Origin of the sequence: Agathobaculum butyriciproducens (assembly GCA_003096535.1) — a bacterium.
GTDB classification, from domain to species: domain Bacteria; phylum Bacillota; class Clostridia; order Oscillospirales; family Butyricicoccaceae; genus Agathobaculum; species Agathobaculum butyriciproducens.
In genome coordinates this window covers 1-57,671 of the sequence record QEKJ01000015.1, presented here as the reverse complement: position 1 = coordinate 57,671, position 57,671 = coordinate 1, and the positions used below count along the sequence as shown (strand labels likewise).

The following is a 57,671-nucleotide window of genomic DNA, read 5'->3' as shown; positions in this document are numbered from 1 at the left end:
AGCTTCAGCGCTACCTCGACACCTATGAAAGTACCCATGACTACGATGAGTACCACTTTGATCTGGACACCATCGAGCATGACCCCTATGTACTCATTTCCATGATTACGGCGCTGCATCAAGGGGAATGGACGCTGGATGAGGTGCAGGGTACGCTCCAAATGCTCTTTGACCGCCAGTACATTTTGACCGAGGATGTGGTGGTGGAAACCCGCTACCGCACAGAAACCGACACATGGACGGACGCGGACGGCAACACCCATACGGACACCTATCAGGTGCCGTATGACTACTACATCTGCACGGTCACGCTGGAAAACTTCAATCTCTCCCATGTTCCCGTTTACATTATGAGCGAAGAACAGCTCGGAATGTACGCCACCTATATGGCCACCCTCGGCAACCGTCCCGACCTGTTCCCCGGTTCAGGCTACATCGGCAAGTATGTGGAGGGCAGCTATACCGACTACGACATTCCCCCGGAGGCACTGGACGATGAGGTATTTGCCGCCATCATCAAGGAAGCGGAAAAATATCTCGGCTACCCCTACGTTTGGGGCGGCAGCAGCCCCTCCACCTCGTTTGACTGTTCGGGCTTCGTCAGTTGGGTCATCAATCATTCCGGTTGGGATGTGGGCAGGCTGGGCGCGCAGGGGCTTTGCAACATCTGTACGCCCGTATCCTCTGCCAACGTCAAACCGGGCGATCTGGTGTTTTTCACCGGAACCTATGATACCCCCGGTGTCAGCCATGTGGGTATCTACGTCGGCAACAATATAATGATCCACTGCGGAGATCCGATCTCTTATGCAAACTTAAATTCAAACTATTGGCAGTCCCATTTCTACCGTTATGGGCGCTTGCCGTAAAGGAGAGTGAACGATATGAACCCGAAAATTATGAAGCTCCGTGGGGAGCTGGAGAAGAACAAAGGCAAAATCTCTGATCTGCAAGGCCGCAACCGCGAGCTGGAAAAGCAGATTCGTGAGCTGGAGGACACCGACATCATCGGCATGGTGCGTGAGAACGGCATAACGATGGAGCAGCTTGCCGAGCTGTTCCGCCGTATGCAGGCCGCGCCTGCACCGGCCACTTCGGAAAAGGAGGCGTTGAACCATGACTAAAAACACACCGCGCATTTTTATCAGCCTGCTGCTGATGCTCCTGTGTATCGGGATTCTCCCCGTTTCCGCCTTTGCCAGCGGCGGCGACTATCCCGATAATGCGCTGCCCACCGCCGAAAGCAGCGCCGCAGACGCACAGGAAACAAAACAGATCGGCACGGTCACGACCAACGGCGGCAACCTGAACGTCCGCACCGGCGCGGGACTGGACAACACCGCGTTTACACAGCTACCCAACGGCACGGTGGTCGATGTGATCGGCAGGGACGGCGATTGGGTGAAGATCCTGCTGCCCGCAAGAGTTGGCTATGTGTACGGCAGCTATCTCACCGTTACCGATGCCGTTGACAGTACCGCGAGCATCGGCGGCATGACGGGCGGCAGCGACGCGCTGACACCGGACGGCAACCTGACGCTGATCGATGATATTGGCACCAGCACCAAGGCAGGGAAACAGTTCATTACGCTGGAAAGCAAGAACGGCAATGTGTTTTACATGATTATTGACCGCGACGATGAGGGCGAAGAAACCGTCCATTTCTTGAATCAGGTGGATGAGGCTGACCTGATGGCGCTGACCGGCGAGGAAGAAACGCCTTCCGTCTGCTCCTGCACCACCAAATGCGTGGCCGGTACGGTCAATACATCCTGCCCCGTCTGCGCGGTCAACATGACCGAGTGCGTGGGCAAGGAGGCAAAGCCCGAAGTCCCCGCTGAGCCGACAGAACCCGCCGCCGAGGAACCGGAGAAAAAGAGCGGCGTGGGCGGCATCCTCGTCGTCCTGCTGATTGTCGCGCTGGGCGGCGGTGCAGCGTTCTACATCTTCAAGCAGAAAAAGGCCAAGCCGCAGACCAAGGGCAGCGCCGATCTGGACGATTATGACTACGGTGAGGATGAGGACGAATACGAGTTTGAGCCGTATGAGGACGAACCGGAACAGGATACTACGGAGGATACAGACGTATGAGATATTTCACCAACAATCCGCTGGAACGCCTGATGATGCAGAAGCCGAAAGCAGCGCGGGAGGACAGCCCTCCCGCCGCTGCCAAGGAACACTTCTGCTATGGCTGCAAGCGCTTCGGACAGAGCTGCGTTCACCCCTGCTACCGTGACGTAAAGAGAATGGAGGCTGCACCATGCGCCTTGTGATTGCCGAAAAACCCTCCGTGGCGCAGAGCATCGCCGCCGTGCTGGGCGCAAAGTCACGGCATGACGGGTATCTGGAGGGCGGCGGGTACATCGTGTCGTGGTGCTTTGGGCATCTGGCAGAGCTGGCCGACGCCGCCGTTTACAATGCCGATGATGCCAAATGGACGCTGGCGGCGCTGCCCATCATTCCTACCTCGTTCCGCTTCATCGTCCGCTCTGAAAAGCAGAAGCAGTTTGACATTCTGCGGGAGCTGATGCGCCGGGGGGATATGACCGAGGTGGTCAACGCCTGCGACGCTGGGCGCGAGGGTGAGCTGATCTTCCGCACGGTTTACTGCCTTGCGGGATGCTCCAAGCCGATTCTGCGGCTTTGGATTTCTTCAATGGAGGATGATGCCATCCGCAGCGGCTTCCAGCAGCTTAGGTCTGGGCGCGACTATGATGGCCTGCATCAATCTGCCCTGTGCCGTGCCAAGGCCGATTGGCTGGTGGGCATCAACGCCACGCGGTATTTCTCCCTGACGTATGGACGCACATTGAACATCGGGCGCGTCATGTCGCCCACGCTGGCGCTGCTGGTACAGCGTGAGGCGGAGATCTCCGCATTTGTGGCAGAGCCGTTCTACACCGTCCAGCTTGATTGCGGCTTTCCCGCCGCGACAGACCGAATGAAAGACAGAAAGGATGCCGATGCCATCGCTAACGCCTGCAAGGGCAAGACAGTAACCGTCAAAAGCGTGGAGCGCAAGGAAAAGTCCGAGAAAGCGCCCGCGCTCTACGATTTGACCTCCCTCCAGCGCGACGCCAACCGCGTTCTCGGCTACACCTCTCAGCAGACCCTCGACTATCTCCAAGCGCTCTATGAAAAGAAGCTCTGTACCTACCCGCGCACCGACAGCCGCTTCCTGACCGACGATATGGAGGGCAGCGTCCCCGGCCTTGTTGCCGCTGCTGCCGCTGTCTGCGGCACGGAGAAGCCGCCGACCATCTGCGCCAAGCAGGTATGCAGCAGCCAAAAAGTCACCGATCACCACGCCATTGTTCCCACCATCAGCGCGGAAAAGGTAGATATGGCCTCTCTGCCGCTGGGCGAATGCGAGGTGCTGAAGCTGGCGGCAAGGGGCTTGCTTCGTGCCGTGGATGAACCCCACCGCTATGCAGAAACGGTCATTACGGTGGAATGTGCCGGTCAGAGCTTCACCGCCAAGGGAAAAACCGTTCTTGCTCCCGGCTGGAAGCGCTATGAGCAGGAGCAGACGGAGGCAGCGCCCGCGCTGCCGGTGGTAACGGAGAATCAGACGCTTTCCGTATCTGCCGCGTCGGTCAAGACCGGAAAAACCACGCCGCCCAAGCACTTCACCGAGGATACGCTGCTGGCTGCGATGGAGAACGCGGGCAAGGAGGATATGCCAGATGATGCCGAGCGCAAGGGCATTGGCACCCCGGCGACCCGTTCCGGTATCATTGAAAAGCTGGTGTCCTCCGGTTTTGTGGAGCGCAGGAAGTCTAAGAAGATCACAAATCTGCTGCCCACCTCCACCGGCACGGCGCTTATCACCGTTCTGCCCGAACAGCTCCAGTCTCCGCAGCTCACCGCTGAATGGGAGCACCGCCTGAAAGAGATCGAGCGCGGTGAAATTCTCCCGGACAGCTTCATGGATGGGATCGCCGCCATGCTACATGAGCTGGTGCAGACTTACAAGCCCATCCCCGGTGCGGAAGTCCTGTTCCCCTCCGGGCGCGAGGTGGTCGGCAAGTGTCCCCGCTGCGGGGCCGAGGTAACGGAATTGCAGAAGGGCTTTTTCTGCGAGAACCGTGCCTGTTCCTTTGTTCTCTGGAAAAATAGCCGCTTTTTCACCGCCAAGAAAAAAGCGCTGACAAAATCCCTTGCCGCCGCACTTTTGAAAAATGGCCGCGCCCCGCTGAAAGGCTGCTACTCGGAAAAAACCGGGAAAACCTATGATGCCGTCGTTCTTCTGGAGGATGATGGGCAGCACACGGGCTATAAGCTGGTGTTCGACAATGGCTGATGCGCCGCGTATGGATCACAAGCAGCTCCGCCGCTCCAAGAAGCTCATTCGGAAGCTCTGCTGTAATTACGATCACGGCAACTGCCTCGCGCTGGATGATGGAGAGCCTTGCGTCTGCGTACAGGGTATTTCCTACTCGCTGCTGTGCAACTGGTTCCGAAACGCGGTACTTCCCGCCGACCATGAGCTGCTGGCCGACGTGATGCGGGAAAGGCCGGGAAAGCGCTGCGCCGTCTGCGGTAAGCCGGTCTATTCTTCCTCCAATCGCACCAAATATTGCCCCGCCTGCGCCAAGCAGGAGCGTCGAAAGCAGGACGCCAAACGGAAGCGTAAACAATACTGGAACCTCCGCAAATAGAGACTGGGAAAGCCCCGTGCCGCAAGGCTTTTTCCATGCCGGATTGCAAGTGGCTGCGTCATTCTATCCGCAAGCGCAAAAACGGCCTCTATCTGCGGAGAATTGCCCCTGTGCAGGATGTGTTTTCTTCTGCGCAGGGGCGCTATTTTTTCTGAAAGGAGATCATCATGGCTGAAAAACAAACCAGCAAAGACCGGATGCGGGAGATCGTTGACAGTATCGAAAATGGCATCAAGGAGCTGTTCGAGAGCGATAAGTACCGGAAGTACCTTGCCACCATGAGCCGCTTTCACCGCTACTCGGTCAATAATACCATGCTCATCTATATGCAGCGCCCCGACGCAACCCATGTGGCGGGCTTCAACAAGTGGCGCGATCAGTTCGGCAGGAACGTCCTGAAAGGCGAAAAAGGTATCCGCATCATCGCTCCCACTCCCTATAAGAAAAAGGTCGAGGAAATCAAGACCGACCCGGAAACCAACGCGCCGATACTGGATGCAGACGGCAAGGCCATCATTGAGGAAAAGGAAATCCGTATCCCTATGTTCAAGGTGGTGTCCGTCTTTGATGTGTCACAGACTGCGGGAAAGCCCTTGCCCCAGCTTGCCGCCGATCTGAGCGGCAATGTGCAGCAGTATGAGGTTTTCATAGAGGCGCTGCGCCGTGCTTCTCCCGTTCCGATGGAGATAAAGCCCGTTGCGCGGGATACGGACGGCTTTTTCAGCATTAAGGCGCAGAGCATCACCATCCGCGCCGGTATGAGTGAGGTGCAGACGGTATGCGCCGCCGTCCATGAGATTGCCCACGCCAAGCTCCACGACTACGAACACATGACGGAGCTTGCGGACGATGGTGAGACGATCCTTGTCCCCGGCGAAAAGAGCCGCAACACCGAGGAGGTCGAGGCCGAAAGCATCTCCTATGCGGTCTGCCAGTATTACGGCATTGAAACGGGCGAAAACAGCTTCGGCTATATCGCCACATGGTCAAAGGGCAAGGAGTTGAAAGAGCTTCGCGCCAGTCTGGAAACCATCAACAAGACTGCCTCCGAGCTGATTACGGACATTGACCGGCATTTTGCGGAGATTTGCAAGGAGCGCGGCATCAATCGTGAAGAAGTGAGCGCCACACAAACAGACGAAGCGCTTTATCTTGTGGATGGCTCGGTATATCTCCATGTGCAGCATACAGACGGCGGTTGGGACTATTCGCTCTACGACAAGGAAAGCAAAAAGCTGCTGGATGGCGGTGTTATTGACAGCAGCGCCATTGAAGATTCGCCGGTTGCATCTGTTGCCGGGGCTGTCCGAACGGAGGTATTTGCCATTCAGGGCATGACACCAACCAAGGTGACCTTTGCAGATATGAAAATTCTGGAGGACTTGCAGGAGGCGCAGATTACGCCGCCCTTGGACAGCGAACAGATCACCGGCGCAGTCGTTGTTCCCACCGATGATACAGATACCATGCTCCCGGAGCTGGAACAGGCCACCCCGATGCCTGACCCCACGCTGACGGTGGACGATATGCGCAGCTATGGGTATCTGGATAGTGATATGCTCCCGCTTTCCAAGGATCGGGCACTGGAGCTGCTGGAACATGACATCACGGTTTATATGCTCTATCCCGACAACGCCGAGGAAATGGTCTTTGAAGCCGAGGACATCATCAAGCACGACGGAATGTTCGGCGTCACAAGACCGGATTGGGATGCGGTCAAAGGCCATATCCCGCCCCGCGATGTGGAGCAGCGTTTTTTGAACAGCCCCACCGATGCTATGGCGATCTACCAACTGCGCCGGGATGCGCCGGTCGAGCTGCGTTTTGCCAGTCTTGACCGTCTGAGCGCCCCGCCTGATCCGGCCAACTATGAAGCTGTCTATACCCGTGAAGTGTACCCGGACGATGATACCGGCAGAATTCTTGAAAACTTCTTCTACATTTTCAACGACGAGCGCCCCGGTGATTTTGTGGGACACAGCCTCTCCGTCAGTGACATCGTTGCGCTGAAACAGGACGGCAAGGTATCCTATCACTACTGTGACAGCATGGGATTTCAGGAGCTGCCCGCCTTTCAGAAACCGGAGAATTACCTGAAAGCCGCCGAAATGTCGATGGAGGACGATTACGGCATGATCGACGGCATTATCAACAACGGCCCCAAACAGCCCACCGTCGCCGACCTTGAAGCACAGGTCAAGGCCGGTATGTCCATCTCCTTGATGGATTTGGCAGAGGCGGCACACCGGGAAAAGAAGAAATCTGTGCTGGAGCAGCTCAAAAGCCAACCGGCCCAAGAACGTCCACACAAAACAGCGCCCAAAAAGAGCGCGGAAAAGGAGCTTTGATATGAACATCACCTTTGAAGAACAGCAGCTTATGAGCCTCTACAACACCGGCACCCGCACGGGCTTGATCGCGGCGCTGGAGGAAATGCGCGGCTACCTCGCTGCGGATGAAACGGAGCTGCGGGAGCTGACGGACAGCGCCATCGCAAAGCTGCGCAGGATGAGCGACGCGGAATATGACGCGCTCGACCTGTTCCCCGATTTTGAAAAGGAGGATATGGATGCCGAGTAAAGCACAGCTCTATGCGCAGATGGCAGACCGCACGGCGGAGCAGATCACGGGAAGCTACCAGAAGTGGACGGCATTTCTGACCACCGCCGCAAGGCTGTATAAGTACCCCTACAACGAGCAGCTCATGATTTTCGCCCAGCGCCCGGAAGCCACGGCCTGCGCGGGATACGACCTTTGGAATAAGCAGATGCGCCGCTATGTGCGGCGAGGCAGCAAGGGCATCGCCCTTGTGGATACCAGCAGCGACCAACCCAAACTTCGATATGTATTCGATGTTTCCGATACCAGCGGCGGCGAGAACTCTCGCCGCCCTTATCTTTGGGAATACCGGCAGGAGCATCGTGAGGTGGTATCTGCGGCGCTGGAGCAGCGCTTCGACGTTTCCGGTGAAAACGGACTTGCCGATCAGATGGAGCGTGTGGCGGCGCAGCTTGTAGATGAATACTGGCACGATAACTGGCGCGATATTGTCGGCATCGTTGACGGTTCCTTTCTGGAAGGTTATGATGATTTCAACATCGGAGCCGCTTTTCGGAACGCCGCCGTTGTCAGCACCACCTATGCGCTGCTGTCCCGCTGCGGGATGCAGCCGGGAGATTACTTCGAGCATGAGGATTTTCTGAACATCTTTGATTTCAACACCCCTCAGACCGTCGCCGCTCTTGGAACGGCCATCAGCCAGTCCAGCGAGCTGGTGTTGCGGCAGATCGAAGTCACCATCAAGAATTATGAGCGCGAGAAAATCGCGGAAAGGAGCGAAAGCCATGAGCGAACTGACCTACACCCGCAGCGGGGATTATCTGATTCCCGACCTGAGCCTGACAGAGCAGCCGCAAGCCCCGCTGGGCAAGTACGGCAGGATGCGGAAGGATTACCTGAAGGAGCATCGTCCGGTGCTGTGGAACAGCCTGCTGCTGTCCGAGAGGCTGTACCCCCATCTGCGGGAGATCGACGAGGCGGCGGACAACCGGCTGGAACAGATGATGCCGGAGCTGATGAAGTCGGCGGGCGTGACGGAATCGCTGAAAGCCAGCGACCCGATGAAGTGGGTAGGGCTGATGAACATGCTGAAAGCGCAGGCCGAGGAAACGATCCTCACGGAACTGGTGTTCAGCTAAATATGTTCGATGCCCCTGCTGGGGCGCAGATGTCCTTCTTCCCCTCAGAGGCAGAACAAATTCAATCCATCGCAGAAGCGGAGAGTGTAACACCCTCCGCTTTTTCTATGTTCATTTCTCAGGATGATATTGACCACATCCTGCGCGCGGGCGGTAATGCGGATGCAGCGCGGATGAAAATTGCTGCGGAATTCTCCAAGCAAAAACCTTTAGAGGATCGCGCGGCATTTCTGAAAGCTCTTTACCACGGCGGCAACGGCCTGATTACGGATAACGGCAGGTTTTCCGCATGGTACGGGGACGATGGTATCCATATTGCAACCGGAGATACCTCTCGCTATCTTCGTTCTGCCCAAGTGATAGGCTGGGCAGATGCGGCGGAGCATATTGAGGAACTTCTGGACGGCGGCGCATTTGCCACCAATCTTGAGGTCACGGAAGCCCCGCGCTATGAGCGGCTGGGTATTGCTGTGGATGTCTGGAACCTTTATCACGATTTCTCGGATGAAGCAAAGTCGCTGGGGTATCTGTCCTGCTTGGGTAATATCCATAGCACCAGCTTTCCAGAGGAAACGGAGCGTCTGACGGACGATCTGCTGAATCCGGCGTTCCGGGATAGGCTCCTGTCAGAATACAAGGTATTCATGGACGCCTACCGCGAAAACCGTGCGCTGCTGCGCTTCCATTACCACCGGCCGCAGGCACTTCTCACACGTTTGGAAGATCTGTCATTGCCGCGCAAAGAATATCACTCCGATATGGCGGCTGTTCCGAAGACGGGCCGGTTTATCACCGAAGATGAAATTGCGGCTTCTCTTGCAAACGGGAGCAGCTTTGAGGGTGGAAAGACCCGCATCTATGAGTTTTTCCAGACTCCGCACACGACAAAAGAGAGCGCTGATTTTTTGAAAAAAGAGTATGGCATCGGAGGACGCACCCATGCTGTATCCAGAGAAAGCGGCAGCTATGAAGATCACGGCAGCAAAGGCATCACGCTGAAAAAAGCGGGCTGTGCAGATGTTCAGATGAATTGGAACAAGGTCGCTTCGCGTATCTCTGAGCTGATTCGGATGAACCGCTATTTTACACCAGACGAACAGGCGCTTTATGATAAGGCGCAGGCACAGGATGTGGTGCGAAACACCGCCTACGACAGCTATAACGCCATCAAGGAAGCCCACCCGGACAACATCGTGCTGTTTCAGGTGGGCGATTTCTTTGAGATGTATGGCGGGGACGCAAAACAGGCGGTGGAGCTACTGGATATGAACCTGACCACCCGCAATATCCCCGGCGCTGGCCGTGTGGAAATGTGCGGCGTTCCGGCGCACAATTTAGAGATGTATGTAGAGAAATTGCGCGATAAGTATGATGTGACGATTGCCGAAGCGCCAGACTTTAGAAGTGAGCGCCACATTTACACGCTGCGCTCTATCGACCATGAAGCAGAAGCCGCCATCAATGCTTATGAAGCAGAGTTCGGCGCGGACGGCACGAGGGTGTTCCGCGACCCCGCCGCAGAGCAAGTTCAGCCCACGGTGCAGGAGCTGTTTGACGGGTACAAGCTGACCGTTGGCAACGCGCTTTCCAAAGATACGGCTTTTGTCAATGCCTGCCGCAATTCAGACCGCCAGAACGCTTATCTGGAGGGTGCGGACGCTATCCGTCGTATTGTCACGGTATCTGATGATCTCCAGCTTGTCCGCCTGTACTTTGATATGCCCGCGTTCCATAACCGGCTGCATCAGGAGCTTTTGGAGGAACTGTATCCCACGCTGGCAGCGACGGTCGCACCCTCTCCCTATCAGATCACACAGGAGGACATTGACAACGCGCTTCTGGATTGGCACAACAACCTAAAGGGCAAGCAGGAAGTCGCACTATATATGCAGGCGCATGGGCGAGAACGCAGCACCGCCGCATGGCTGGCTGCAAAATATGGCTGGGAAGATAGCAAAACTCCCATGTATATCCATGTAGGAAACGCCGAGCCGGTGACGCTCACATGGGCGCAGGTACAGCGGCGGTTGGCACAGCTCATCCGAGAGAATAAATTTTACGACGAGAATGAGCGACTGCGGTTATTTTCACCTGACCGATACTCCATTCGTCTGCATCCCGGCGAGGGTGGAATTACCGGCATTTGGGATGAGGTGTTGGAACGGTTCTGCGGAGATGGGGAACAAACGCTCCGCTTTGCAGAACAGAATAACGCCATTGCTTACTTGGATGGCATCAAACGGGATATGGGAATTGAGCTATCCCCTCCGGCGTTTACAACACCGCTTGGCTATACCTATCATATTGGAGATCGCATTTCATCCATAGAGTTAGACCACATAGCAGCAGTCGGCGTTATCGCGCGTGTAGATGAAGATCACGTCTGGCACACGTTACCGAACGTACCCGGACAGGAACCTGTCAGCATCGACCGCAATTCCTTTGAACGCTACCTCGACACCAGATATTTCGAGGTTTCTGAACCAGAGCCGCAGCGCGTCATTGCGGCGCAGCACACAGAACAGCCAATCCCGGAGACGCCGCAAGCGGTTCAAAACCTTATGGGGCAGCGCGTGGAAATTGATGGTAAGCTCTATAATGTTGATTCCGCAGATGAAACTGTCGCGCATCTCAGCGGCGTTTCATCCTCCAGCGAGAGCAATCACGATCCAGAACACAGAACCGAACCGGTTTCTGCTGTCCTCACACGAATTGCAGATCAGGGTCGTGAGCTTGCGCCGAATATTTCGGCATATCAGGCGCTTCGTGCAGAGCATCCCGAAAAGCTCATCGGTGTCCGTGTCGGAGAACGGCTGCTTTTTTATGGCGCGGATGCAAAACGAGCCGCCAGCGCTTTGAATCGCCGCCTGCTGCAACGCGATATTCCCGGTATGGGCGAAACCGCTGTGACCGGCTATGATTTTGGACAATGGGCAAGCGCCGCAAAGCGGCTGCTGGAGCATGGACACAGCTTCGTGTTTGCGCAGCCAAATGAAACCGACGGCTATGATGTTATCAACGAGGCCGATGCCAAGGAGTATATCCCCATTGGCATGGAGCTGGAGATTGACGGACGGAAGTTTGTCATTGACAGCGTAAATTTCGGCACGGATGAAGTATCTCTGCGCGATGTGACTTTTCAAAACAGGCAGGGCTTTCCCATCTTCCGCGCTGAACACATTGCGTTTATACGCTCGTTTGTTGAAGAGCAGGAATGGGAGCAGCCGCAGCCTGTCACCAAACCCGTCGCGTTCTATCCTGCCGAGAAAACGCACTTGCCCTACGACATAGAAATCCAAACGCTGCACATCCCGGAACCGGAGCATGACCCGCCCTCTGCGGAACCCGCCAAGCCTGAACCGCCTGCCATGAGCGAGGAAGAAGCTCTGATTCTGGAGCAGGAAGGGCGCGCGGCACTTTCGGAAATGGGAGAGTTTGTGCCTGATTTTGATGATGCCATCTCTCAGGCCGAGATCGACGAGCCTCCCGCACACCGTCCTGCGGTATCTATCCCCGTTGACGGCGAGTGGCAGGGCTTTCCCAGCGTTGCCGCTGCGGAGCAGGCCGCTTACGCTGACTTCAAGGCGGCAAGCCACCGCGACGCGCAGAATTTCCACATCACCGATGATGCCCTCGGCGTCGGCGGCGCAAAAGTAAAGTTTCGGGCAAATATGGCGGCTATCCAACTCCTGCAAGAGCTGGAGCTTGAGGGCATACAGGCCAGCCCGGAGCAGCAGGAAATTCTCTCCCGCTATGTGGGCTGGGGCGGTTTGGCAGATGCGTTCGATGAAAATAAGCCAAACTGGTCGGACGAGTTTGCAGAGCTGTATGCCACACTCTCCCCGGAGGAATACGCTGCGGCCAGAGCGTCCACGCTGAACGCCCACTACACCAGCCCCACCGTCATCAAGGCAATCTATGAAGCGGTCGGCAACATGGGCTTCCAGACCGGCAATATTTTAGAGCCGTCTATGGGCGTCGGCAACTTCTTTGGCCTGCTGCCGGAGCCGATGCAGGGCAGCAAGCTCTACGGCGTGGAGCTGGACAGCATCACCGGACGTATTGCCAAGCAGCTTTATCCCAAGGCGGACATTACCATCGCAGGCTTTGAGACAACGGACAGAAAAGACTTCTATGACCTCGCCGTGGGCAACGTCCCGTTCGGACAATATCAGGTAGATGACCGGGCTTATAACAAGCTCGGTTTTTCCATTCACGACTACTTCTTTGCCAAAACCCTCGACCAAGTGCGTCCTGGCGGCGTGATCGCGTTTGTGACCTCCCGCTACACGATGGACAAGCAATCACCCGAAGTCCGCAGGTACATCGCGCAGCGGGCGGAGCTGCTGGGTGCCATTCGTCTGCCCAACAATGCGTTCCGCGCCAACGCTGGTACGGATGTGGTTTCGGACATTCTCTTTCTCCAAAAGCGTGACCGTCCCATTGAGATCGAACCGGATTGGGTACACCTCGGCCAGAACGAGGACGGCTTTGCCATCAACCGCTATTTTGTTGACCACCCGGAGATGATTTTAGGCAGGCAGACCTCCGAAAGCACCCAATACGGCAAACAGGATTTCACCGTTGTCCCCATTGAGGGGCTGGCGCTTGCAGATCAGCTCCATGATGCCGTGAAAAATATTCGCGGCACCTATCAGGAGGCGGAACTGCCAGAGCTGGGCGAGGGCGAACAGATCGACACGTCCATCCCCGCAGACCCCAATGTGAAAAACTACTCCTACACCGTGGTGGGCGGCGAGGTGTACTACCGGGAAAACAGCCGCATGGTCAAGCCGGAGCTGAACGCCACCGCCGCCGAGCGTGTCAAGGGCATGGTCGCGTTGCGGGATTGCGTGAATGAGCTGATTGCCCTGCAAATGGACGAGTACAGCGCAGAAAGCCGGATTCAGGAAGCGCAGGCCGAGCTAAACCGCCTCTATGATGCGTTCTCCGCAAAACATGGCCTAATCAATGACCGTGCGAACCGTCTTGCGTTCTCTGACGATTCCTCTTACTACCTCCTGTGTTCACTGGAAGTGCTGGACGACGACGGAAAGCTGGAGCGCAAGGCGGATATGTTCCACAAGCGCACTATCAAGCAGCAGCGCAGCGTAGATTCTGTGGATACCGCCAGCGAAGCCCTTGCTGTCTGCATCGGAGAAAAAGCCTGCGTCGATCTCGACTTTATGGCCTCCCTCATGGGCGGCAGCGAGAAAATCCCGCAGATCGTTGAGGATTTGAAGGGTGTCATTTACAAGGAACCCAACAGCGGCCCGTTTGACTTGCAGGACGGCGGCGAGCATTGGGCGAAGGGCTGGCAGACGGCGGACGAATATCTCTCCGGCAACGTCCGGCAGAAGCTCCGCACCGCGCAGCGTGTAGCAGCGCGCGACCCATTCTTCGCCGGGAATGTGGATGCCCTGATTGCTGCCCAGCCGAAGGACTTGGAGGCCAGTGAAATTGAGGTGCGGCTGGGTGCGACATGGCTTGATAAGAAGTACATCGAGCAATTCATGTACGAAACCTTTGATACGCCCCGCTATCTGCGCGGACAGATCGAGATTAGCTATGTCCCATACACCGCAGAATGGCAGGTTTCCCGCAAGAGCATGGTGCGCTACAACGATGTGGCGGCATTCACCACCTACGGCACAGACCGCGCCAGCGCCTACCGGCTGCTGGAGGATGCGCTGAACCTCCGCGACATTCGTATCTACGATACCATTGAGGATGCAGACGGACGGGAGCGCCGTGTCCTCAACGCCAAGGAAACCACCCTTGCCGCGCAGAAGCAGCAGCTTATCCGGGATGCGTTCAAGGACTGGATTTGGAAAGACCCGGATCGGCGCGAAACGCTGGTACGGCAATACAACGAGGAAATGAACAGCACTCGTCCCCGCGAGTATGACGGCAGCCACATCGTTTTCTCTGGGATGAACCCGGAAATCTCCCTCCGGGAGCATCAGAAAAACGCCATCGCCCATGTGCTGTACGGCGGGAATACGCTGCTGGCACACGAAGTTGGCGCGGGAAAAACCTTTGAAATGGTAGCCTCTGCGATGGAATCCAAGAGGTTGGGACTGTGCCAGAAATCCATTTTTGTCGTGCCGAACCATCTGACGGAACAGTGGGCATCCGAGTTTCTGCGGCTCTACCCTTCGGCCAACATCCTTGTCACTACCAAGAAGGACTTTGAAACCCACAACCGCAAGAAATTCTGCGCCCGTATCGCCACCGGCGACTATGACGCCGTTATCATCGGCCACAGCCAGTTTGAGCGTATCCCCATCAGCCCGGAGCGGCAGGAACGGCTCCTTCACCAACAGATTGAGGAAATCACCGATGGCATTCAGGATACCAAGCTCGCAGGCGGCAACAGCTTTACCATCAAGAGCTTGGAGCGCACGAAAAAGGGGCTGGAGGCGCGGCTGAAAAAGCTGCAAGCCAGCGACCGCAAGGATGATGTGATTTACTTTGAACAGCTCGGCGTAGACAGGATGTTCGTGGACGAGTCGGACAATTACAAAAACCTTTTCCTCTATACGAAGATGCGCAACGTGGCAGGGCTTTCCACCACCGATGCGCAGAAATCCTCGGATATGTTCTCAAAGTGCCGCTACATGGATGAGCTGACCGGCGGGCGCGGCGTGGTGTTTGCCACCGGCACCCCGGTTTCCAACTCCATGACAGAGCTTTACACCATTCAGCGCTATTTGCAGCATGACCGGCTGCAAGAGATGGGTATGGGCCACTTCGATTGCTGGGCAAGCCGCTTTGGTGAAACCACCACCGCGCTGGAGCTTGCCCCGGAGGGAACCGGCTACCGGGCAAGGACGCGCTTTGCAAAGTTTTTCAACTTGCCCGAATTGATGAATCTGTTCAAAGAGGTCGCCGACATCAAAACGGCGGATCAGCTCCACTTGCCCACGCCGGAGGTTGCGTATCACACCATCGCCACCAAACCCACACAGATCCAGCAGGACATGGTGAAAGCCCTCTCGGAACGAGCGTCCAAGGTACACAGCGGTGCGGTCAGCCCAGATGTGGACAATATGCTCAAAATCACCTCGGACGGACGCAAGCTGGGGCTTGACCAGCGCATCATCAATCCCATGCTCCCCGACGAGGAAACCACCAAGGTCAATCAGTGCGTGGCGAACATTCTCCAATACTGGCGTGACGGCGAGGAGGAAAAACTGACACAGCTTGTGTTCTGCGACATTTCTACGCCAAAGACCACGCCCTCACAGCGGGCGGCAAAGGCTTCCCCCGGTACGCTGGACAGCCCGGAAATCCATGCGCTGGAGAGCGCGATTTCATTGGAGGAAAGCTCTGACACACCGTTCACGGTCTATGAGGATGTGCGTCAAAAGCTCATTGACGCCGGTATGCCCCCGGAACAGATCGCGTTCATCCACGATGCCAATACGGAGGTCAAAAAGCGGGAACTGTTCGCAAAGGTACGCAGCGGTCAAGTGCGCGTCCTGATGGGCAGCACGGCCAAGATGGGCGCGGGCACCAACGTGCAGGATCGTTTGGTCGCACTTCACGATTTGGATTGCCCGTGGCGTCCCCGTGATCTCACGCAGAGAAAAGGCCGCATCGAGCGTCAGGGCAATCAGAACAAGCTCGTTCATGTCTGCCGCTATGTGACCGAAGGGACGTTTGACGCCTACCTCTGGCAGACCGTTGAGAACAAGCAGAAATTCATCTCTCAGATCATGACCTCAAAATCCCCGGTTCGCTCCTGTGAGGACGTGGACGCCACAGCGCTGTCCTTTGCGGAGATCAAGGCGCTATGCGCCGGTGATCCCCGCATTAAGGAGCGTATGGATTTGGACATTGAGGTGTCTAAGCTCAAAATTATGAAGGCAGACCACAACAGCAAGCAATTCCGCTTGGAGGACAGTCTGCTGAAATACTTCCCGGAAAAGATAGAAGAACACAAGGGCTTTGTTCGTGGGCTGGAGGCGGATATGCAGACCCTCGCGGCGCATCCGCTCCCGGCAGAGGGCTTTGTCGGCATGGAGATTCGCGGCGACCGGCTCACCGATAAGGAAAACGCCGGTGCCGCGCTGCTGGACACCTGCAAGGAGGTCAAGGGCAAAGACCCGGTACAGATCGGCAGCTATCGCGGCTTTACCATGTCCGTTGCTTTTGATTCCATGTGGAAAACGTACATGCTGACGCTGAAAGGCCAGATGACCCATCGCGTTGAACTCGGTTCGGATGCCAGAGGCAACCTTGTCCGCATCGAGAATGCGCTGGATAAAATGCCGGAGCGTTTGCGCAGCGTTCAGGAGCAGCTTGAAAACCTCTATAACCAGCAGGCAGCGGCAAAGGCCGAGGTCGGTAAGCCGTTCCCGCAGGAGCAGGAGCTGGCCGCGAAAACGGCGCGGCTCATTGAGTTGGATATGGAGCTGAATCTGGACGGCAAGGGACAGCCACAGCCTGAGCAGGCGATTGCAAAATCGGCGCGGCCTTCCGTTCTGGACAGGTTGAAAGCGCCGCCTGTTCATGGCACACCGGAAAAGCCCCACAAGAAAGAAATGGAGGCACGATGATGAAAAATATTCCTGTTTACAAGCACACGGCGGCCTACGCCAGAGAGCATGACGAGCTTGCGGCCTACCGCGCTTCCAATCAGGCGAACACGGCCTGCAAGGAAGCTATCGAAGCCACCATCCGCGACCACTACCGGGATAACCGGCTGGATACAGTGGCAGTCAATCAGGTGGTGCAGCAGTTCGGCTATGACCGCACGTTCCATGTCCTTGCCATTACCGTCTGTCAAGCAGATTGGGACAGACGGTATTCTCCCGACAACAGGGCTTGGGCCAACGCCATGTCCATCCCCGCCAATCCTGACGCATGGGGTACTGACCGCAACTGCTATCTGGCCGTCAACAGTCATCCCGGCCTTGTCAATCTGTTTCTCAGCCAGACCCGCAAAGCCTACGCGCAGGAGCGGCAGAAAACCTCTGTCCGGGATAAGCTGAAAAAGCCGCCCGAAACAACTTCGCCGAAAATTTCGGCGAAGTCCAAAGCCCCGGAGCGCTGAGCGATGGCAAAGCGCAAACGGGACATTCAGCTCAAATTCCGCGTCACGCCGCAGGAACGGGAAATGATTGAAACGAAGATGGCTCAGTTCGGCACCACCAACATGGCCGCGTATCTCCGCAAGATGGCGATTGACGGATATGTGGTAAAGCTCGATCTTCCGGAGCTGCGGGAGCTGGTGTCCCTGCTTCGGTATTCCAGCAACAACCTCAACCAGCTTACCCGCCGCGCTCACGAAACAGGCCGCATCTATGAGGCCGATTTAGAGGACATTCAGCAAAGTCAGGAACGGATATGGACGGCGGCAGAGAAAATTGTTTCCTCGCTGGCGGCGCTGAAATAAGTCGCAGGGGCGGCGGCCACTCCGCCGCCCCTTGCCCACATAAAAGCAAAAGCCCCGACGCAAAACAGCATCGGAGCTTCTACGGTTCCAGATTATTTTCATCGAACAGCGGCGAGGTGAAAAAGCTGCTCAGGTCGATCTCCAATCCCTGACAAAGCTCGTGGATGATCCGCAGCTTCATAGACGGGTATGCGCAGTTCACAAGATTACCGATGGTGGACTTCGGTACGCCGCTTCTCATATAAAGCTGATACTGCGTCATGCCACGCTCCTGCATCAGCTCAACCAAACGCCTGCTGACGGCTTCATTCAACTGCAAGTACCACACCTCCCGTCCCTGTAACTGTACCAACATTATATTTCCCATCTGGAGAAAATTAGTTCAGGTAGCTGTACTAAAGAAGGATTATGTGATATGGTTAGATGTCGGGTAGACAGCAAAAGCTATTCGTGGGACTTTGCCGCATCCTTGCAAAACACCAATAGGCAAAGTATTCTAATATCAGAAAAGAAATTTGACCGCTTGGAAAGGAGCTGCGGAACGTATGCTGACAAACGAAATTGTGCTGAAGGTATTTTCTGACTACCTCAACCGCGATACGGATTTTGAAGTTGTCCTGACCAGCAGAGGCTACACGGTCATGGGTTTTGACAACCACCGTCAGGACTGGAACACCGTGGACTATTGCCCTACGCCCGAAGCGCTGCGGGATTCTTTGTTAAACGCCTATGAGAGCTTCCGCGAGCTGGAGATCACGGGCGGTGATCGTGATTTGACCGAAAAGGAAGAAGCAAAGCTTGCCAAAGAGCGTGATGCGCTGACCGCACTTTGTGAAAAGGAGGCCGCAAAATGTTCATCCTGAAAATTCTCTTTGCGCCGCTGTCGCTTATCCTGTCCCTGTTCGTTTGGCTGTGCGCGGGGCTGCTGTCCTGTTCCGGCTTCGTGTTCAAGCTGGCAAGCGGACTGCTCTCCCTGCTGGCTTTCGCCGTGCTGATTACCTACTCCGTAAAGAACGGCATCATCCTCCTTGTGCTGGCGTTTCTGATCAGCCCGATGGGACTTCCGATGCTGGCTGTGCAGGGACTTGGCAAGCTGCAAGACGTGAACTCTGCCATGAAAAACTTCATTCATAGTTAAAGTGCAAGCCGGGGCGAACGCCTCGGCTTGCTTTTCTAAAATCCCTGTTTACTTTCTTGCTAATCTCGGATATAATATTAGCAAGAAGGAAGTGATAACATGACCGCCTACGACCGGCTTGATCTGCTTTTTCAGCAAAACAATGGGATCGTCAAAACCGCGCAGGTTTTGGAAATCGGTATTGCCAAGTCCACGTTTTACGCCTACGCTAAGCAGCGCGGCGTGGAGCAGGCAGCGCACGGCGTTTATGTTTCGCCCGACGCATGGACGGACGCCATGTACCTGCTGCACCTTCGCTGTGCGCAGGCCGTATTCTCCCATGAAAGCGCATTGTTTTTCCATGACCTGACCGACCGGGAGCCGAGTCCGTATTCCATCACGGTCAAGACTGGCTACAATCCCGCCAGTCTGCAAGCGGATGGCATCAAGGTCTACACCATCAAGAAAGAATTGCATGACGTGGGGATCGTCACGATGAACACGCCGTTCGGGAATCCCGTTCCTGTCTATGATATGGAGCGTACCATCTGCGATCTGATCCGCAGCCGCAGCGGGATCGAGACGCAGACCTTTCAGGATGCACTCAAGCAATACGCAAAACGAAAAGACAAGAACTTACGGAAACTGATGCGCTATGCGCAGATGTTCCGTGTTGAAAAACTGCTTCGGCAGTATTTGGAGGTACTCTTATGATTAAGACTGCACGGCAGCTCAAAGACCTGATCCGCAATCTCTCCAAGGACAAAGCCGCAGATGCACAGATTCTGATGCGCAATTACATGATGGAGCGCTTTCTGGAGCGCATTTCTCTTTCGGAGTACCGGGACAAGTTCATTCTCAAGGGCGGGATGCTGGTGGCTGCCATGGTCGGCCTTGACGCCCGCTCCACAATGGACATTGACGCAACCGTAAAGGGTGCGACGGTCGGCATCGAGGAAGTAGAGAATATGATCGCCTCCATCATCTCCGTTCCGGTGGACGATGGCGTGGAGTTCCGTGTGAAGCGCATTTCCGAGATCATGGACGAAGCCGAGTATCCGGGCATCCGCATCAGCATGGAAACGGAGTTTGACGGCGTAATAACGCCGCTCAAAACCGACATTTCCACCGGTGACGCTATCACGCCCCGCGAAGTGCGGTACAGCTTCAAGCTGATGCTGGAGGATCGCTCCATTGAGATTTGGGCGTACAATCTGGAAACCGTTCTGGCCGAAAAGCTGGAAACCGTCGTGTCCCGCGCCACCACCAACACCCGCATGAGAGATTTCTATGATCTGCACATTCTGAGCCGGCTCCACGGACAGAGTATCGTTCCTGCTGATCTCCGGGCGGCGCTCATTGCAACGGCCAAGAAACGCGGTACAGAGAAGTATCTTGCCGACGCGCCTGCGGCCTTTGATGAAGTCGAGGCCGACTCAAATATGGAAAAGCTGTGGCGGGCTTATCAGAAGAAGTTCTCCTATGCTGCCGACCTGTCGTGGCATACGGTCGTGGAATCCATCCGCAGTCTATATAGATTAGCGCGGGCTGAATAATATGGGAAACAGTAATAAGGTCTGCCCGAACTGCGGCAGAAAAATGAAGCAGCAGTTCATTGGCTTGCAGCATTGCAAATGCGGCATAAGCTGGAAAAAGGACGAGGGCTTTTTTGAGCGCACACCTGATATGATCTTTGCTCTGGAGCGGCGAACCATTGGAGGAAAGGTGAAACAGGTTCCGGTTATCCGCTATCAATCCAACCAATAAAGAACAGAACGGTCTGCTGCGGCAGGCCGTTTTCCCATTTTGGAGGTGAACACCCATGGCAACCACGCGCCTGATGCCTCTCCACACCGGCAAAGGCCGCACGGTGGGACAGGCCATCAGCGCCATCATCGACTACACCGAAAATCCGCAAAAGACGGACGGCGGCAGGCTGATTACGAGCTGGCAATGCGACAGCCGGATCGCCGACGCCGAGTTTCTTTTCACCAAGAATCAGTACATCCAAAAGACCGGCAGAGTGCGCGGCGAGGATGATGTGATTGCCTACCATCTGCGGCAGTCCTTTGTCCCCGGAGAGATCACACCGGAGGACGCGAACCGTTTGGGCTGTGAGCTGGCCAAGCGCTTCACCAAGGGCAATCACGCCTATATCGTCTGCACCCATATCGACAAAGCCCATATTCACAATCATGTGATCTGGAACTCCACCGCACTCAGCCAGACCCGGAAATTCAGAAACTTTTGGGGTAGCAGCCGCGCCGTGCGGCGGCTCAACGATACCATCTGCATCGAGAACGGCTACTCCATCGTGGAGAATCCGAAGCGCCACGGCAAGAGCTACAACAAGTGGCTGGGTGACAAAAAGAAGCCCTCCCACCGGGAGCGAATCTGCGCGGCCATTGACGATGCGTTGGCGCAAAAGCCCGACAGCTTTGAAGCGCTACTGGAGCTGCTGCGGCAGGCCGGGTATGAGGTCAAGGACAAAAAAGTCCCATCCCTGCTGGGCGGCGAACAGAAAAAGTCCATTCGCATGGATACCCTCGGTGACGGCTATACTCCCGCAGATCTCCGCACGGTGATTGCAGGTGAAAAGGCGCATACGCCGAGAAAGAACGCCGCCGTGCCGGTCAAACCGGAAAAGCGCAGCGGGAATCTGCTGGTGGACATTCAGGCCAAATTACGTGCGGGCAAGGGTGCCGGTTATGCGCGTTGGGCGACGTTATTTAACCTGAAACAGATGGCGCAGACGGTGGCCTATCTGCAAGACCATGAGCTGTTAGATTACGCCATTCTCTCGGAGAAAGCGGCGGCAGCATCCGCTCACTTTAACGAGCTTTCCGCAAGAATCAAGGCTGCGGAAACACGCATGGCTGAGATCGCTGTGCTGCGGGAGCATATCGTGGGTTATGCCAAGACCCGCGACACCTACGTTGCCTATCGCAAGGCCGGGTACTCCAAGAAATTTCTTGCGGAGCATGAAAGTGAGGTCACGATCCACAAGGCCGCAAAGAACTATTTTGATGGGCTTGGCCTCAAGAAGCTGCCCACCATTAAGGCGCTGAATACCGAGTACGCCGAGCTGCTGGCGGAAAAGAAAGCCGCCTATGCCGACTACCGAAAAGCCCGCGAGAAAATGAAAGAGCTGTTGACGGCCAAGGCCAATATCGACCGTATTCTGGAGCTGGACAAGGAGCAGGAGGAATCGAATGAACGACGGGAACAAGAGGCGGAGCAGCGCTGAGCTGATCCCTCTCTTTTTCAGCGCTGTTCTGCTGGATATAATTCCTATCCACTACTGCCACAACTTATACAGTGTCATGTACAGTGTGAAGTCCGTGTTACATTTTCCACGCAGCAGTCTGCGGAGGCTCCGCGATGAAGCGGCGGTAAATGCCGTCCTGTTCCGCAGCCCTTCATGCTACCCCCCGCGAGGAGCTTACCACGCAGGACGGCCTTGATAAGCGCTTTACCGAGATTCACTGTCAAGTTGAAGGCTAGAAGCTGTAAACACTCGCATAATAAAGGCTCGTATCAACCAAATCGCTGATACGAGCCTTTTTCATGTTAACACGCTTTTTCGTCAATGATTACTTCTTGCAATCCTTCGATATTCGATGGGCAAAATGCCCGTACTTTTCTTGAACAGCTCCGCAAACCGGCTGGAGGTGGTATAGCCGATCATCTGTGCAATCTGCCCCATGGTGAAATCTGTATCAATGAGCAGATGCTCTGCCTGACTCATTCTTCGCCCTTGAATATACTGCGTGACGCTGCATCCGAACTGCCGCTTGAAGCAGCTTTTCAGCTTGCTTTCGCTCATGCAGGCGATATTTGCAAGCCGTTCTAACGGAATGTCAAACGCATAGTGATCCGCAATATAGCTGGTCACATTCTGTAAGCCTTCTGCGTCCTCCGCCGATAGGGGTCTTTCTCGTTTCTGACTCTGTTTTTTCCACGCATCCACCACCAGAGAAATGGCTTCCGTCACCTTGGCGTCAAAAAACAGCGATGCCGCCATCCCGCTGCCGCGATAATTCTCCACTTCAAAGAGAAGTTTGGACATGGCCGGAAAGTCTGTTGCCTGATCTACGCTCTGAAACGCAGCGGGCAGATTAAAATAATCGTCCGGATACTGCTTTTTCAGAAAGTCCTCATAATAGGCCGGAAGAATTTCAATTCCCACGGAATGAACAGGGATACGTTTATGAATCAGCGCACGGTAGCGATAGTTCCCGCCTACAATGGTCTGAATGTCGCCTGCCGAAAGTCTTCGGTATGGACTCAGTTCTTCGCCGGAAATAGAATCATAGCGCAAAATGCTGATGCACTCCGGGATCTCCATATCCAGCTCAAAGTCCTCGTGGAAAAAGAAATCATGAATTTTGATGTCATACAGGTCTTGCTTTCCGTAGACCCAGTAATAACCTCCGCCTACTTCTGGTTCAATTTTCCAGCATTGTCCCGCAGGACTGAATTTCTCCGGACATGGAATCGGGAGAAAGTTATTCCGTTCCAGAAGCGGTCGGTAGTATTCTGACAAAATATCGTTTTTCATATTGCTCCTTGCAACGAACAGGCAATTCTTTGCAACGATTAGCCAGAAGCGCCTGCCGGTGATTGAAAGAATTGCTGTGGTATGATAGCCTATACTTCGGTTAGCGTGCTCTAACCGAAGTATAGCAAACGGCGGCGCATCCGTCAAGCAGACTATCATTGCAAAGGAGTTTTTAATCATGCAAACCATTCAGAAAAAAGGTCTTACGGTAAAGGATCTTGTCACCATTGGTATCTTTTCCGCACTCTTTCTCGTGTTCGCTCTGGTCGGCGGCATATTCTTCGCCCCCAACCCTGTCCTGACCTTTTATATGCCGGTGGGCAGCGCATTGCTGTGCGGCCCTGTCTATCTCCTCATGCTGGCCAAGGTTCAGAAGCGCTGGGCAGCGACGATTCTGGGTGCAATTATGTGCATCATCTGGTTCGTGACCGGGATGCACTGGGCCATGGCGCTGGGTTATCTGATCATGGGCATCGTTGCCGACCTCGTTGCAGGAGCGGGTCGGTATAGGAGCAAGAAGATCAACTCGCTTTCCTACATTCTCCTTTCCCTCGGCGGCACGGCCTCCTATCTTGTGTTCTTCGCTGACCCGGATGGCTGGGCAAAAACCATGCTCGGCAACGGCACGGAGCAGTCGTATATCGACACCATGCGCAATACCGGCACAACGTGGATTCTCGTTATCATGCTGGCAGGAACGATTCTGGCCGCCGCAGTCAGCGCTTTTATCGGCTGCAAAATGATGAAAAAGCAATTTGAAAAAGCCGGTATCACCAAATGAAGCTGCATCTTGACCCACGCACAAAACTGTTTCTTATCCTGCTCTGCGTCCTGAGCGCCATGTTTGCGCCGAATCTGTATTTTCAGTTTGCACTGGTGACGCTCATCGGTCTGCTGGCGGCATTCAGCGGAAAATGGCAGTATGCACTGCGCGGCATGATTGCCTATGCGCTCATCTGCGTATTTACCGTTTGGTGCATGGGTGTGCTGACAGGCACCTGGCGGACGATGCTCATAGCGTTTCTCGGTTTGGTACATAAGGTCTATGCCTGCGGGATGCTGGCGGGACTTGTGATCTCCACCACCAAGGTGGGGGAATTTCTCTCCGCGATGGCGCACCTGCACATTCCGAAAAAGCTGACCATTCCCATCGCTGTCATGCTGCGGTATCTACCGACCATCCGGGAGGACTGGCATTATATCAAGGACGCCATGCGCCTTCGGGATGCATCGCCGACACCTTGGGGCTTTCTGAAGGCCCCGGCTATGACAATAAACTGTATCTATGTGCCGCTGCTAACAGCGGCCAGCAAGACGGCGGACGAGCTGTCCATCGCCTCTGTGACCCGAGGCATCGAAAATCCGAAGCCGAGAACCTGCCTTGTAAAAATTCAAATGAGGTCAGCGGACTTTCTGACAATGGTGTTTTTTGCGGCGTTTCTTGCCGCTGAGATCGTGTGGAAGGCGGTGGGCATATGATCGAAATGCAGAATGTGTCGTTTTCCTACCCTGACAGCGCAGATGGCGGACTCAAAAATATAAACCTCACCATCCCGGATGAGCAGTGCGTGCTGCTCTGCGGACGGAGCGGCTGCGGGAAAACCACATTAACGCGGCTCATCAACGGCCTGATCCCGCAGTTTTTCGCAGGAGAGTTGACGGGCAAGGTACTGTTGGACGGTGAGAATCTGTTTGATCTTCCTATGTACCGCATCGCGGAAAAGGTCGGCAGCGTATTTCAGAACCCTCGGACACAGTTCTTCAATGTGGACACCGACAGTGAAATCGCATTCGGCATGGAAAACGAGGCTGTGCCGCAGGAACAGATGGGACAACGTGTGGTGGAAACAGCCAAGGCACTCCGTATCGAAAACCTGTTGGGCCGCAATATCTTTGCTCTCTCCGGCGGGGAGAAGCAGAAAATTGCCTTTGCTTCCGTCTATGCGATGAATCCGCAGATCTATCTGTTGGACGAACCGTCCTCCAATCTGGACATGGCAGCGATTCATGATCTGCGGGCGCATCTGCGTCTTATCAAGTCACAGGGAAAAACGATTGTTGTTGCGGAACATCGGCTCTACTATCTGATGGATGTAGCTGACCGCATCGTTTATCTTGATAACGGACATATTGCCGGGGATTGGACACCGGAACAGTTCCGTTTGCTGTCTACTGAAAAGCGGCAGAGTATGGGGCTACGGGCGCTCGACCTGCAAGACGAAAAGCCAATATGTGCAGCCGTGCCAAAACAGCCGCCGGTGTTGGAACTTCAAAATGTGTCGCTGGCTTATAAAAAGCAGCCCGTGCTGCGCAATCTCTCCTTACAGGCTGCGCCCGGAGATATCATTGCCATTGTCGGACACAACGGCGCGGGGAAAACCACCTTTTCCCGTGCGCTCTGCGGTCTGCACAAGGAAACGTCCGGCTCATATCTGTGGAATGGAAATCCGCAGAAGCCGAAGGAGCGCATGAAGAGTTCCTATATGGTCATGCAGGATGTGAACTATCAACTCTTTGCTGAAAGCGTGGAAGCAGAGTGTACTTTTGGCATTAAGCATCCAGACGCAACGCTTGCGGAAACCACATTGAAAGAATTAGGACTTGCTCCATTTCGGGCGCGCCATCCGAATACGCTTTCAGGTGGGCAGAAGCAGCGGCTCGCGGCGGCGACGTCAATGGTCTGCGGGAAGGATCTGCTGGTATTTGATGAGCCAACCAGCGGCTTGGATTTCGACAGCATGGTGCGGCTGGCGGCACTGATTCAGAGACTCTCCAAACTTGGGAAGATTATTTTTATCGTGACCCACGATTATGAGTTCGTTTGTCGTACCTGCAAAAGAGTGCTGCATTTGGACGATGGCCGGATACAGGATAATCTACCTGTGACGGAAGAATCGATTCCAATGATAAAGGAAATTTTCGATGTGAGGCGAACGAAGTGAAAGAGAAAAAAAGCACATTCGGCTGGATTTTCAGCTTCGCCGGACAGAAGAAGTCCGGCTATATTGCTAGTGTGATCTTGGCTGTCATCGGTGCTGCGTTTCAGATTCTGCCGTTCTTTGTGATGGCGCAGGTCATCGGCAAGCTGCTGGCCGGAAACAAAGACCTTGCAGGCTATTTGATCGATTGTGCGTTGATGGCGGCGTTCTGGCTTTTGCGTGTACTGTTCCACTCGCTGTCTACGGCGCAGTCCCACAAGGCAACTTTCGCCGTGCTGGGAAATATCCGAAAGCAGGGGCTTGCGAAGCTGGCCAAAATGCCGCTGGGGGATGTGCAGGCCAAAGGCTCCGGCGAACTGAAAAACATCCTCGTCGAGCGGGTGGACAGCATCGAACCGACGCTGGCGCACGCCATTCCGGAGATGAGCAGCAATGCCGCAGTCGCCTTGGCAACCTTGATTTATCTCTTTGTCATCGACTGGCGTATGGCGCTTGCTTCACTCATTACTTTTCCGCTCGGTATGGTGTTCTTTATGCTGATGATGGCCGGATACGAGAAGAATTACGCCCGAACCGTTGCGGCCACCAACACCCTGAACGATACAGCGGTGGAATACATCGGCGGCATCGAGGTCATCAAGGCGTTCGGAAAAGCAAAAAACAGCTATGAAAAGTTCGTCATTGCTGCAAAAGAGTGTGCCCAAAGCTACATCGATTGGATGAACAAGAGCAACTTCTACTTCACCTTTGCCATGAACATCATGCCCGCGACACTCCTGAGCGTGCTGCCCATCGGCGGGCTGCTGCTGAAAAACGGGACGCTGACGCCGGAGAAATTCGTTCTCATTGTGATTCTCTCCATGGGGCTTATCACGCCCATCATCGGCTGCATGAAGTTCACCGATGATCTGGCCAAGGTTGGCACGATCATCTCTCAGGTGACGGACATTCTAACCGCCCCGGAGCTGTCTCGCCCCGAAACGGACACAGAATCGCCGCAGGGCAGCACCGTGGAGCTGCGTGACGTTCACTTTGGCTACAATGACGCCGAGGTGCTGCACGGCATTGACCTGGTCTTCCCCGAAGGAACGGTCAACGCGCTGGTCGGTCCCTCCGGCAGCGGCAAATCCACCATTGCCAAGCTCATCGCCTCCTTCTGGGATGTGGGCAGCGGCAGCATCACCGTGGGCGGCGCGGACATCCGCAGCATTTCCGCAGAGCATTACAACAAGCTCGTTGCTTATGTGTCGCAGGATAACTTCCTGTTTGACAACACCGTGCGAGAAAATATCCGCATGGGCAGACCCGATGCGACGGACGCCGAGGTGGAACAGGCGGCACGCGATTGCGGCTGCTATGATTTCATCATGAGTTTGGAAAACGGATTTAACACGCAGGTCGGCAGCGGCGGCGGACACCTCTCCGGCGGCGAAAAGCAGCGAATCTCCATTGCCCGCGCCATGCTAAAAAACGCACCTATCGTCATTCTGGACGAAGCGACCGCCTACACCGACCCGGAGAACGAAGCCATCATTCAGGAGAGCGTGGCACGACTCGTGCGAGGCAAGACGCTGATTGTCATTGCCCACCGGCTTTCCACCATCGTGGATGCCGACCAGATCGTCGTGGTGAATGACGGCTGCATTGAGGCTACAGGGACACAGGCAGAATTGCTGCAAGCCTGTCCGTTATATGAAACTCTTTGGAACGCGCATATTGCATCCCGTGACAGCGCAGAAGGAGGTGCGGACCGTGCTTGAGATTTTGAGAAAGTTCTTCCGCTTCTGTGATGAACGGGAGCGCAGCGAGTTTTACCGCTCCATCGTTCTTGGCGTATTGGCGGCGCTGTTTTCAGCGCTGAAAATTCCGGCCATCGGCGTAATGCTGCAAGCAATTTTGGTGGAAGGCGTGACCGCAAAAACGATTTTGCTTTCGTTGGCTGTCATGCTGATATCCGTCATCGGCTCATCGATCCTCAAATACCGCGCCACCGCCTTGCAGACGGACGGCGGCTATTCCACCACAGCAAACAAGCGCGTACAGATTGCCGAGCATCTGCGCTATCTGCCCATGGGCTATTTCAACGAGAACAGTCTCGGCGCTATCACCTCCGTCACCACCAACACCATGGATAACCTCTCCGGCGTGTCCACCCGCGTGGTCATGCTCGTCACGGAAGGCATCTTCTCCACGGCAGTGATGACGCTGGCGGTGTTCCTGTTCGACTGGCGTGTCGGACTGTTCATTATTGCCGGTCTTGCCGTCTACTACGCCGTGAATCACGCATTGCAGATCAGATCCGAGCAAACGACCCGCCGCAAATTTGCCGGAGACACGGCAGTGGTGGAGCAGGTGCTGGAGTTTATCAAGGGAATTGCCGAAGTGAAGTCTTACTCCCTGATCGGCCGGTACAACCGCAGGCTGGAAGACACCATCGAGGAAAATGTGAATGCCAACACAGACATGGAGCTGAAGCTTCTGCCGCTGATGCTGACACAGAATGTCGTTGCCAAGCTCATTGATATGGGTGTCGTGGTGCTGTCGCTTATTCTCTATACCGGCGGCAGAATGGAACTATTAAACTGCGTCATGCTCTGCATCTGCTCCTTCCTGCTCACGGAAGGGCTGGAACAAGCCGGCACACAGTCCAGCCTTTTGCGGGTGGTGGATACCTGCGTGGATCAGGCAGCGGACATTCTGGATCTGCCCGCCATGGATATTTCCGGCGCGGAACTTACGCCGGAGCACCATGATCTTCATGCAGATCACATTACGTTTTCCTATGGCGAAAAGCAGATCATCCACGGAGTCACGCTGGACATTCCGGAGCGGACAACAACGGCCATCGTCGGGCCTTCCGGCGGCGGCAAGACCACGCTCTGCCATTTGCTCTCCCGCTTCTGGGATGTGGATGCCGGACAGGTCACGCTGGGCGGCCACGATGTGCGCGAGTACGACATGGACAGCTTGATGCGGAATTTCAGCTTCGTGTTTCAGAATGTGTATCTATTCCACGACACGATCGCCAACAACATCTGCTTCGGCCAGCCGGATGCGCCGATAGAGCAGGTCATCGCAGCGGCGAAAAAAGCCCGCTGCCATGACTTCATTATGAAACTGCCGCAAGGGTATGATACGGTGATCGGCGAAGCAGGCGGCTCCCTTTCCGGGGGCGAACGCCAGCGGCTCTCCATCGCCCGCGCTATGATGAAGGACGCCCCGATTGTTATTCTGGACGAAGCCACAGCCAATGTGGACCCGGAGAACGAGCAGGAGCTGATGGAGGCTATTCAAAAACTGACGCAGGAGAAAACCGTCATCATGATCGCCCATCGCTTGAAAACCGTCCGCCACGCAGATCAGATCCTTGTGGTGGACAAGGGAAGAATCGTTCAGCGCGGCACACACGATGAACTGATGAAACAGGACGGCATCTACCGCCGCTTTATCAGCGGGCGTGAGCAGGCGGTGGGATGGAAACTGTCTCATATATAGCGATTTACAAAATCGCGTAGCCGATGGATTTATCCGTCGTTTCAGAACACAATTTTGTGTTCTGCGGGGATTGGGGCAGCGCCCCAACAAGCATGAAACAGGCGGATTCCGTGTGAACGGAATCCGCCTGTTTTCGCAAAGTGGGTACCGCTTTGCATTGCTTGCCGGTTTCTATCTCCCGTTCGTAGCTCCAACTGAAATCACGGTGCATCACTTCAGCTTATCTGCGCTCATGCACAGGTCTATGTACCGTTGCGACTCTTCTTCACCCTTTCCTGCAAAGTAATCAAGAACGCACTTGGCAACGGTCTGCGGCGCTCTATCGTGGAACACGATTCCATCCAGACTGATGTCCATTTCTTCTGAGATCAGCGCAACCGTTTCAAATTTCGGATTGCTCTTGCACTTTTCAATCTCAATGACAGTTCGGGTACACATATTAAGCCGTTCCGCTAATTCGCGCTGCGTGATCTTTTTCTGCTCCCGCTTTTCGCGAAGCTTTTGGGCGAACAGGTCAAGAAAGTTCATTGTAAATCACCTCTACTACATTGTAGAGTGAGCCTCAATTCACTTAAATACACATGAAGCTCACATTGAATGAGCCGCAAATCACATTCAGCGAGTTGGAGGTAATTTTATGATGTCACGGATGAACAGGAGATACTGCTAAGGCCGCTCGCGGTCATGTAAAAAAGCATAAGCACCGATTAGCCGTCCACTTCAAAAAGCACGCGGCTATCCCCCAGACGAGCTGCACTCACGAAAGCGAGTTGCAGCTCTCTTTTTATGCGGTTTGGTTCATCTGTGATTTAGCCCCTCCCGGTACAGTATTCGTTACTCATGTTTTCACTCGCACGCAAGGCGCTCGTTCAGGTCATCATGCCTGTTCGAGCGCCTTTTTACGTTTTCCTGTCGGCTGTCGTTCTCCGCCGGTGTTGGTCTAGTTCACCACCCACCCAACACCGAAACGGAGGACATATTATGTTTAACAGAAAGAGCAGCTATGCGCTGAACAAGAAAGACCCCAACGCTATCGTTTACATGGATGCCAACGAAGCCATCATCCGCCTGACCCGCGAGGACTTTGCCAGCGAGGAAGAATTTCTGAAATGGAAGTCCCTGTCGGATGCAGACTATCATGCTTCCGAGAAAGAGGATCATGTCTACGCTAATCATACCCTTGCACTGGATGAGCTTTCCGAGGAAGCAGCATCTATTCCCGCTGCGGATGTCTGCATGGAGCAGGCGCATGACCGGGTGGCGGAAATCCGCCGTAGCACCCAAAAGGTTACGCAAATCAGGAAGCACCTGACGGACACTCAGTTCCGCAGGATGTGGATGTATTTCGTGGATGGAATGACGATTGACGAGATTGGAAAAGTCGAAGGCGTGTCGCATCAGGCTATTTCTCTCAACATTACAGCAGCAATCAGAAAAATCAAAAAATATTTCTGAGGTTTTTCCAAAACACCTTGCAAAAGTGGCCCAAAATCGGCGATAGGTGAAGGGACATTCTCCACGAAGCCTTTCGTTGAACGTTGAAAACTGAATAGACCATGATGCAGGCACAAAACCCGCGTGATAGCGGCATAAGGCGCGCCGCCAAGACGGTGGCTTGTTCGGAATACTTCCGGACAAGCCATCCGAGCGATCTACGCAGCCTTAGACCCGATTCGGCAAATCGGGCGCGATGACAGCGCGGTGGATAATGAAACTTGCTCACGCCCTCCCACAGACTTGAGGGGGAACCCTGCGGTATGCGCCAGCCCTTTGAGGCAGCGGTATCGTGGAGTTATGACAGCCCTGCCAAGGGCGGCCTGCATCATGCCCACTATCCGGGGCGCGTGGCAAATAAGATAGTTCTTCTCAAATGGACAAGCAGAGCGGCTGCGCCGGTATTCGCCATTATGTTATGTGGCTTCAATTCTGCCCGCGCAGCCGCCTCTCAAAGTCAGATACCATGCACTGACGGTTCCCTGTCAGTGCATTCATGTGACCTTGAGAAAACCCACCAAACTGAGAAAGGAGATTGCCATGATGCAGCCGACACCGAACGAATCCCACGTCCCCACGGATGAGCTGGTGGACATCCGGGAAGTATCTGTTGACAAAAATCTTCCCAAGGAAGAACGCATTGCCGCCTTTATCCGCCAGATCAAAAACCCCTACCGCTTCCGCTGCGGCGATTTCGTGGTAAACGCCTGCTTTGCCGGGAACGGTGTTACGTTAGAGGAATGTCTGCAAGGCATTTTGCGCTGAGCGACATCCTCGCTTTTTTCCGCAGGGAGTGCTATGATCGGTGTGGAAAAGGATGAAAACCTAATAGCCAGATAACCACTCTTTTCATGCGGGAGCAGTCCGGGAGAAAGGAGTGCTTTTTCATGCCTAAATACAAAGCTACCGCTTACATCCGCCTGTCCTATACCGACGATCATTCCAGCGAAAGCGACAGCGTTTCCAATCAGCGCAAGCTCATTGAAAACTTTGTAGAGCGCAACCCGGATATTGAGGTTGTTTCCGAAAAGATCGACGATGGATACAGCGGCATCATCTTTGACCGTCCCGCATTCAAGGAAATGATGCAGGATGTCACCGACGGCAACATCAACTGCGTCATTGTAAAAGACCTCTCCCGGCTGGGACGTGAGTACATTGAAACCGGCCGGTATCTGCGCCGGGTATTCCCGGCCTACGGGGTGCGTTTCATCGCTATCACCGACAGCATCGACACCGCCCACGACAGCGGCGATGATCTGACCGTATCGGTCAAGAACATTATGAACGAAGCCTACTGCCGGGACATTTCCATCAAGACCCGTTCCTCTCTGGACGTGAAGCGGCGCAACGGTGATTTCGTCGGCGCGTTCCCGGTGTACGGCTACATGAAAGCCGAGGACAACAAGAATTTGCTCGTCCCTGACCCCTACGCCTCCCGCGTTGTCTGCGACATCTTCCGTATGCGGCTGGAGGGCGCAAGCGCCTCCAAGATCGCATCGGAGCTGAACCGGCTTGGCATTCTCTCTCCGCTGGCATACAAGAAGAACAACGGCCTGCCCTATGCGAAAAAGGGCTATGCGGACAAGGCCGACTGCAAGTGGTCGGCAACCACCATCATCCGCATCTTGCAGGACGAAACCTATACCGGAACACTGGTGCAGGGCAAACAGGGTACGCCACACTATAAGATCAAGCAGATGGAGCAGCGCCCTGCCTCCGAGTGGGTGCGTGTCCCGGATGCCCACGAAGCATTGATCGCCCGTCAGGATTTTGAGCTGGTGCAGCGCATCAAGGGGCTGGATACCCGGACTTCTCCCAACGAGGACACGGTGTACCTGTTCTCCGGTATTCTGATCTGCGGGTGCTGCGGAAGCCGCATGACCCGCAAGACCAACCGTGCAAACGGCAAGGAGTACCACTACTATTATTGTCCCACCGGCAAGAAAAAGGGCTGCGCCCATCCGGTCATGCTGAAAGAAAGCAGCCTGATCGACTGTGTGCGGGACAGCCTGAAAGCCTATATCGGCAATATTGCTTCGCTGGAGGCGCTGCTGACCGGCATTGACCAGTCCAGCATCAATCAGGCGCTTGCCAAGGAATACAGCGACTACATTACCGACAACGAGCGCCGGTTGGAGCAGGTGCTGGAGTTCAAGGCACGGCTTTATGAGAGCCTTGTGGGAGGTATGCTTACCAAGGAAGAATACGCTTCCTATAAGGCAAAGTACACCAAGCAGGCCGAGGACATTCGCGAGAGTGTCCGCGTTCTCAAGGAAAAACTCACGGAGATTTTGGAAAACCGGAGTGAGCGCAACCGCTGGATTTCACAGTTTACGCAGTTCTCCACGCTGGAAACCTTAGACCGCAGGGCGCTCATTCACATGGTACAGAGCATCCGCGTCCGTGGCAAAAAGGAGCTGGATATTACCTTTACCCATGAGGACGAATACAAAAAGGCGTTGCGGCTTCTGGCGCTGGCAGCGCAGCAGAAAGATTACGAACAGAGAAAGGTGGGCTGAGCATGGCGAGAAAAAGCAGGAAAGAAACGGCTGCGGTAGCCGTGCAAGAGGCCGACGCCGCTTGCCGCGCCGCGATCTACGTCCGCCTTTCGGTGGAGGATACCCACACGCACAGCGTATCCATTGAAACCCAGCAGATGATTATTGCCCGCTATCTGGAGCAGTACCCGGAGATCAGCGTGTACGATACCTACATCGACAACGGTGCGACCGGGACAAACTTCCACCGTCCAGGCTTTCAGCAGATGCTATCAGATATTGAGGCCGGTCACGTCAACTGCGTCATTGTGAAAGACCTCTCGCGTTTGGGGCGGAACACCATCGACACCGGCTACTACATTGAGCAGTATTTCCGTATCCGCAGCGTCCGCTTCATTGCGGTCAATGAAAACTTCGACACCGCCAACCCGGAAGATGCCCATTCCGGTATCATCATCCCACTGCGGAACATGATAAACGAAGCCTACGCTTTGGACATTGGGCGCAAGATCAGGGCGCAGCAGCGGCAGGCCATGAAGGACGGCAAGTTCATCGGCGCGCGTACTCCCTACGGCTACCTGAAAGCCAAGGACGATTGCCACCAGCTTATCATCGACCCCGTTGCCGCCGTCGTGGTGCAGCGGATGTTCCGTTGGGCTTCTGAGGGCGCTGGCCTCAATACCATCGCCGTGCGGCTGAACGAGGCTGGCATCCTCACCCCCAGCCACTACAAGAAGATGCAGGGCAAGATCACCCATGAAAATTTGCTTGGCAGCGGCAAGTGGCAGACCCGAACGGTCGGCGTTATTCTCCGCTCCGAGGTCTACACCGGAGATCTCGTTCAAGGACAGACCAAAACCGTGGATCACCGGCAGGTCAAGTCCGATGCCGAGGAATGGACGGCGGTACGGGACACCCACGAGGCCATCATCAGCCGGGAACAGTTCGCGGCGGTGCAGGAAATTCTCAATCAGACCGCCAGCCGCGCCAAGGCGCGGGAGGTCAAAGCCTTCACGCCGAATCTTCTCAAAGGCAAGGTGTTCTGCGCCCATTGCGGCGGCAGCCTGCATCGGCAGAGAAACATCCGCAAGAAGTCTGACGATGTGTACTTCTACCATTGTCTGAGCAGGAGCCGAATCCGCAAGGATGCCTGCCCCGGCGTGACCATCCGCGAGGATATGCTGCTGGATATGCTGGCAGATATGCTTCAGGACGCGCTTGATACGGCGCTGGGGCAATACACCCTCTCCCTTGCGGAGCTGCCCCAGCAGGCCGCTGACCGCGCTGAGCTGCGGGAGAAGATCACCAGCCGCAAGCAGGAAATCCAGCGGCTTCGCGGTATCGTGCGGAGCTTATATGAAAACCTCGTCCAAGGTGTTCTCACCAAGGATGAATACTTCGACTACAAGGAGAAGTACGAAAGCCGCATTGCCGACCTCGCCGTGGAAATGGAGCAGTTGGAGGACGGCCTGCGAACGATGGATACGCAGATTGAGCAGCACCGGGCGCTGGAGCAGGATGCCGCACAAATTAAGACCGACCGGACGCTGACCGGCGTACTCATTGACCGTCTGATTGACCGCATCGAGGTATCCCACGACAAGCAGATCACGGTGCGCTATCGCTTCCAGAGCGAGTTTGAAACCTATGCGGAGGTGCTGGAACAATGCAGAAATATGTGATCGCCCTCTACATCCGCCTCTCCATCGAGGACTACAAGTACGACAGCCTGAGCATTGAAAATCAGAGCCTTGTTCTCCATGAATATGCGGCATCCATGCCCGAAACCATGAACGCGGAGATCACGGAGTTCATCGACAACGGGTACAGCGGTACGAACTTCGAGCGTCCGCAGGTACAGAGGCTCATTGAGCTGGTGCGGGCCAATCAGATCGACTGCATCATCGTCAAGGACTTTTCCCGCTTTGGGCGCAACAGCATTGAAACCGGCTACTTCATCGAGCGTGTGTTCCCGCTGTTCCATACCCGCTTCATTTCCATCAGCGACGATTTTGACAGCAGCAAATTCAAGGGCGACACCGGCGGCATGGACGTGGCGTTCAAGTATCTCATCAGCGAGTATTACAGCCGCGATATGTCCATCAAAACCAAGAGTGCCAAGTACGCCAAGATGCAGCGCGGTGAGTATCAGAGCAAGATTTGTCCCTACGGCTACCGCAAAAGTGCCGATGGCAGAATGGAGCCTGACCCGGAGGCCGCTACCGTTGTGCAGCTCATTTTCAGCCTCTCCGCAGGTGGCATGAACGCCGCTGCCATCACGCGGGAGCTTTTCCGGCGCGGTATTCCGACACCCGGAGAATACAAGGCGGCGCACGGCAATCACACCCATGATATTTCCCGCTGCCACGGGATTTGGAGTACATCTACCATTCTCCGCATTTTGGCTGACGAACGCTACACCGGCGTATATGTAATCGGCAAGCGGGCGGTTCTCGAAGTAGGCGGCACCAGAAGCCGCCTGAAGGACAGAGAATCGTGGTACATCATCCCCGACCACCACCCGGCCATCGTTGAGAAAGCCGTGTTTGATACCGCGCAGGCCAGTCAGCTCCGCTTTTCCCAGCCCAACAAGAAGAAGCGGGACTACCCGCTGAAAGGCAAAGCCTTCTGTGGCTGCTGCGGTCATGCGCTGTCCCGCACCATGCAGAAAACCTCATATTATCACTGCCGCCATTCCGAGGCGGACGTAGAAAGCCGCTGCCACAAGATGCGTCTGAACGCCGCAGAGCTGGAACAAGCGGTATTCCTGACGCTGAAAAAGCAGATGGAAGCCGCCACACCGCTTGCCCCGGACGGTTCGCTCCGGGTGGATACCTCCGTACCGGAACGCGCCGAATATGAGCAGCAGATCGAGGCGTTGCAAGACGGTAAGCGCGCCTTGTATGAACGCTATCTCATGGGTGAGATTGACCTGAACACCTACAAGGCGGAAAAGGCCGCGTGTGACGAGCTGCTTTTGAAAACGAAAAATGCCTATGCCGCAGTATTGGCACAGGCGAAGCAAAAGCAGGACGAACAGGCGCGGCAGGACAGCCGCAAGGAAGCGTCCAAGGCGATTTTCGATGCGGACACGCTGACCACCGAGCTGGCCGAGCTGCTGATCGACAGGGTGCTGGTGTACCCCGACAAGCGCATTGAGATCGCATACAAAATCCAGGACATTTTTGATTGAGGTGGCAGTCATGAAAATCGCTTTCTATTGCAGAGTGGGCGGACAGAGCTTCGGTTTTGTCCTCCCCGATGAAGCTGACAAGCTCCGCGAGTTTTTCGCCGAGCATCAGGATAAGCCTGCGCTTGAGAATCCATCAAGCGCAAGCTAAAAATTTTTGTCATGTGCTTGACATACGGGTGGCGCAAATCGTGAAAGCGGATATGCGGCATATCCAAATCTTCAAGCAGCTTTCCAAACTGGGAAGATACCCACGACGCGGAGATAGGGGAACCGTCCGGCTTCGCTACAACAAGGTCATTGTCATAGTAAGGCTTTCCGTCCTTTTCTGCCTGTTCGCGCTGCGCTTCCTGCATAGCAAACTGTTTGAGAAAGAACGGGCGGGCAAGCTCTGTGATAGGCAGCTTTCGCCCGTTGGATTTCGGCGGTGCCATTTCCTCAATGACTTTTGTTTTTGGCGGTACCTTAAAGGGTAGCTGCTCGGAAACGTCAAAGGTGTTGTTTTCCAAATCCACATTGCGCCAACGCAAGCCCAGGATTTCAGAACGGCGCATACCGTAAAGCCCGCCTAAGATAACGGGCATTTCCCAAACGGTACCCTCGACGCGCTGCATAAGGGCTTTTACCTGTTCCGGCGTGTACGGGTCGGGGGTCTTGTCGCTCTTTCCAAACTTCGTAAGCGTGTCCTTTGCTGCGTTTGTTTCGATATAGCGGTATTTCCGGGCATGGCTCAACGCCACGCTCAAAACACGCTTTGCCCCGGCTGCGGTGGACGGTTTCAAGCCTTTGCCAATAATCTGCTGAAACATTTTGTCTACCATAGCGGGGGTAAGCTGATTAAGGGCAACGCCGCCGATATATGGCGTGATGTAGTTTGCAATCGTTCTTTTGTACCCGTCGTAAGTAGAGGGGCGCAAGTTCACTCTTGCATAGCTTTCTACCCATTCATTCAGATAGCTTGCAACGGTCTGTTTCCGCTGTGAAGCGATAGACGCAATCTGTCCCGGATTATGGAGCTTTGCTTTCATCTCTGCTTCATGCTGCGTTGCTTCCTTTTTTGTTGGAAAGCCCTTTTTTGAATAGGTTTTCTTTTCCCCATTCGGGGCGGTGTACTTTATATTCACGTCGTAAACTGTACCCGGCCGCCCGGTCAGTACGCCGTTGCTGTCGCGTTTATTCTTAACCTGCCTTGTTGATATAGCCATAGCTTAACCTCCCTGTCGTGCCGGGGGCTTCGCTGTCGTCTTTGCCCTGTGGTACCAGTCCCAGATTGCAGCGTCAGCTATCAAACGACGGTTTCCATTTTGTATATATTCAAGCTCGCCACTATCCATAAGCTCGCGCAGTTTATTTTCCCCGATACCGCTAATCTTGCTCATTTGCTCAACGGTCTTTAACATAGGGAATACAGGGATAGCGGGGCTTGCTGTTTCCTTTTTTGCCATAGGAAAATACCCCCTTTCATAAATGGCTAAAAAGTCAAGTTACAAAAAGTGGGCTTTAACCGGGCGGCTGTTAGCACAACCTCGCGGGAATTGCACCCCTGCTCATTTAAGGCAGCTTTACCCATTGCCTGCGACGCTCTGAACGCTCGGACTGTGGCTGTAAAGGCTTATCTCCCCTCAATGCGTGTTGTCGCCCGCAAGCTGCTAACTTGCTTCCCGTCGCGGTGTTTCTCGCTCGGCTTTTCCCGATAGAGGAATAGCGTCATGGCGCACCCTCCGTATGGCTCGGCGCAAAAAGGACGTACCCGGTTTGCCCTATACTGCGTCGCCGTTATCTTGCGTCGCTTTCTTTGTCAAGGAACATACGGGGCTGCTGCGGATTGATACGAAACGGAAAAGGGGTTAAGACGTTTCGGTATCGGTGCAGTTATTCAACCCTAAATGTGAGGATTGCCCTCATTAGTCTTGCTTGCAGCCGTTGGCGAATATCCTCGTCAACGCCAAAATAGACGTTTCCGCGCTCGTCGCAGAGCTTCCGCATGGAAAGGCTCGCTATGTAACCACTAAAATGCTGCAAGACAATTTTCATAGCGTCCGGGTCGCCCTTTGTCGCTGCCACAATGACAGGATAGGGAACAAGGGCAACGTCCGGGAAGTCAGATTGTTTACCATTCGTCCCATTCATCAGCGTGTTCCTCCAAATATTTCTTCAAGATTTCAAAAGAGCTTGTCCGTCTGTACTGTATCGTGCTGCGCGACGTATTGAATAACTTTCCAATCTCCACGTCGGTCATGCCCTCGAAATAGTACAGCATGATAGCTTTCCTTTTTTCTTCCGGCAAAGTGCGGATTGCTTCAAGCAGCAGCTTCGGCGTGATTTTCTTTCCTGCCTGCTGATAGCTCGGCTCGGCTTCTTCGTCTTGAAAATACTTATCAAGCGTATAAAGCTGTCGTTCCTCATGCAAGGCAAGGTCGGAAAACGACACTTCCTTTGCTCTGCGACGCCGGATTTCCTCGTGGGCGTTGCAGGCTTCGTTGTGCAGCACCCGTTTACAGAAACTTTGAAAGATACATTGCTTCTGAAATTCCACGCGATTAGGTTCCATGTTCTCACCTCCTTTCGTGTTGAAAGGTGGCGGTACCTCCCCTTTTCGCGGGATAATACAGGCGATTTTTTCAAACGCCGAATGAAAGCGAAACTTTTTTGAAAAAACCTCCCGAAAATGCAAAATGCGCCTGTCTGCAAGATGCAGACAAGCGCAAAGGAATTGTAAGCGGTATTTAGATGATTTGACAGTTCATATATGAGGGTAGAAGTGTTCCCGGCGGTGGTCGGGCTTTTTTTGATATGTCAATGACCGTCGGATTTTGTCGATAGGGTATGTGCTTCATGGCGGCTACCTCCTTTAGCCGCCGCTTTTAACAGTGATACCGCGTCATTTCATTAGAAGATAAAAAGAAACGGCGGCTTTGATTTTTCAAAGCTGCTGCGGAAATCAAAGAACGACAAGCAACAGTTCTGATTTTGCTCCAATATGGTTATTAGGGGCACAAATTAAAATCAAAAAAGAGCCGATAACAGCAGTATTTCAAACTGCATATTATCGGCTCTGCGTCTGTGCGTCTGGCTCTTTTAATTAAATTATTTCTGTTGTTTTTTGGCTTTATTATATGTATTAGCTAACTGTCCACAAGCTGCTTTAATCTCTCTACCATGAGAAACTCTCATGGTAACTTCAAGTCCTGTTTGCTCTAATTGATGTTTGAACGCAACCATTTCTTGTTTTTGTGGTGCTCTAATTTTTGAATTACTCGTCGGGTTGTATTGCAGCACGTTAATCATAACATTTTTGCCCTTAAACCATTTTGCAAGTTGCCTTATATCTGAGGAACGGTCATTTATACCTGGTAAAAGCAAATACGCAAATACCACTTTTCGATTATGCCTTTGAGAATAGGACAATGCTTGCTTAACAACATCTTCAATAGCGTACATGTGCATATGAGGAATGATACAGTTTCTCGCAGCCTGTGTTGCTGCATGTAAAGATATTGTCAACTGAATTTTTAGATGTTCTTCGCGCAATTTTTTTAATTGATTAACTGGACCAACTGTTGATACGGTAATGCCGTCGGTTGGAAAGTTAAGTCCATTTCTATCTCGAAGAATATGGATTGCTGCAATCAAGTTGTCGTAATTGAATAAAGGTTCTCCCATTCCCATAAAAACGATACGATTTACTTTTTGACGTATCAATACAACCTGCTGCACAATTTCAGACGGTGTTAGATTACGAACAAAACCATTGCGTCCGGACTCGCAAAAAATACAGCCAACAGAACAACCAACTTGCGTACTTACGCAAACAGTCCCACCATCTCGCCGTTTAATAAAAACCGTTTCAATATACCTGTTATCTTTCAATTCATAAACATACTTTTCAGTATCGCTACTTTTATAGACTTTTTTTGTTGATATTGATAGATTTTCTTTGTGAAATGGCTGTTTATACAATTCCGTATATAAGGCTCTTGCTTTATCCTCTCCAATTACTTCCGACATTTCTTTGTAAGTAAATCCGTATGGGTCATTCAATATTTCCGTAGGTGTACTTTTAGGTAAGTGTTTCATTTAAATATCCTTCCTTTTCAAAATTAAAAAGTTTGTTTTTCAGAGTTTTTGATTATGATTTCTAGTTTTTCAACATCAACGATATGCGTTAATTTACATTTAGGGCAGAAAAGAGGAAAATTTCTTAATACCGTATTATAAAATACTTGAACCCTCGTCTTTCCGTTACAAATTGGACATTTTATCCAATATTTTTCAAGCATAATATTTCTCCTTTTGCGCAAAAAAATGCAGGTCAATTCTCAACATGAGCATTGACCTGCATTTATACATATAATACTACAACAAAATTAAGGCATAGTTTTTATACTATGTCTATACGTCGTTAGTTTTGTTGTATAGCATACGCAAAATAAGCATGACAAAAAAGCCCATATTGAAAATGGGAAAAATCTTTTTTGATTTCAATGCTTATCGAATACGCATGCTATGTAACATAAACATTCCCCCCCTTTTATATAATATTATATACAAAAGCAGCTTGTTGTCAACATATATATATATGAATTATTTTGGCTAACTGATAGAACTACGTAGACATATCCAAGAAGAAAGGGGAACAGTAAAATGTAATAGGGTGAATAACTATGGCAAAAAGACCAGTACCACGATACGACTTTAAGGCTTTTGGGGCAGCGATAAAGGCAGCGCGTGAGGGATGCAAGGAGAGCCGCAAGAAAGTAGGCGACGAAATGTTTATCTCGCCGCGCTACCTTGCGAACATTGAGAACAAGGGGCAGCACCCAAGTTTACAGATATTCTTTGAGCTGATACAGCGTTACCATATATCCGTAGACCAATTCCTTTTAGAAACGCCGCCGGAGAAGAACACGCAGCGGCGGCAGCTTGACGCGCTTCTTGACGGTATGAGCGATACAGGCATACGGATTGTAACCGCAACGGCAAAGGAGATTTCCGAAGTCGAAAAAGAGGGCGAATAGGAATGTCCGACTTAAAACTGAACAGGATTTAGAAAGCGTTGTAATCTTTTTTGAGGTTGCAGCGTTTTTCTTTTGCGTAAGTTTGGCAAAACGGGGCTTTCCGTTGTAGTAGGGAATAAGGAAAAACTTTCATAGCAAGCATAGGAAGCGGGTACCCACTTCCGTATTTTCGCCCTCCTGCGCTGCGGCGCGTCGGTTGAAAATGGCTTGTTGGGAAGTGTCCCAAACCCTCGGAATGGAAAGGAGCGAAAGCATGGACGGACGAAAAAGAACGGTACAAATCAAGTTTAGAGTAACAGAAGCGGAACGGGATTTAATTCTTGAAAAAATGAAGCTCGTCCCTACCCGGAACATGGAAGCCTATTTGCGGAAAATGGCAATCGACGGGTACATTATCCAAGTAGACCACACCGACATAAAAGCTATGACAGCGGAGATACAGAAAATCGGTGTCAACGTCAACCAGATTGCAAAGCGCGTGAACAGTACGGGCAGCGTTTATCAAGAGGACATAGAGGAAATTAAGGGGGTGCTTAATGAGATATGGCGGTTACAAAGATTAAGTCTATTAAAAGCACGTTGAACAAAGCCCTTGACTATATCCAAAATCCCGATAAGACGGACGGAAAAATGCTTGTGTCCTCCTTTGGGTGCAGTTATGAAACGGCAGACATTGAGTTTGAATATACCTTGTCGCAAGCTCTCCAAAAGGGGAACAATTTAGCCTTTCATCTGATACAGTCCTTTGAGCCGGGGGAAGTGGATTACGAAACCGCCCATAAAATCGGAAAGCAGCTTGCCGACGCGGTAACAAAAGGGCAGCATGAGTATGTATTGACGACGCATATTGACAAAGGGCACGTCCATAATCACATTATTTTCTGCGCGGTCAATTTTGTGGACCACCACAAATACAATTCCAATAAGCGCAGCTATTACGGCATACGGAACATGAGCGACAGGCTATGCCGGGAAAACGGCTTATCCGTCGTTATCCCGAAAAAGGGAAACAAGGGAAAGAGCTATGCAGAGTATCAAGCAGAAAAAACGGGAACCAGTTGGAAAGGCAAGCTGAAAATCGCCGTTGACGCACTCATTCCCCAAGTGTCCAGTTTTGAGGAATTGTTACAACGGCTGCAAGCTGCGGGCTATGAGATAAAGCCGGGAAAATATGTGTCCTGCCGCGCTCCCGGACAGGAACGCTTTACCCGTCTTAAAACCCTCGGCGCAGACTATACAGAGGAAGCCATAAGGGAACGCATAGAGGGCAAACGCGCCCGCGCTGCGAAAGCTCCCCGCGCAGATCGCGGCAGCGTTAGCCTGCTGATTGACATTGAAAACAGTATCAAGGCGGCGCAGAGCAAAGGCTATGAACACTGGGCGAAAATCCACAATCTGAAACAGGCGGCTAAGACCATGAATTTCTTGACGGAAAATAAAATTGAACAGTACGCGGATTTAGTCAGCCGGATTGAGGAAGTAACAGCGGAAAGCGAACAGACCGCCGACGCATTAAAGAGCGTTGAAAAGCGGCTTGCGGATATGGCGGTGCTGATGAAGCACGTCGCCACCTACCAAAAGACAAAGCCTGTCTATGACGCATACCGCAAGGCAAAGAGCAAAGAGCGATACCGCGCCGGACATGAGCGCGATATTATCCTCCATGAAGCTGCGGCAAAGGCACTCAAAGCGGCGGGCATTACAAAGCTCCCCAATCCCGCCGCGCTGCAAAAAGAATATGAAGCACTCCAAGCGCAGAAAGAAGTCCTTTACGCCGATTATGGCAAACTGAAGAAGAAAGTCCGGGAATATGACGTTATCAAACAGAACATAGATAGCATTTTGCAGACAGGAAAGCAGCCGGAACGGGGCAAGGAAGCAGAGCGCGGATAAACAGACGCAAAAAAAGAACAGGACGCGGAAAGCCAGTAATGACCTCCCGCGCCCTGTCTTTTTGTGGGTGCTGATTTTGGTATGTTACGCAGTAGAACGCTGTTTTTGAGGGAAAAGGTGTTCTGTATCGCCTAAGTGATTTTCACGCGCTGCAAGCCCTGTAAATCAAGGCTATTTTCGCCTTATCGCGTAACAAGGGCGCGCCGTTTCCTCATGCGCTCCGCTGCCTGCCTGTTCGTGATACGCTTGCGGCAGTCCGGGCAGTATTTGACGCTGTTTGACCTTGACGCAAAGAACGCGCCGCATACGGTACAACGCTTTTTATCCTCGGTCTTAAAAAGCTCGGCATACAGGAGCTTATCAAGGGGAAGTACGGCAATCCGAAACCATTTGCAAAGCAGCGAATAAGAGATAAGCTGCGGGCATACGCACTCGTCCCCGTCGTCAAGTAAGATACAATGTCCGTTATCGCAGTTGCAGCACTCCCGGCGCACAAGGGAATTGACTTTCCGGCTTTGGGGCGGCGAAAGCCGCTTTATGCTGCTCATACTTCCTCTGCGGCGTAAATGGCAAGCTCCGCAAATTCTTCCTCGGTCAGCGCGTCCACTTTGGAAAGGGCGCGCTTTGCCAGTTCCCGCATATCCGCGTCCATGTAGGGCAGCGTGGCGTTGATGTTCTCCGTAAGCTGCGCCTTGCTTCCCTCATGGTAAATGCTCAAAAGGTTTGTTTCCTCAACGGTAAATCTGTTCATGCTCATACCTCCAAATCGTGATTTTTTGTTTTCGCTGCGGCTTTCTTCTGTGCCTTTTCCTTATCCGCTTTAAGCTGCGCCCGGATAGAGGGCTTCTTTTCCTGCTTGCCCTTGCCGCGCTCCTTATCGGCTTTGACCGCGTTAGCCAAATCAACAAGGGAAATCGTTTCTCCTGCCTTAACCTTTGCTTCCAGTTCGTCAACGCTCGGCGTATTGTTGATAATCCCGTCAATCATGTTTTCGTTTTGCTCAGTGGTCTGCTCGGCTGCTTTCAAGGGATTTTCCCGCTGTGCCTGTTCTGCGGCTATGGCAAACGCCCGCGTCCCGTTTCCCATGACTAAATATTTTCCGTCGTCGGATTGATGATGAAAGCCATATCCGGCGGCTTCCATTTGTTCGCGGCTCATATCGGTTACATAGAAAGTACCGCGCGGCGTTTTAATTGTTTCGCCTGTTTCCAACTCGTCGGGCGTAAGCTGCTTTTGTTCCTGTAAAAACTCCGGCACACTCTTATAGCCGAAGCTGTCTACATAGTGGGCGGTGTCCTGCCCGTCCTGATGAAGCACAACCACGTCGGAAACGGAAAGGCTGTGTCCCTTAAAGTCTTTGGGGTGGTCGATATTGAAACGGGTATAAATATCTTCAAGGGAAGTCCCCGGCGTAAGCTCTGCGGAATAGATAAGCTCATAATTCGCCTTATCAACCACATTTCCCGTCACCTGCAGGCGGTCGTATGGCTCAAAGCGCAAGTCCCGCGTTTCGTCGCCATGCTTTAGCTGATAAATGGAATAGGTGTCTTTGTCCTGTTCGGCGGTCTTTGCTGTTTCCTGTGCCTTTGCGTAAAGCTCCTTGACCTGTCCCTCGGTCAGTTCGCCGCTTTTGAGTTGCCCCATAAGCTCGCGGCATTTCTGGGGCGTTCCCGTGAAAAGTACCGCGCTCATTTTTGCCCGTCCGTTTTCCTGCGTTACATAGGCTTGCAGCAGATAGGTGTTATCTTTGCTGTCGCTGTAAGGATTGCGGCGCACCCGGTAAATTGTTTCCGGGGTAAAGGCTGCTTTCTCCTGTGCGGGGGCTTCCTGTTTCGGCTGCTCCGGCGCGGCGGTTTCCTCTTTGTCCGGCTGCTCCTGTCCGGCGGTCTGCTCCATATCCTGCGCCTTTGAAAGCTCTGCTAATGTTTCGTCAATGGAATTGATAATCTCGGCGGCTGCGCTGCGGATTGTTTCAAGGGAGCTTTTCAGTTCGGAAAGCTCGCGGCCGCGTAGGCGGGTATCGTGATTTCCTTTTCCTCCGTAACCGGCTTTCCGTCTTTCCCAATAATCGGCTGCTGCGTGTGGGGGTCGATTTTCTTCATTTCTTGTTTGACTTTGTAAGGCGACGGGGCAATGATTTTAATTCCCTTTTGCCCTTTCATCACGTTTCGTCCAAAATTGTTTTTCCATGCGGAAAAGCCCGCCACAAGGGAAGCGTCCGGCTTCTGCATGGCGATAAGCAGCGTATTGTTAAAGCTGTAATTATGGAATTTTGACATGACGCGCAGATATTCCCGGTAACGCTCGCTTTCAAACAGTTCCGTTATGCCCTGTTCCAGACGGTCGGTAATCTCTTTCAATTTCTCTGCGGGCTTCTCGCTCGTCAGCACGATAGGGATAACCGGGCGCGGCTCCTGCGGCTGCTCTGCGGTCTGTGCTGTTTTCTGTCCCGGCGCGGCTGCGTCCATTTCTACCTTTGACGGGTCGGGGCGTTCCGGCTGCGGGAAGCTCATAACCTTATATTCCCTCGGTATGTCGCTTTCCTTGCCGTTGTACCACTCCGTAAAGGTGTTCTTGTTGTTGTAGATATAGCCCTGTTCGGTAAAGCGTCCTCCGTCATTGATAGCAGCGTCCCGCCCGTAATCCTCATACATGAAATACTTTTTTGCTTCTTCGGGCAGTTCTAATTCGTCCAGTTCGTCGATAAGGTAATAGCCGTAATCTTCCTCGTTCTGTACGGTGGGATAAAGCCAGTAACAGTCAAGGTTTTGTGCAAGGTTGATAAGGTCTTTGATATTTCCGGCGCGTTCCCCAAGAGTTACCGCCGCCGTAAACTTGTTCCTGTCCTCGTCGCGCTGCATGGAAAGCAGATTGCCTAAGTAGTTCAGTTCGTCAAGCCCCGCGCTCTGGATAACGGGAAGCGGCACGTCAAAGGGCTGCTGCTCGGTGTTCATAAAACCGTTGATAAGAAAGTCCTGCGGGTTATCCGCAGTAATACCGACACGCTGCATAGCTTCGTGAAGCTGCTCCTTTGTGGTCGGCATGGAAAGCCACACGCCGCCCGGTTCGCTTGTTTCAAAGCGGGTGCGGCTGTCGATAAGAATGGAAAATTGTTCGCTCATGTATTCGCTCCTTTCTGAAATGGCAGCGTAAACGCTGCGCGTTGGTGGTTACACTCCTAAATACAACGCACCGCCTGTTCTGCCAAAGATTTTGAAAAAATGTAGAGGGTTTGGGAAACTTCCCAACAAGAAAAATCCCCCGCAATCGTCGTCAGACGAAAACGGAGGATTTACGGAAGTGGGTACCCGCTTCCTATGCTTGCTATTCAAGTTATTTCTTCTTCGGTAGCTCAATCTTATAGTTGACGTACTTCCCGCCCGTATCGGCTAAAACAACCGTTCCGTCGTAGGTTTTGCCTGTTTTGGGAGAGTACAGCCCTTTGACTTTCACTTTGCCGGATTTCAGAAGTGCGGCGGCAATCTTCGGGGAAAAGGTTACTTTCCTGTCCTCAAAAAAGCGGTCATTCTTCCACATGACAAAAGCGCAGTCCCGGTCAGAGCAGTAATAGTTTTTCTTGCCCTCATGGACGGGGGAACCGCAGCGGGGGCATTTGCCGATTTCCGGCTTTTCCGTTTTGAAACGCTCCTTGTCGCTGTCGGAAAGGAACGGATAGGATTTCACAAGCTCCCGCGCCATAGCTTCAATGCCGGATAAAAATTCGTCGGGGTCGGCTGCTCCCTTTGCTATCTGCGTCAGATTGTTTTCCCATTCTGCGGTCAGCTTCGGGGAAGTGAGATTGTCCGGCAAAATGCACACAAGGTTATTCCCGTCTTTTGTGGGGGTAAGCTGCTTTCCCTTGCGCTCCACAAAACCGCTGCTCACTAACTTTTCAATGACAGCGGCGCGGGTGGCGGGCGTTCCAAGCCCTTTCCGTTCTGCGTCCGGGTCGGTGTCCTCATTTCCGGCGCGTTCCATAGCCGAAAGCAAAGACGCTTCATTGTGGGGCTTCGGGGGCGTTGTGTCGTGTTCCGTTACCTTTGCTGCGGGATTAGAAAAGCTCTGTCCCTCGGTAAGCTCCGGCAGCGTTCCGTCTGCGCTGTCCTCGTCGTCTGCTTCGGGCTTATCTTTCAGCGTTGCCCGGTAGCGGCGTTCAAGGTCTTTCCAACCGCCCGCAAGCACCGTCTTTCCCCTCGCGGTAAAGTCGGCTCCGGCGCAGGAGAAAACCGCCGTAACCGTTTCAAAACTGTGCGGCGCGGCAGTAGCGAACAAAAGACGCGCCCCCGCAAGGGTAAGGATATTCTTTTCGCTTTCCGGCAACGCGGCAAGGTCAGTCTTTGCAAGCTCCATAGTGGGAATGATTGCATGGTGGTCTGATACCTTTTTGCTGTTCAGCACCCTTGCAATCTCCGGCGAAAATCCCACACCCGCCATAAAGGGTAGCTTTCCGCATAACAGAGCGATAACCTTTGCCGCCGTTTCCTCCATGTCGTCGGTCAGATAGCTGCTGTCCGTCCTCGGATAAGTAAGCAGCTTCTTTTCATACAGGGCTTGCGCCAGGTCAAGGGTCTGTTTCGCGGTATACCCGAAAATACGGTTTGCTTCCCGCTGCAAAGAGGTAAGGTCAAAGAGCTTCGGCGGGGCTGCGGTTTTCTTTTCCCTCACAAGGGAAGTGCAGACAGCCCGCGACGCTTCGCAGGCTGCTTTCAGTTCCTTTGCTTCCTCTGCGGCGCAGATCTTCCCGCTTGCGGCTTCTGCGCCGGATAAATTAAGCCGCACATGGTAGTATTTTTCTTTCTTGAAAGTGCTGATAGCAGCGTCCCGGTCTACAAGCATTTTTAAGGTCGGTGTCTGGACGCGCCCCACGTTCAAGGTGCGGTTATACAGGCAGGAGAAAAGGCGGGTGGCGTTAATGCCGATAATCCAGTCAGCCTTTGCGCGGCAGAGGGCAGACGCAAAGAGCGCGTCATAGTCCCGCCCGTCCTTTAAGTTCTCAAAGCCCGCCTTGATTGCGCTTTCTTCCATTGAGGAAATCCACAAGCGGCGCATAGGCTTCTTGCACCCGGCGACTTCATAGACAAAACGGAAAATGAGTTCTCCCTCGCGCCCCGCGTCGCAGGCGTTGACGACTTCGGAAATGTCGGTGCGGTGCATGAGGTTTTTTAAGGTCGCAAATTGCTTTCCCTTATCTGCGGAAACGGTATACTGCCATTCCTGCGGCAAAATCGGTAAGCTGTCATAGCTCCATTTTTTGTACTGCTCCCCATAGGCGGCAGCGTCGGCAAGCTGTACCAAATGCCCGACGCACCACGAAATAAGATATTTGTCGCCCTCGATATATCCGTCCTGTTTCTTCTTTGCCCCAAGCGCGGCGGCGATAGTCTGCGCCACGCTCGGCTTTTCAGCGATAACTAAAATCAACTAAAGTTCCTCCTTTCCGCGTTCCGGCTGTGCGCCCTGTTTCTCCTGTACCTGTTTCAGACAGTAGCCCACACAAGGGGTCTGCTCTTTATAGGGGCAGGAAGCGCAGGCCGGGGATTTGAAAACAGGCGGCGCATTGTCGCGCCGCCCGCATGGTCGTTGTATCATCATCTTTTCAAAGGGATTGTCGGTAAACAGGGTCATGCGTCCTCGTCCTCCGTTTCATCTTCGGAAACGTCCCCGTCTGCGTCGTCCGGCTCCGGCTCGTCCTCGTCGTAGTCCTCAAAATCAAAGTCGTCAAGGTCGGTGCCGCCTTTCACACTCGGCTTGTTCTTCACAAACTTAAAGTAATAGAACGCGCCCCCGCCGCCAAGAAGTGCCACGACAAGGAAAAGCACAAGCCCGCCCGTATTGCTTTTTTCCTGCGGCTGCTCGGTTACTTCCTCCGGCTCCGGCTCGGCTTCTTTGCCGCTGCAAGCGGTCATGTTCGTAGAGCATACCGGGCAGGACGTATTGATTTTCCCGGTTTCGCATTTCTCCGTACAGGTGCAGACAGCGGGTGTCTGCGCCTCGGTGCTTTCCCCGTCCTCCAAGAGCGCGAAAAGGTCTGCGTCGTCTACTTGATTTAAGAAATGTACGGTGTTTTCGCCCTCGTCGTCCCGGTCAATGAGGATATAAAAATAGTTCCCGGCTTTGGTAGTAACAGTGATAAGCTGCTTATTGCCGCCGAAATCGTCAACAAGGGTCGCGTTCCCCTCCGGCGTAAGGGGTGCGGTTTCTTCGGGTTCCTCATAGATAACGCCGCTGTCGTTGGTCGCGTCAGCGGCGGGCTGCTCCGGCGTTTGTGCAAAAGCGGTAACGGAAAAGCCGCCCATGAGCATAAGGGCGGCGCAAAATGCGGTCAGCGTTCTAAGGATTTTCTTATTCATTCTCGGTGTCCTCCTGTTCTTCGTCATAGTCTGCGGTTTCTTCGGGAACGGCGGCAGCCATGCCGGGAATACCGCCGCCGGATAACATAGCGTTAAGCTCTGCGGGGGTTAAGCGCATGGAGCGCACAAGCTGTACGATTTCAAGGTTTTCCGCTTCGGTTTTCTGCGCTTCCAGTCCTTTCAGCTTGTTCTGATACTCTGTGATTTTCTCGCGGGTTTTCTGGATTTCCCGGTCGATACGTTCAATCTTACTCATTGCCATAATGTCAATACTCCTTTCATTTTTGCGGTTAGTTCCAGTTCATCAGCCCGTACCCTTTGATACAGGCATAGTCTAAGGGATAGCTTTTGATTTTGCAGGCGTCGCCGGAATTGCCCTCAACGGTATAAACGCGGCTTCCGTCTGTGCCGATAACAAGCCCTACATGGTCTGCGCTTCCGTCTAAGTCCCAGTCGAAAAAGATAGCGTCGCCGGGGGCGATATTCTCATAGCCCCGCGCTCCCCATTGCCCGCGTGAGGTAAACCACGGAATACCCTGTGATTGACAGGCGGCAAAACGTGGCTCGGATAAGCCCATTTGCCCGTAGCACCATGACACAAAGCAGGCGCACCACTCCACGCGGCTATTAAAGCCGTACCAGCTCCAATAGGGCTGCCCGCCCACGTTGCCGACTTGCCGCTTTGCAAGGTCTACAATCGCGGTATTGCCGGGGCGCGTTCCGTTTACAAACTGTACGCCGCTTAAATCCTCGGACGCGGAAACGTCGGGAGAACCGCCGCCGAAAATCAAGGGCTTGTTGCCGCTTGTTTCTAAGTACACCCGGTACATTTCAAGCTGTTCTACGGTCAAAAGCTCCGATACAAAGCTGTTAATCGGTTTGTTTGTCAGCTTGACATTGAGAATGTAATAGTTATAGGGTACTTCAACAGTATAGGTATCGCTGTGGCTGTTCCCGTCCTCGTCCGTCCATGTGTCGGTGCGGGTTTCGGTGCGGTAGCGCACTTCGATTTCTTCCGTCAGTGTCAAGGTGTACTGCTTATCAAAGACGCGGTTTAGCTCTGCCTGTGCGCTTTGGGGCGTGTAGCTCTGTAAAAGGGCGGTAAGGTAAGAAGCCAGTTCATGCGGGTTATGCCCGATATTGTCAAGGTCGTAGCGGTATTCATCATAGCCGGGATTGTCGCGCTCGATATTGTCAATCCGCTGCTGAAGCTCGGTTTCCTTTGCGGCGTAGTTGTTTTCCGTCGCCACAAGGTCGCTATCCTCCGACGTGTAGGACGTTCCAAGAACGCCGTTCATCATGCCAGAAAACATAGCCCCGCAGGAAGAAAGCCCCGCCGATACCATAATGAATAAGAGCAGCGCGGCAACGGCGATACAAACGCCCGCCGGGTGCCTTGCCACAAACGCCGCCGCTTGCCTTGTTTCCTCGGCGGTTTTCTTCGCTGCCTTGCGGGTATTCTCGGCGGCTTTCTTCGCGGTAGCTGTGCCGCCCGTCTTTGCTGCCTTAACATACTGCCGCTTGATTTGCCGCTTCTGCATGAAACGGGATAGGGGGTTACTTGTAAGCTGCGGGTTCTCATGCAGCGTCTTGTGGTACAGGTAATTGACGTTTGCTTTCTCCGCTGCTTTTTCAGCCTTTGCCGCCGCCCGGTAGGGTTTCAGCTTGTGGCTGCGGTAGCCCTCCCGAATTTTCCGCGTCCCGTACTTTGCGCCTTTCTCCGCTAATTCCTCGGATTTATGCGCTCCCTCCACGCCGGAATTATCCTTTTCCACGGAATGTATCTTGTTGTGGACGAAAATACCCGCTTCCTGCGCGGGGCGGGATAGCGGGTTACTGTGGGCTTTGCCGCCGTTTATCGGCTTTTCCTGTTCGGTAAAGCGTAAGCGGGTCTTTGCCTTTCCTGTGGCTTCGTCAAAGGTGCGTTCCTTGACAAGTTTCTTTTCTTTGGGGATAGCTGCCTTTGCTGCGTCCAGACGGTCGGCGGCTTCGTTGGATTTTCTGATGTACTTTTCAAGCTCCGGGGTAGATAGTTCTTCCTCGGTAAACTGCAAGCGGGAAGATTTCTCTTTTACCGTAGCGTCGCGCTGTGCTTTGTGCGCTGCCTTTTTACTCGCTTTCCGGGTCTGGGCTGCGTCGATACGTTCTATGACGCGCTCGGCGGTGGCGGTGTCCTGCCTGTGGGGAAGCTCCGGCGTAAGGGGAAGCGGGGAAGCGTCGGGAGAAACAGGGGGTAGCTCTGCCGCGTTCTGCGCCGCTATTTCCTGTGCGGCCTGCGGCTCCGGCTGCTCCTGCGGTCTTGAAAAATCCGCTTCCCGTTCCCGGCGGCTCACACGCTCGGCGGTTTCTTTGGTTTCGTTGACCTCGATAAGCCCGTCGCGGGTCATTTTCTGCGTGATTTTATCACGCGGCTTATATTGTCTTATGGCTGCACACCTCCAATCCGCGCCCTTGCAAGGGCGCAATACTCAATATTCAGTTCGATACCGATATAGTGTCGGTCAAGGCTTTTTGCGACTGCCGCCGTTGTGCCGCTGCCTAAAAAGGGGTCTATGACAACGCCGCCTTTCGGACAGCCCGCCAGTATGCACGTTTCCGCTAACTTCGGGGGATAGGCGGCGAAATGCCCGCCGCTGTACGGTACAGTATTGATAAGCCACACGTCCCGCTTGTTCCTCATGGTCGGTATGAGGGCTTCGTCATAGTAGCCGCCGCTTCTTGTGCGGTTGATACCCTGTACTTTCCCTTGTCCGGGTACTTCATCAGCGTACTTATGTCCCGCGCCCCGCCCGGTGCGGTAACGCGCCGCTGTTGTGGCAGCGATAGGCTCCGCAATGGCGGCAGCGTCATAAAAGTATTTCTTTGACTTCGTAAGCAAAAAGATATGTTCATAGCAGCGGCTCGGTCGGTCTTTGCAGCTTTCCGGCATAGGGTTTTCTTTCTGCCAGATAATATCACTCCGTAAATACCACCCGTCAGCGCGTAGGGCAAAGGCAAGCAGCCACGGAATACCGATTAAATCCTTTTGCTTGCAGCCGGGAACGCGGGCATTTTTCGCGGTCTGCTGTCCGTTTCTGCCTTTCGGGTTCTTCGGGTCGGCATAGTAGCCCTTATGCCCTGTTCCGCAATAGGTGTCTGCGATATTCAGCCAAAAGGTACCGTCGGAACGCAAGACGCGCTTTAGCTCATGGAATACGGCAACAAGCCTTTCGATATATTCCTCCGGCGTGTCCTCCCGCCCAATCTGCGCGTCAAGCCCGTAGTCCCTAAGTGCATAATAGGGCGGGCTTGTAACGCAGCAATTCACGCTTTCGTCGGGCAGTTCCCTAAGAGCAAAGAGCGCGTCGCGGTTGATGATAATGTCCGTCTTTAATCCCTCTGTCATGCTTCGCTCACTTCCTCCGGCTTCGTCGTCATTACCCGGTAAAGCTCGGTGTCTTTCGGGAAGCGGTCTACAAAGGGCAGCACCACGTTTCCGTAGAAGATAAGTCCCTCGCCCGCTTCGGTGTGGGTAACGTACTTCATCTGCTGCGGGGAAATGTTAAGCTGCTTTGCAAGGATAGCCCTATCTCCGGCAGCTTGATTGAGCATGAGGACAAAATCAGAGTTTTCAAAGATATTTTCCACTTCGCGGCTGCTAAGTAAGTCTTTGACGTTCTGCGTAATGGCTGTGGGTATGCCGCCCCACTTTCTGAAACGCTTCCAAATCTCAACAGAGTAAGCGGCGGTCTGTTCCTCTTTCAGAAGCAAGTGAAATTCGTCCATATAGTAGCGTGTGGATTTCTTTTCTGCCCGGTTGACCGTTACCCTGTTCCATACCTGGTCCTGCACAATGAGCATACCTAACTTTTTAAGCTGCTTTCCAAGCTGTTTAATATCAAAGCAGACAAGGCGGTTTGAAAGCTCTACATTCGTCCTGTGGTTGAATACGTTAAGGCTTCCCGATACATAAAGCTCCAACGCCGACGCGATCCGCGCCGCTTCCGGCTCCGGCTGCCGTAAAAGCTCGTCGTAGAGGTCGCCCAAAATCGGCATATTTGCCGGGTCGGGGTCTGCCAAAAACGGGCGGTACACATTTCTTACAGCGCGGTCAATGACCGTCTTATCAATCGGCTGCAAGCCCTCCTTGCCGCCAATGACAAGCTCACACAAGGACAGGATAAAATCGGATTTCAGCGCAAGGGGGCTGTCGTCCTCGCTGTAATTTAAGTTAATGTCCATAGGGTTGACGTACTGGGGCTTTCCGTCAATGCCTTTGCCCGTAGGCGACAAACGGATAACTTGACCGTTAAGCCGTTGCACAAGGGAGAAATACTCGGCTTCCGGGTCGCAGATGATAATATCGTCGTCGGTAATGAGGAAAGCGTTTGTCATTTCCCGTTTCGCCGCAAAGGATTTTCCGCTTCCCGGCGTTCCCAAGATAAGCCCATTCGGATTTTTAAGCTGCTTGCGGTCGCAGAGTATCATGTTGTTTGAAAGAGCGTTCAGCCCGTAATAGAGGGCTGCGCCCGTCTGGAAAAGCTCCTGCGTGATAAAGGGGATAAAAATAGCGGTGCTGCTTGTCGTCAGTCCTCTTTGAATAGGGATAAGGTTTTCCCCAAGAGGGATAGAGGACATAAGCCCCGCTTCCTGCTGATAGTCAAGGCGCGTCAAAGCGCAGTTATATTTCTGTGCAATGCCCGCCGCTGCGAAAATGTCATTTTCCAGTTTCCGCTTCGTGTCTGCCATGTTGACGACAAGGAACGTGAGTAAGAACATTCTTTCATTCCTGCTCTGTAAATCCTGCAAGAGATTTTTCGCTTCGCTGCCGAAAGTGGCAAGGTCGGACGGGATTATATCCATGTCGTAGCCGCTGCGTACTGCTTTTTTCTGTTCCTCAATCTTCATCTTGTCAAGGTCAGTGATTTTCCGCTTGATAGTCTTGATAGCTTCGGTCTGGTCGATACTGCGGATATGCAGATTGACGATAACGCCCGTTTCCAAGTCCAGAATGTCGGCAAGCATACGGTCATTCAGTTCCGGCGCAAGGATTTCAAGGAATGATACCGCGCCTATTTTTCTCCCCATGCGGAAGTAACGTCCCTCGCCAAACTGAAAAGAGGACGGGGCGATAAAATCCTTTGTGGAAAGCCCAGACGGGGCAAGCCATGAAAAATCAAAGCGGAACGGCTCGCCCTCCGGGTGGAATACGCCATGCAGCACGTTCAGCCGTTCATAGCCCGTCATAGGACGCGCCGCCGCGCCCAGTACCTTAAAATTGTTAAGCACGTCGGTTTCAATACGGGCAAGCCGCGCCTTTGCCGCTGCCGGATTGTCTGCTTCGATACTGAATGTGATGTACTTGTGCTTGACAAGCCCGTTGTTGCCTTTGGAAAGCTGATTTTTCAGCATATCCGAATACTCGGTGCGGATAGAGTTGAAAGCGTCGTCCTGCGCCGGGATATTGATAGCTTTCTCTGCCTGTTCCCGCTGCGTCCCTTGATTGATGAAAGAAAGCTGCACCGAAACGGAAGCGTCAAAGTAGTTTAGAAAATCGCACCAGTTTTCAAAAATGGCGGTCTTATCGTCTGCCTGTGCAAGCTGATAGTTAATATCTTCAAAGGCAATGGATTTACTGTATTTCTTTTCCGATACCTTGCATATCCCGTCCGGGTACATTTGAATGTAGGGGATTGTCTGCTGCGCGGTGTGGGCTTTCCCGTCGCCCTTTGCCTGCCGGATAACCTCGGCAATCTGCTTTTTTTCGGCGCGGGAGAGCTTGCGGGGCGGGTTAGCCCCGGCGTTTCTTTTTCCCGCTGCCTTTTTTGTAGGTTCCTTTTGCAATCGCTGATACCTCCTTTTCCAATTTTCTCTGCCGTTCCAATACGGCGTATAAATTCTGTGTCTGATAGGGTCGCTCTTTGGGGGCAATGAATTTTGTCTGTATGATGTGCTTTGCCACCACTTCAAGGGGCTGCCCGTGTTTCTCATACATGGCGAACAGGAAACAGGGCAGCATAACCGCAATCATTACCACCGACGCAAGGCTTGTGCCTGCGCTGTCTTTGAGCAAAAAGAAAAGCGGAAGTCCTAAGATAAGGGCAACCGCAAAACAAATGATTTGCCGTTTTGTAAGGTTGAAAGCAACCTTTGTCTTGACTTTGGATAAGTCTTTCGGTACGGGTACATACGCCAAGCGAAAACCTCCTTTCTGCGGGGAAAAGCCCCGCGTGTCTTTTAATGTGCGTTGAATATGGATTTTGCCAGTGCGCCGGATTTGAACAGAGAGAAGCAGAGAATAACGGTGTAAGCTGCAAGGGAGAAAATCGCGCTGTGCAGGTTATCCGCTATAATCATGCTGTTTACCAAAACCGCATAAATGCCGACGCATACCATAATCAGAAAGCCTTGAAAACCGATAGCGAACAGGGCTTTTAGGTAGTTGTTTCCTATCTGTCCCCACTCTCGATTTGTCATTGTTGCAAACGGGATAGGCGATACCGAACAATAAAGGTAAATTTCTATCATTCTGCCGTAGAGGATAACGGTTATCAGTACGGACATGATTTTCATGCACAAGCTCACAAGGCTTGTTTCCATGACAAGTAAGAGCAGTTCGGGGATTTCCATTGCTTCAAGCCCGTCTTGCATGGAGCCGAGGGCGGCGGCAACATCTATATTTGTGCTGCCGCCGATTACCCCCGACGCGCCGGAAACAACGTGCTGCGCCATATCGAACACCGCCATAGTAATATCAAAGGTGTGTGTAACAAGATAGACCGCTACAAACGCCTTAAATACCCACTTAAAAAACATGAACGTGTCAATATCGTGCATATTGTTCTTTTCCGTTACCATGCTGATAAGCTCGTAGCATAGGACATAGGTAATGACAAGCCCCGCAATCGGGACAATCACGTTTTCACTAAGCGCGCGTATCATGGAAAATACGTTTGCGTTCCACGCTTGCGGGGTCCTGCCTACCTCTGCGGCGATAGTGCCGACTTTTTCGTTTACGTCCCCGAACATAGTTGACAGATTACCGTTAATGGCTCCGATAAGAATTTCCTTTATCCATTCGTTAATCGCGTCAAGTATGCTCTGCATAAGCCTTTACCCGCTTATCTTAACCGAACAGCCCGGAAAGCAGCGGTACAAGGGTCATGCCGATAAGGGCAACACCGCCCCCGGCCATTAACTGTTTCATCCCCAATTAGGTGTAAAAACTCTGCTCGATGGCGGGCGGCGGCGTACAAAAAATCTATATGGTGTTGTTAAGAGAACCGTCCCGGCGGGACAGGTCAGGCAGTGACCTGTTCCACCTCCGGGATGGGTTTGAGATTAAAATGAATTTCGATAGAAATGTGTC

At 53.3% G+C, this 57,671-nt stretch carries 51 protein-coding genes and 3 pseudogenes (1 of these 54 running past the window's edge); 31 read left to right on the top strand and 23 right to left on the bottom strand.

What is annotated here, in order from left to right; genetic code table 11:
* From C7386_RS10380 to C7386_RS10325, 12 genes are all read left to right on the top strand, one after another.
* Window positions 1–869: the 3' portion of a C40 family peptidase gene (locus C7386_RS10380; protein ID WP_116705492.1), read on the top strand. Its footprint begins 841 nt before the window's first position; 869 of the gene's 1,710 nt are visible here — the last part of the coding sequence; the start codon falls outside the window, past its left edge; the stop codon is at window positions 867–869.
* A 15-nt stretch (window positions 870–884) separates the two neighbouring features.
* Complete coding sequence (locus tag C7386_RS10375; RefSeq protein ID WP_116705491.1) at window positions 885–1,124, top strand: DUF4315 family protein; 240 nt, start codon at window positions 885–887, stop codon at window positions 1,122–1,124.
* On the top strand, window positions 1,117–2,091 hold the full coding sequence (locus C7386_RS10370) for a CD1107 family mobile element protein (protein WP_116705490.1): 975 nt from the start codon (window positions 1,117–1,119) through the stop codon (window positions 2,089–2,091). The genes C7386_RS10375 and C7386_RS10370 overlap by 8 nt, the downstream gene beginning before the upstream one ends.
* Window positions 2,088–2,276 (top strand): hypothetical protein, encoded by a 189-nt coding sequence (locus C7386_RS10365; RefSeq protein ID WP_116705489.1) that lies wholly within the window; start codon window positions 2,088–2,090, stop codon window positions 2,274–2,276. The genes C7386_RS10370 and C7386_RS10365 overlap by 4 nt, the downstream gene beginning before the upstream one ends.
* Window positions 2,264–4,306, top strand: coding sequence for a DNA topoisomerase 3 (locus C7386_RS10360; RefSeq protein WP_116705488.1), 2,043 nt, complete (start codon window positions 2,264–2,266; stop codon window positions 4,304–4,306). Before C7386_RS10365 ends, C7386_RS10360 begins: the two co-directional genes overlap by 13 nt.
* Window positions 4,299–4,664 carry a cysteine-rich VLP domain-containing protein gene (locus C7386_RS10355; protein ID WP_116705487.1) on the top strand — a complete coding sequence of 122 codons (366 nt, stop codon included), beginning with the start codon at window positions 4,299–4,301 and terminating at the stop codon, window positions 4,662–4,664. The genes C7386_RS10360 and C7386_RS10355 overlap by 8 nt, the downstream gene beginning before the upstream one ends.
* 167 nt (window positions 4,665–4,831) lie before the next feature.
* Window positions 4,832–7,012, top strand: a complete 2,181-nt coding sequence (locus tag C7386_RS10350) for a YodL domain-containing protein (protein WP_116705486.1) — start codon at window positions 4,832–4,834, stop codon at window positions 7,010–7,012.
* A gap of 1 nt (window position 7,013) precedes the next feature.
* Window positions 7,014–7,244, top strand: a complete 231-nt coding sequence (locus tag C7386_RS10345) for a transposon-transfer assisting family protein (RefSeq protein WP_116705485.1) — start codon at window positions 7,014–7,016, stop codon at window positions 7,242–7,244.
* A 764-nt stretch (window positions 7,245–8,008) separates the two neighbouring features.
* The gene (locus tag C7386_RS10340) at window positions 8,009–8,362 is read left to right on the top strand and encodes a TnpV protein (protein ID WP_116705484.1); all 354 of its coding nucleotides are present in this window, start codon (window positions 8,009–8,011) and stop codon (window positions 8,360–8,362) included.
* A 2-nt stretch (window positions 8,363–8,364) separates the two neighbouring features.
* Window positions 8,365–16,926, top strand: coding sequence for a helicase-like domain-containing protein (locus C7386_RS13925; RefSeq protein ID WP_116705483.1), 8,562 nt, complete (start codon window positions 8,365–8,367; stop codon window positions 16,924–16,926).
* On the top strand, window positions 16,926–17,423 hold the full coding sequence (locus C7386_RS10330) for a DUF3849 domain-containing protein (RefSeq protein WP_116705482.1): 498 nt from the start codon (window positions 16,926–16,928) through the stop codon (window positions 17,421–17,423). Before C7386_RS13925 ends, C7386_RS10330 begins: the two co-directional genes overlap by 1 nt.
* A gap of 3 nt (window positions 17,424–17,426) precedes the next feature.
* Window positions 17,427–17,765 (top strand): plasmid mobilization protein, encoded by a 339-nt coding sequence (locus C7386_RS10325; protein ID WP_101069705.1) that lies wholly within the window; start codon window positions 17,427–17,429, stop codon window positions 17,763–17,765.
* A 79-nt stretch (window positions 17,766–17,844) separates the two neighbouring features.
* Here the strand turns inward: C7386_RS10325 and C7386_RS10320 are convergent, their stop codons facing one another.
* A complete protein-coding gene (locus tag C7386_RS10320; protein ID WP_318261287.1) occupies window positions 17,845–18,093 on the bottom strand; it encodes a helix-turn-helix domain-containing protein in 249 nt (82 codons plus the stop codon).
* 217 nt (window positions 18,094–18,310) lie between these two features.
* Between C7386_RS10320 and C7386_RS10315 the strand changes: the two genes are divergently transcribed.
* The 6 genes from C7386_RS10315 to C7386_RS10290 all read left to right on the top strand — a co-directional run bounded on the left by C7386_RS10315 (window position 18,311) and on the right by C7386_RS10290 (window position 22,129).
* Window positions 18,311–18,628, top strand: coding sequence for a hypothetical protein (locus C7386_RS10315; protein ID WP_182435317.1), 318 nt, complete (start codon window positions 18,311–18,313; stop codon window positions 18,626–18,628).
* Entirely contained in the window at window positions 18,616–18,903 is a 288-nt protein-coding gene (locus C7386_RS10310) for a CD1845 family protein (protein ID WP_007883164.1), read from the top strand. Before C7386_RS10315 ends, C7386_RS10310 begins: the two co-directional genes overlap by 13 nt.
* A gap of 99 nt (window positions 18,904–19,002) precedes the next feature.
* A complete protein-coding gene (locus C7386_RS10305; protein ID WP_116705480.1) occupies window positions 19,003–19,596 on the top strand; it encodes a type IV toxin-antitoxin system AbiEi family antitoxin domain-containing protein in 594 nt (197 codons plus the stop codon).
* Entirely contained in the window at window positions 19,593–20,438 is an 846-nt protein-coding gene (locus C7386_RS10300; RefSeq protein WP_116705479.1) for a nucleotidyl transferase AbiEii/AbiGii toxin family protein, read from the top strand. Before C7386_RS10305 ends, C7386_RS10300 begins: the two co-directional genes overlap by 4 nt.
* Before the next feature lies 1 nt (window position 20,439).
* A complete protein-coding gene (locus tag C7386_RS10295; RefSeq protein ID WP_116705478.1) occupies window positions 20,440–20,649 on the top strand; it encodes a hypothetical protein in 210 nt (69 codons plus the stop codon).
* A 55-nt stretch (window positions 20,650–20,704) separates the two neighbouring features.
* Window positions 20,705–22,129, top strand: a complete 1,425-nt coding sequence (locus C7386_RS10290) for a relaxase/mobilization nuclease domain-containing protein (protein WP_116705477.1) — start codon at window positions 20,705–20,707, stop codon at window positions 22,127–22,129.
* A 339-nt stretch (window positions 22,130–22,468) separates the two neighbouring features.
* Here C7386_RS10290 and C7386_RS10285 read toward each other — a convergent pair whose 3' ends face one another.
* Window positions 22,469–23,632 carry a helix-turn-helix transcriptional regulator gene (locus C7386_RS10285; protein ID WP_437124097.1) on the bottom strand — a complete coding sequence of 388 codons (1,164 nt, stop codon included), beginning with the start codon at window positions 23,630–23,632 and terminating at the stop codon, window positions 22,469–22,471.
* Between C7386_RS10285 and C7386_RS10280 the strand changes: the two genes are divergently transcribed.
* The 5 genes from C7386_RS10280 to C7386_RS10260 are packed head-to-tail and all read left to right on the top strand — an operon-like array spanning window position 23,622 to window position 29,877.
* Entirely contained in the window at window positions 23,622–24,224 is a 603-nt protein-coding gene (locus tag C7386_RS10280; RefSeq protein ID WP_116705475.1) for an MptD family putative ECF transporter S component, read from the top strand. The genes C7386_RS10285 and C7386_RS10280 overlap by 11 nt on opposite strands.
* Complete coding sequence (locus C7386_RS10275) at window positions 24,221–24,922, top strand: energy-coupling factor transporter transmembrane component T family protein (RefSeq protein ID WP_116705474.1); 702 nt, start codon at window positions 24,221–24,223, stop codon at window positions 24,920–24,922. The genes C7386_RS10280 and C7386_RS10275 overlap by 4 nt, the downstream gene beginning before the upstream one ends.
* Window positions 24,919–26,385, top strand: coding sequence for an ABC transporter ATP-binding protein (locus C7386_RS10270; RefSeq protein ID WP_116705473.1), 1,467 nt, complete (start codon window positions 24,919–24,921; stop codon window positions 26,383–26,385). The genes C7386_RS10275 and C7386_RS10270 overlap by 4 nt, the downstream gene beginning before the upstream one ends.
* Window positions 26,382–28,142, top strand: a complete 1,761-nt coding sequence (locus C7386_RS10265) for an ABC transporter ATP-binding protein (protein WP_116705472.1) — start codon at window positions 26,382–26,384, stop codon at window positions 28,140–28,142. Before C7386_RS10270 ends, C7386_RS10265 begins: the two co-directional genes overlap by 4 nt.
* A complete protein-coding gene (locus C7386_RS10260) occupies window positions 28,135–29,877 on the top strand; it encodes an ABC transporter ATP-binding protein (RefSeq protein WP_116705471.1) in 1,743 nt (580 codons plus the stop codon). The genes C7386_RS10265 and C7386_RS10260 overlap by 8 nt, the downstream gene beginning before the upstream one ends.
* 210 nt (window positions 29,878–30,087) lie before the next feature.
* Here C7386_RS10260 and C7386_RS10255 read toward each other — a convergent pair whose 3' ends face one another.
* A complete protein-coding gene (locus tag C7386_RS10255) occupies window positions 30,088–30,405 on the bottom strand; it encodes a helix-turn-helix domain-containing protein (protein ID WP_021633225.1) in 318 nt (105 codons plus the stop codon).
* A 453-nt stretch (window positions 30,406–30,858) separates the two neighbouring features.
* Here C7386_RS10255 and C7386_RS10250 point away from each other — a divergent pair, with 453 nt between their 5' ends.
* The 5 genes from C7386_RS10250 to C7386_RS10230 all read left to right on the top strand — a co-directional run bounded on the left by C7386_RS10250 (window position 30,859) and on the right by C7386_RS10230 (window position 37,065).
* Window positions 30,859–31,332, top strand: coding sequence for a sigma-70 family RNA polymerase sigma factor (locus tag C7386_RS10250; protein WP_021633226.1), 474 nt, complete (start codon window positions 30,859–30,861; stop codon window positions 31,330–31,332).
* A gap of 579 nt (window positions 31,333–31,911) precedes the next feature.
* Entirely contained in the window at window positions 31,912–32,136 is a 225-nt protein-coding gene (locus tag C7386_RS10245; protein ID WP_437124096.1) for a DUF6870 family protein, read from the top strand.
* Between the two features lie 122 nt (window positions 32,137–32,258).
* Window positions 32,259–33,893 (top strand): recombinase family protein, encoded by a 1,635-nt coding sequence (locus tag C7386_RS10240; RefSeq protein WP_116705469.1) that lies wholly within the window; start codon window positions 32,259–32,261, stop codon window positions 33,891–33,893.
* A 2-nt stretch (window positions 33,894–33,895) separates the two neighbouring features.
* A complete protein-coding gene (locus C7386_RS10235) occupies window positions 33,896–35,554 on the top strand; it encodes a recombinase family protein (protein WP_116705468.1) in 1,659 nt (552 codons plus the stop codon).
* Window positions 35,539–37,065, top strand: coding sequence for a recombinase family protein (locus C7386_RS10230; protein ID WP_116705467.1), 1,527 nt, complete (start codon window positions 35,539–35,541; stop codon window positions 37,063–37,065). The genes C7386_RS10235 and C7386_RS10230 overlap by 16 nt, the downstream gene beginning before the upstream one ends.
* Window positions 37,066–37,073: 8 nt before the next feature.
* Here the strand turns inward: C7386_RS10230 and C7386_RS10225 are convergent, their stop codons facing one another.
* The 6 genes from C7386_RS10225 to C7386_RS10200 all read right to left on the bottom strand — a co-directional run bounded on the left by C7386_RS10225 (window position 37,074) and on the right by C7386_RS10200 (window position 41,342).
* Complete coding sequence (locus tag C7386_RS10225) at window positions 37,074–38,267, bottom strand: Arm DNA-binding domain-containing protein (RefSeq protein ID WP_116705466.1); 1,194 nt, start codon at window positions 38,265–38,267, stop codon at window positions 37,074–37,076.
* A gap of 3 nt (window positions 38,268–38,270) precedes the next feature.
* Window positions 38,271–38,507 carry a helix-turn-helix domain-containing protein gene (locus C7386_RS10220; RefSeq protein ID WP_033120015.1) on the bottom strand — a complete coding sequence of 79 codons (237 nt, stop codon included), beginning with the start codon at window positions 38,505–38,507 and terminating at the stop codon, window positions 38,271–38,273.
* 427 nt (window positions 38,508–38,934) lie between these two features.
* The gene (locus C7386_RS10215; RefSeq protein WP_033120016.1) at window positions 38,935–39,192 is read right to left on the bottom strand and encodes a helix-turn-helix domain-containing protein; all 258 of its coding nucleotides are present in this window, start codon (window positions 39,190–39,192) and stop codon (window positions 38,935–38,937) included.
* Window positions 39,173–39,613, bottom strand: coding sequence for an RNA polymerase sigma factor (locus C7386_RS10210; RefSeq protein WP_033120017.1), 441 nt, complete (start codon window positions 39,611–39,613; stop codon window positions 39,173–39,175). The genes C7386_RS10215 and C7386_RS10210 overlap by 20 nt, the downstream gene beginning before the upstream one ends.
* Before the next feature lie 536 nt (window positions 39,614–40,149).
* Window positions 40,150–41,139 (bottom strand): 23S rRNA (adenine(2503)-C(2))-methyltransferase RlmN, encoded by a 990-nt coding sequence (gene rlmN, locus C7386_RS10205; RefSeq protein ID WP_002569187.1) that lies wholly within the window; start codon window positions 41,137–41,139, stop codon window positions 40,150–40,152.
* A gap of 23 nt (window positions 41,140–41,162) precedes the next feature.
* Window positions 41,163–41,342, bottom strand: a complete 180-nt coding sequence (locus C7386_RS10200; protein ID WP_002588768.1) for a cysteine-rich KTR domain-containing protein — start codon at window positions 41,340–41,342, stop codon at window positions 41,163–41,165.
* Window positions 41,343–41,726: 384 nt separating this feature from the next.
* Between C7386_RS10200 and C7386_RS10195 the strand changes: the two genes are divergently transcribed.
* From C7386_RS10195 to C7386_RS10185, 3 genes are all read left to right on the top strand, one after another.
* Window positions 41,727–42,080 carry a helix-turn-helix transcriptional regulator gene (locus C7386_RS10195; protein ID WP_002569186.1) on the top strand — a complete coding sequence of 118 codons (354 nt, stop codon included), beginning with the start codon at window positions 41,727–41,729 and terminating at the stop codon, window positions 42,078–42,080.
* Window positions 42,081–42,333: 253 nt separating this feature from the next.
* Window positions 42,334–42,663, top strand: coding sequence for a plasmid mobilization protein (locus C7386_RS10190; protein WP_116705465.1), 330 nt, complete (start codon window positions 42,334–42,336; stop codon window positions 42,661–42,663).
* The gene (locus tag C7386_RS10185; RefSeq protein ID WP_116705464.1) at window positions 42,624–43,973 is read left to right on the top strand and encodes a relaxase/mobilization nuclease domain-containing protein; all 1,350 of its coding nucleotides are present in this window, start codon (window positions 42,624–42,626) and stop codon (window positions 43,971–43,973) included. Before C7386_RS10190 ends, C7386_RS10185 begins: the two co-directional genes overlap by 40 nt.
* A 182-nt stretch (window positions 43,974–44,155) precedes the next feature.
* Here C7386_RS10185 and C7386_RS10180 read toward each other — a convergent pair whose 3' ends face one another.
* The 14 genes and pseudogenes from C7386_RS10180 to C7386_RS10120 all read right to left on the bottom strand — a co-directional run bounded on the left by C7386_RS10180 (window position 44,156) and on the right by C7386_RS10120 (window position 57,497).
* On the bottom strand, window positions 44,156–44,521 hold the full coding sequence (locus C7386_RS10180; RefSeq protein ID WP_087361291.1) for a cysteine-rich VLP domain-containing protein: 366 nt from the start codon (window positions 44,519–44,521) through the stop codon (window positions 44,156–44,158).
* A complete protein-coding gene (locus C7386_RS10175; RefSeq protein WP_116705463.1) occupies window positions 44,518–44,724 on the bottom strand; it encodes a transposon-transfer assisting family protein in 207 nt (68 codons plus the stop codon). The genes C7386_RS10180 and C7386_RS10175 overlap by 4 nt, the downstream gene beginning before the upstream one ends.
* Before the next feature lie 2 nt (window positions 44,725–44,726).
* Window positions 44,727–45,536: pseudogene (locus C7386_RS13985) on the bottom strand (YodL domain-containing protein); the annotation flags it as partial.
* A gap of 446 nt (window positions 45,537–45,982) precedes the next feature.
* A pseudogene (locus C7386_RS13980) lies at window positions 45,983–46,360 on the bottom strand (ArdC family protein); the annotation flags it as partial.
* A gap of 258 nt (window positions 46,361–46,618) precedes the next feature.
* Window positions 46,619–47,017: pseudogene (locus C7386_RS13975) on the bottom strand (antirestriction protein ArdA); the annotation flags it as partial.
* A 289-nt stretch (window positions 47,018–47,306) separates the two neighbouring features.
* On the bottom strand, window positions 47,307–49,394 hold the full coding sequence (locus C7386_RS10165; RefSeq protein WP_116705462.1) for a DNA topoisomerase 3: 2,088 nt from the start codon (window positions 49,392–49,394) through the stop codon (window positions 47,307–47,309).
* A 200-nt stretch (window positions 49,395–49,594) separates the two neighbouring features.
* Window positions 49,595–50,323 carry a DUF4366 domain-containing protein gene (locus tag C7386_RS10155; protein WP_116705460.1) on the bottom strand — a complete coding sequence of 243 codons (729 nt, stop codon included), beginning with the start codon at window positions 50,321–50,323 and terminating at the stop codon, window positions 49,595–49,597.
* Window positions 50,316–50,585 (bottom strand): DUF4315 family protein, encoded by a 270-nt coding sequence (locus C7386_RS10150; protein WP_116705459.1) that lies wholly within the window; start codon window positions 50,583–50,585, stop codon window positions 50,316–50,318. Before C7386_RS10150 ends, C7386_RS10155 begins: the two co-directional genes overlap by 8 nt.
* 28 nt (window positions 50,586–50,613) lie before the next feature.
* Window positions 50,614–52,710 carry a CHAP domain-containing protein gene (locus C7386_RS10145; RefSeq protein ID WP_116705458.1) on the bottom strand — a complete coding sequence of 699 codons (2,097 nt, stop codon included), beginning with the start codon at window positions 52,708–52,710 and terminating at the stop codon, window positions 50,614–50,616.
* A 35-nt stretch (window positions 52,711–52,745) separates the two neighbouring features.
* Window positions 52,746–53,708 carry a DNA-methyltransferase gene (locus C7386_RS10140; RefSeq protein WP_116705457.1) on the bottom strand — a complete coding sequence of 321 codons (963 nt, stop codon included), beginning with the start codon at window positions 53,706–53,708 and terminating at the stop codon, window positions 52,746–52,748.
* Window positions 53,705–56,056, bottom strand: a complete 2,352-nt coding sequence (locus C7386_RS10135; protein ID WP_437124098.1) for a VirB4-like conjugal transfer ATPase, CD1110 family — start codon at window positions 56,054–56,056, stop codon at window positions 53,705–53,707. The genes C7386_RS10140 and C7386_RS10135 overlap by 4 nt, the downstream gene beginning before the upstream one ends.
* 37 nt (window positions 56,057–56,093) lie before the next feature.
* On the bottom strand, window positions 56,094–56,498 hold the full coding sequence (locus C7386_RS10130; protein ID WP_116705455.1) for a PrgI family protein: 405 nt from the start codon (window positions 56,496–56,498) through the stop codon (window positions 56,094–56,096).
* Window positions 56,499–56,539: 41 nt separating this feature from the next.
* Window positions 56,540–57,409: a VirB6/TrbL-like conjugal transfer protein, CD1112 family gene (locus C7386_RS10125; protein WP_116705454.1), complete on the bottom strand. Its 870-nt coding sequence runs from the start codon at window positions 57,407–57,409 to the stop codon at window positions 56,540–56,542.
* A 19-nt stretch (window positions 57,410–57,428) separates the two neighbouring features.
* A complete protein-coding gene (locus C7386_RS10120; RefSeq protein ID WP_015524261.1) occupies window positions 57,429–57,497 on the bottom strand; it encodes a Maff2 family mobile element protein in 69 nt (22 codons plus the stop codon).
* Between the last annotated feature and the right edge of the window lie 174 nt (window positions 57,498–57,671).

Coding starts and splice junctions, on each gene's coding strand:
- C7386_RS10375 (WP_116705491.1), top strand. CDS start 885: ATGAACCCGAAAATTATGAAGCTCCGTGGGGAGCTGGAGAAGAACAAA.
- C7386_RS10370 (WP_116705490.1), top strand. CDS start 1,117: ATGACTAAAAACACACCGCGCATTTTTATCAGCCTGCTGCTGATGCTC.
- C7386_RS10365 (WP_116705489.1), top strand. CDS start 2,088: ATGAGATATTTCACCAACAATCCGCTGGAACGCCTGATGATGCAGAAG.
- C7386_RS10360 (WP_116705488.1), top strand. CDS start 2,264: ATGCGCCTTGTGATTGCCGAAAAACCCTCCGTGGCGCAGAGCATCGCC.
- C7386_RS10355 (WP_116705487.1), top strand. CDS start 4,299: ATGGCTGATGCGCCGCGTATGGATCACAAGCAGCTCCGCCGCTCCAAG.
- C7386_RS10350 (WP_116705486.1), top strand. CDS start 4,832: ATGGCTGAAAAACAAACCAGCAAAGACCGGATGCGGGAGATCGTTGAC.
- C7386_RS10345 (WP_116705485.1), top strand. CDS start 7,014: ATGAACATCACCTTTGAAGAACAGCAGCTTATGAGCCTCTACAACACC.
- C7386_RS10340 (WP_116705484.1), top strand. CDS start 8,009: ATGAGCGAACTGACCTACACCCGCAGCGGGGATTATCTGATTCCCGAC.
- C7386_RS13925 (WP_116705483.1), top strand. CDS start 8,365: ATGTTCGATGCCCCTGCTGGGGCGCAGATGTCCTTCTTCCCCTCAGAG.
- C7386_RS10330 (WP_116705482.1), top strand. CDS start 16,926: ATGAAAAATATTCCTGTTTACAAGCACACGGCGGCCTACGCCAGAGAG.
- C7386_RS10325 (WP_101069705.1), top strand. CDS start 17,427: ATGGCAAAGCGCAAACGGGACATTCAGCTCAAATTCCGCGTCACGCCG.
- C7386_RS10315 (WP_182435317.1), top strand. CDS start 18,311: ATGCTGACAAACGAAATTGTGCTGAAGGTATTTTCTGACTACCTCAAC.
- C7386_RS10310 (WP_007883164.1), top strand. CDS start 18,616: ATGTTCATCCTGAAAATTCTCTTTGCGCCGCTGTCGCTTATCCTGTCC.
- C7386_RS10305 (WP_116705480.1), top strand. CDS start 19,003: ATGACCGCCTACGACCGGCTTGATCTGCTTTTTCAGCAAAACAATGGG.
- C7386_RS10300 (WP_116705479.1), top strand. CDS start 19,593: ATGATTAAGACTGCACGGCAGCTCAAAGACCTGATCCGCAATCTCTCC.
- C7386_RS10295 (WP_116705478.1), top strand. CDS start 20,440: ATGGGAAACAGTAATAAGGTCTGCCCGAACTGCGGCAGAAAAATGAAG.
- C7386_RS10290 (WP_116705477.1), top strand. CDS start 20,705: ATGGCAACCACGCGCCTGATGCCTCTCCACACCGGCAAAGGCCGCACG.
- C7386_RS10280 (WP_116705475.1), top strand. CDS start 23,622: ATGCAAACCATTCAGAAAAAAGGTCTTACGGTAAAGGATCTTGTCACC.
- C7386_RS10285 (WP_437124097.1), bottom strand. CDS start 23,632: ATGGTTTGCATGATTAAAAACTCCTTTGCAATGATAGTCTGCTTGACG.
- C7386_RS10275 (WP_116705474.1), top strand. CDS start 24,221: ATGAAGCTGCATCTTGACCCACGCACAAAACTGTTTCTTATCCTGCTC.
- C7386_RS10270 (WP_116705473.1), top strand. CDS start 24,919: ATGATCGAAATGCAGAATGTGTCGTTTTCCTACCCTGACAGCGCAGAT.
- C7386_RS10255 (WP_021633225.1), bottom strand. CDS start 30,405: ATGAACTTTCTTGACCTGTTCGCCCAAAAGCTTCGCGAAAAGCGGGAG.
- C7386_RS10250 (WP_021633226.1), top strand. CDS start 30,859: ATGTTTAACAGAAAGAGCAGCTATGCGCTGAACAAGAAAGACCCCAAC.
- C7386_RS10245 (WP_437124096.1), top strand. CDS start 31,912: ATGATGCAGCCGACACCGAACGAATCCCACGTCCCCACGGATGAGCTG.
- C7386_RS10240 (WP_116705469.1), top strand. CDS start 32,259: ATGCCTAAATACAAAGCTACCGCTTACATCCGCCTGTCCTATACCGAC.
- C7386_RS10235 (WP_116705468.1), top strand. CDS start 33,896: ATGGCGAGAAAAAGCAGGAAAGAAACGGCTGCGGTAGCCGTGCAAGAG.
- C7386_RS10230 (WP_116705467.1), top strand. CDS start 35,539: ATGCAGAAATATGTGATCGCCCTCTACATCCGCCTCTCCATCGAGGAC.
- C7386_RS10225 (WP_116705466.1), bottom strand. CDS start 38,267: ATGGCTATATCAACAAGGCAGGTTAAGAATAAACGCGACAGCAACGGC.
- C7386_RS10220 (WP_033120015.1), bottom strand. CDS start 38,507: ATGGCAAAAAAGGAAACAGCAAGCCCCGCTATCCCTGTATTCCCTATG.
- C7386_RS10215 (WP_033120016.1), bottom strand. CDS start 39,192: ATGAATGGGACGAATGGTAAACAATCTGACTTCCCGGACGTTGCCCTT.
- C7386_RS10210 (WP_033120017.1), bottom strand. CDS start 39,613: ATGGAACCTAATCGCGTGGAATTTCAGAAGCAATGTATCTTTCAAAGT.
- rlmN (WP_002569187.1), bottom strand. CDS start 41,139: ATGAAACACTTACCTAAAAGTACACCTACGGAAATATTGAATGACCCA.
- C7386_RS10200 (WP_002588768.1), bottom strand. CDS start 41,342: ATGCTTGAAAAATATTGGATAAAATGTCCAATTTGTAACGGAAAGACG.
- C7386_RS10195 (WP_002569186.1), top strand. CDS start 41,727: ATGGCAAAAAGACCAGTACCACGATACGACTTTAAGGCTTTTGGGGCA.
- C7386_RS10190 (WP_116705465.1), top strand. CDS start 42,334: ATGGACGGACGAAAAAGAACGGTACAAATCAAGTTTAGAGTAACAGAA.
- C7386_RS10185 (WP_116705464.1), top strand. CDS start 42,624: ATGGCGGTTACAAAGATTAAGTCTATTAAAAGCACGTTGAACAAAGCC.
- C7386_RS10180 (WP_087361291.1), bottom strand. CDS start 44,521: ATGAGCAGCATAAAGCGGCTTTCGCCGCCCCAAAGCCGGAAAGTCAAT.
- C7386_RS10175 (WP_116705463.1), bottom strand. CDS start 44,724: ATGAACAGATTTACCGTTGAGGAAACAAACCTTTTGAGCATTTACCAT.
- C7386_RS10155 (WP_116705460.1), bottom strand. CDS start 50,323: ATGAATAAGAAAATCCTTAGAACGCTGACCGCATTTTGCGCCGCCCTT.
- C7386_RS10150 (WP_116705459.1), bottom strand. CDS start 50,585: ATGGCAATGAGTAAGATTGAACGTATCGACCGGGAAATCCAGAAAACC.
- C7386_RS10145 (WP_116705458.1), bottom strand. CDS start 52,710: ATGACCCGCGACGGGCTTATCGAGGTCAACGAAACCAAAGAAACCGCC.
- C7386_RS10140 (WP_116705457.1), bottom strand. CDS start 53,708: ATGACAGAGGGATTAAAGACGGACATTATCATCAACCGCGACGCGCTC.
- C7386_RS10125 (WP_116705454.1), bottom strand. CDS start 57,409: ATGCAGAGCATACTTGACGCGATTAACGAATGGATAAAGGAAATTCTT.